Below are 53,923 nucleotides of genomic sequence, written 5' to 3'. Positions count from 1 at the left end.
TAACTGCGGGGGGGGGGGTCCCGTCCTTCCCGGACACGGGCCGGCCCCCGGCCCGGCACCGCGGGGTCGCGGTGCCGGGCCGGGGGCCGGAGCGGGGAGGGGAGCCGGTGGCTCAGAGGGCCAGCTTCCAGCTCACGGAGTCGAGCAGCAGGTCCGGAGTGACCTCGACGTCGAGCTGCTTGGCGGTCGTCGGCGCGTCGAAGACCATCTCCACGCTGGCGGTCTCGCCGGGGCTGATCGCGTTGCCGTAGTCGTGGTGCAGGATGCCGTGCTTGTCGTCGTCGACCTCTTCGGCCTCCTTGCCGTTGACCCGGGCCTTGGTCTGGACGAGGGGCTTGTCGAACGGCTTGCTGCCGGTGTTCTTGATCGTCACGGTGAGCTTGTAGGCCTTGTTGCCCTGGGTGTGGCCGCTGACGACGGTGTTCGGGTCGACGGTGTACGGGGACGCCTTGGAGACGGTCACCTGGACGCCGTTGTTGTACTTCGCCGTGTCACCCGGGCCGAGGTCCTTGGCGCTCTGGCCCGAGCCGTTCTTCGGCTGGCCGGAGCTCTGCTCCACCTGCTTGTGCACCTCGTCGACCGCCTTGTTGACGGCCAGCACGGTGACGATGATGCCGACGATCGCCAGGACGATCGCGAGGGCGCCCAGGATGGTGCCGGTCACGGCCACGCCCTTGTTGGTGGCCTGGCCCTTCTTGGCGCGGCTGAGGCCCACCAGCCCGAAGATCAGGGCGAGGACGCCGAGCGGTCCGGCGAGCCAGAACAGGATCATCGGGATGCCGCTGAGCGCGCCGATGATGCCGAGGATCAGGGCGGCGATACCGAGTCCGTTGCGGGCCGCCTGGGGGGCCGGAGTGCCGGTGGGCCCCTGTGGTGCGGGCTGGTAGTGCATCTGCTGAGACATGCGAAGGGGCCCCTTCCGGGCGCTCGAATCGATTGCTGCCGAAGCGATGGGTCAATAACAGCAGAGGCTGTGAACCGAGTCAACATGAGCAGTTGAAGGTGAGTAGTTCACGCTGTGAAGGGGCAGGTGTATCGCTGCTGGGTATGCTTGCCGACACAGCGGTCGGGGGCCACGGGATGGGAGTCAGCCAGGTGCCGGACAACGCATCACCGGACAACGCGACGGGCGGCACGGCCGAGGTGACCGCCGCCGGGATCGCCCGGCTCGCCGGTGTCGGCCGGGCCGCGGTCAGCAACTGGCGGCGCCGGCACGCGGACTTCCCCAAGCCGGTCGGCGGCACCGAGACCAGCCCCGCCTTCGCCCTCCGCGACATCGAGCAATGGCTGCGCGACCAGGGCAAACTCGCCGAGGTCCCGCTCCGTGAACGGGTCTGGCAGCAGCTCGTCGGGCACCCGGCCGGCACCGCGGCCGCACTGCGCCAGGCCGGCGCCGTCCTGCTGCTGGTCCACGAGCGGCCCGCCGTCTGGCAGCAGCTGCGCACCGCCGCCGACGACACCGAACTGACCGGCGTCCTCCCCGCGATGCTCGACGCCGTCCTCGCCGCCCGGCTCGGCCCGGAACACCCCGTACGCGGACTGACCCGCGAGGCGCTCGCCCCGTCCGCCGCGCTGGTGCGGGCCGCCGGTGACCTCGCGGCCGCGGACGGCGCCCCGCAGGCGTACGCCTTCCTGCTCGGCCGTCACCTGGACGCCAACCCCCGGCAGTACACCCTCACCCCGCCGGGACCGGCCGCGCTGATGGCCGAACTCGCCGCGTCGGCCGGCCCGTTGCACACCGTCCTCGACCCGGCCTGCGGCGCCGGCGGTCTGCTGACCGCCGCCCAGGAGCGCGCCGGACAGGAGACCGGCGACGGGACGGACGGTGCCGGGACGGACGGTGCCGGGGACGCCGCACCGCAGGCCGAGGCCCCCGACGGCCCCGTCACCCTGCACGGCCAGGAGGCCGACCCCGACCTCGCCGCACTGACCGCGCTCCGCCTCGCCCTCAGCAACCCCGGCGCCCGGGTCCGGGTCCGCGCCGCGGACACCCTGCGCGCCGATGGCTTCCCGGACCTCGCCGCCGACGCCGTCCTGGCACACCCGCCGTTCAACGAACGCAACTGGGGCCATGACGAACTCGCCTACGACCCCCGGTGGGAGTACGGCTTCCCGGCCCGTACCGAATCCGAACTGGCCTGGGTCCAGCACGCGCTGGCCCGGCTCCGGCCGGGCGGCACCGCCGTCCTCCTCATGCCGCCCGCCGCCGCCTCCCGCCGCTCCGGCCGCCGGATCCGCGCCGACCTGCTGCGGCGCGGCGCCCTGCGCGCCGTCATCGCGCTGCCCGCCGGCGCCGCCCCGCCCAACGGCGTCCCGCTGCATCTGTGGGTGCTGCGCAAGCCCGGTGACGGCCGGCCGCCCGTCCCCCAGCTCCTCGTCGTCGACACCGCCGACCTCGCCACCGGCACCCCCGCCGGCCGCGACAGGCCCGACTGGCAGAGCGTGCACGCCACCGCCGTCGAGGCCTGGCAGACCTTCGACCGTGAGGGCGGCGTCGAGGAACGGCCCGGCGTACGCCGGTCGCTGGCCGCCATCGACCTCCTCGACGACGATGTCGACCTCGCCCCGGCCCGGCACCTCCCGCCGCCCGCGGCGGCCGGCGGCCCCGCCGAACTCGCCCGGGTCCGCGACCGGCTGACCGCCACCCTCGCCCGCACGACGGAGCTCACCCCGCGGCCCGAGGACGGCGACACCCCCGGCCTCGCCGCCACCCCCCGCTGGCCGCTGACCACCGTCGGCGAACTCGCCCGCTCCGGCGCCCTGGTGCTGCGCGCGGGCGGCGCCGGCACCGCATCGCCGGGCGGGGGGGCCACGCCGGCCGAACCGGGCGGAGAAGCCGGGGGAGTGCCTGCGGTGCTCACCGACCATGACGTGATCGGCGGCGGCGCTCCGTCCGGCGCCCTCCCCGAAGCGCCCGCCTCCGAGCCCGCCGAGGAGGCGGTGCTGGTCCGCGAGGGCGATGTCGTCGTCCCGGTCCTCGGCGGCGGCGCCGTCGCCCGGGTCGTCGACGACGCCACCGCCGGGGCCGCCCTCGGCCGCAACCTCACCCTGCTGCGGCCCGACCCGGCCGCCCTCGACCCCTGGTTCCTCGCCGGCTTCCTGCGGGGCACCGCCAACACCCGGCAGGCCAGCAGCTACGCCTCCACCGCCACCCGGCTCGACGTCCGCCGACTGCAACTGCCCCGGCTGCCGCTCGCCGAGCAGCGCCGCTACGGGCAGCGGTTCCGTGATCTGGCCGCCTTCGAAGGGGCGTTGCGGCTGGCGTCCCGGCTCGGCGAGCAACTGGTCCAGGGCCTGCACGACGGGCTGACGGACGGCTCGGTGGCGCCGGACTGATCCGGCGGACCGCCCGGCGGACCGCCCGGCGGACCGCCCGGCGGACCGCCCGGCGGACCGGCAGCGGCGGGCGGTCGGGCGGGCCGTTCCGGGACCGGCAGATCGGGTCGTCCAATCCGAACAACCCCGCACGCGCGGTCGGCGTCGTCTATACGCTCGCAGGCACGTGTGTACCCCGGCGCCTCGCGCGCCCGCGCGCGAGGCCGCCGTCCCAGCACGGCCCCACCGGCCATGAACCGATCCGTCAGGAGCAGTGATGTACGGCCCCGTCCCGGCCCTCCCGCCGCACCGTCCCCCGGCGCGGGCGACGGTCATCCTGCTGCGGGTGGTCTTCGTGGCCGTCGCGGTGCTCAGCCTCGGCCTGCTGGCCTGGGCCACGCTGCTGCGGGCCGCGCTGGTGCGGCGCGGGCGGCTGAGCTGGTGGCTGTTCGGCGGTGACGTGGTGGTGCTGATCGGCGCCTTCCTGCTGGTCACCCACTTCCCCGAAACGGACTGGCGCACCGACCTCGGGGTCGGACTGGTACTGCTCCAGATCGCGGTGGCCGTGGCGTACTACCTGGTCGTCGACGTCCGGGCCCAGCAGGCCACCGGCTACGGCGCAGGTCACGCACCGGCCTACGGCATGCCGTACGCGCCCGCCGCGCACCCCTACGGCGTACCGCAGCCGCCCGCCCCGGCCCCCGGATACGCCCAGGCCCAGCCGTACGGTGCGCCGGGCCCCGCCCCCGCCAACCCGTACGCCATGACCGAGACGCGGCTGCCGCAGCCCGGCGGGCCGGGCGCGCCGTCCCGCCCCTCGCCGCCGCCCGCGGGCCCGTACGCCCCGCCCCCGGACCGGCACCGGCCGCCGCAGCGCATCGACCGGGTGCGGGCCGAGCTCGATGAGCTCAGCGACTACCTCCGCAAGGAGGAGGGCCGGTGAACGGCCGGATCATCGGCGGGCGTTACGAACTCTCCGCGCTGCTCGGCCAGGGCGGGATGGGCCAGGTCTGGATCGGCTACGACCGCCGCCTGGACCGCCGGGTCGGCGTCAAACTGCTGCGCCCCGACCGGGTGGCGGGCACCCCGGACGGTGAGGAGATGCGCCGCCGCTTCGTCCGCGAATGCCGGGTCACCGCGCAGGTCGACCATCCCGGGCTGGTCACCGTCCATGACGCGGGCAGCGACGACGAGGACCTCTACCTGGTCATGCAGTACGTCGAGGGCGCGGACCTCTCCGACCACCTCGCCGAGCACGACCCCTACCCGTGGCCCTGGGCGGTCTCCGTCGCCGCCCAGCTCTGCGCCGTACTGGCGTCCGTCCACGCGGTGCCGATCGTCCACCGCGATCTCAAGCCCCGCAATGTCATGATCCGGCCGGACGGCTCGGTGGTCATCCTCGACCTGGGCATCGCCTCCGCCCTGGACACCGACACCACCCGCCTCACCCACACCGGCTCCCCCATCGGCAGCCCCGCCTACATGGCGCCCGAACAGGCGATGGGCGGCGCCGTCGGCCCGCACACCGACCTCTACGCCCTGGGAGTCCTTCTCCACGAACTCCTCAGCGGCGAGGTCCCGTTCGCCGGTTCCACGGCCCTCGGTGTGCTCCACCGCCACCTGCACGAGGAGCCCGTCCCGGTCCGCGCACTGCGCCCCGACGTCCCCGAGGCCCTCGAAGCCCTCGTTCTCCGCCTCCTCCGCAAGGACCCCCAGGCCCGCCCCGCCGACGCCCAGGAGGTCTACCAGGCACTGGCCCCCCTGCTGCCCACGGCCACCATCGGCCCGCAGGCCGCACAGTCCCCGCCCGCCCCGCTCGCCCCCATGGACCCCACCCGCCCCTTCCGCCGGCCCCACGCCCCCTGGCCGGCCCGCTCCTCCGGGGCACCGGCCCCGACACCGGCCGCACTGTCCACACCACGCGTACCGGAGCCCCTGGTTCCGGCCGGGGCGGGCGCTGCTTCCACCGGATCCGCTCACCCCGGATCGGGCTCCGTCGCGGCATCGGCCGGGGCCGCCTTCGCCGCCCACCCGGCCGCCGGCCCCCGCGCCTCCCGCCCCGGCACCTGGACCTCCGCGCCCGACCCCCGCACCTCATCCCTCTCCGCTTCCGCTGCCTCGTCCGCTGCCTCCTCCGCTGCCTCCTCCGTCTCCGGACCGGACGTCGCGGCCGCCGTCGACGAGGTCAAGAACCTGCTCGACCAGGGTCGGATCACCCGCGCCGTGGACATCCTCGGCGGCATCCTGCCGGCCGCCGCCGAACGGCACGGCGCCCACTCCCCGGTCGTCCGCACCCTGCGCAAGCAGTACGCCGCCACCCTCATGGACGACGGCCAGTACCGCCGCGCCCTGCCCGAACTCCGCCTGCTGGCCGAGGAGTTCGCCAAGGAATCCGGGGCCGGCGCCACCCGCCAGGCCCTCCAGTTCCACTACGAGGCCGCCCAGTGCCTCGAACAACTCGGCGAGGTCGCCCAGGCCCTGGACGAGTACCGCGCCCTCCTCCCCTACTTCGAGCACTACGCCGACGACCCCGTACGCCCCCTGGAAATCCGCCGCTCCATAGGCCACCTGCTCCTCGCCCAGGGCGAACGCCCCGCCGCCCAGGAAACCCTCTCCCGCCTCCTCTACGACGCCGAGCGCCTGCACGGCCCCCACCACCCGTTCCCGGAGGAGCTGCGGCGGACGTTGTATTGGTTGAGTGAGGTGCAGGGGTGAGGAGTGAAGGGGTGGTGGGGGCCGTGCAGCCGGGACGCTCGGCCTCGGCGGTAGATGATGAGCGGTGGCGTGGCGTGCTGCCCGGTCGTCTCTGCTGGCCTACGCGCGGGACAGGTCATGAGGCCAGGCACCGGCGAGTCGATGGCGTCTGTGCGGCCCGATGACCGCGTGACCCAGCCTTCCTAGAGCAGCTGGTCTTCTCCCCGTCGGCGGCCGAAGTCACCATCAGCTCGCATTCGGCTGGTGTCAGGCGCTTGGTCAGGCATCGTGAAGGCTGCGGTCAACTCCCCTCCCCTGCGGATCGTTGCTCTCCGCTCTCCTTCACCGGTCCGTGCCAGCGGGGCGAGCAGCTCGTTGGCGTGGGTGGGGCCATGCGGGCCCGCCAGCGGTTGTCAGCCTCGACGGTGGTGCCGTATGCATTACCCCCGAAGTCCTCGTGCCAGCGGGGCGCCCTGTTTCAGGTCTTGGTGTCAGCCTGCCGTTTCGACAGATGCGCCTGCTGGTAGTGGGACCAGGTGCGGAGGGCCGAGCTGTGCGGTGCGCACCCGCGCAGGCCGGTGCCGAACGCGGCGAGGAGGCGAGCCACCCGTGGATGGCCGACCGCGTTCAACGGGACACTCATTGCCGTATGCAGGGCGGATTCCAGATCCCCTTGTCCTAACTGGGCTTGAGCCAGTCGGGCGGTGACGAGGGCGCGGTCGCGCTGCATGTAGGGGCGGAGCAGCGCCAGGCTGCGGTGTGCCTGCGCTTCGGCCTTCTCGAAATCACCGAGGCTGAGGTAGGTGGAGAGGGCGAGTTCGGCGAGTTCCGCTCGGTCGCGGACTGCTGCCATCCACAACGGCCGCCGGGCGTGCGGGTCGGCGCGGTCGGCGGCGTCCTGGGCGCTACCGATGGCACGTTCCGCCGCGTACCGATCGCCGGTCAGGCCGTGGACGGCTGCGTGCCGGGCGTGCCCGAGAGAGGCGAACAGCGGGTCGCGCCGGGTGAGTGGCAGGGCTCGTGCGACATCGTTGGCGGCGAGGGCGTCCGATGCACGGCCCACGTGCCGGTGCAGGCTTCCCGCATGGGACCAGATGCGGAACTGGATCATCTGATCGCCCGACATCGCGGCGAGTCCGGCAGCCCGCTCGTGGCGTCGTCGCGCCGCATCGAAGCGGCGGCCGTCGATCGCCGCCCACATCGCGCTAGAAGTGAAGGCGGCTGCAACCGCATATAACTGACTGCGTACGCGCTGACTGGCAGATCCGCGGTCCTGAAGGTCCAAGGCTTCGGCGGCCAGTTCGAGGGCCCGGGCTTCGATGCTGCCGAAGCCCCCGTATTGGTGATCGCCGGCCACAACAGCGGCGAACTTCCGCTGAAGCCGGGTGACGTCAGACATGCCGATGCGGTGGGGTGCGGCGGCAGTGGGGAGGGGCGCGACGGCGGAAGCCGCGGTGGCGGTGAGGAAGCTGCGGCGATTCACGGGGGCCTCCTGTGCTGATGCCGGGGCGGATGTGGCGCGGCACCGGGGCACGAACCCCAAAGCGGTGGCCGGCAGACCGGTGACTTTCTCCAGCGCGGTACGGGTGGCCGACTTCGGCCAGCGGACCCGCCCCGCTTTCCAGTCCCGCACCGATGACCCGTCCAGCCCTCCGGTCCGGCCGGTGAGGTCACCGACGGCCCGATTGACCGCGTCAGCCAGCGTGTTGGAGCTGTAGCCGTGCTCAGCCATCCACGCTGTGAGCGCTTGATTCCGCGTGGTGTCCATGCCCGCACGGTAGGCCCCGGAGCACCCGGCAGTCAGGCCAATAGGCGGTCAAATCGCCCTAGGTGTGCGAGCGGAGGCCTGCTGGATCGCACTAACCGCGTCCCCTCGCGGCCGCGTTGGCTGAGCACAGCTGCCGGCGGCCTTCCGGCGCCCAAGGAATGCCCTCGGCTTCGTGGGCTGCGGCGGCTTGCGGTCCGTCGGCCTCTCCGGTCGCGGACCACCCCACCTCAGCAGGCTTCGGAAAGGGGACCATCCAATGAAGACGACGTGGCAGCCGCAGGCGCTCGGTCTGGGCCACTGGTCGCACCCTCTGCTCGGCGCACGCGTGGTCGACCACGCCCACGGTGACCGCATCGGGATCTTCCGCGCACTCGCCCCCGACGTGGAGGCCACCCACCGCGGGCCCGTCCTCAAGGTCCCGGACACGCCGCCCGTGGTGTGGCTGTCCCCCGAGGGCGGCGGCGTGGAGTGGACGACCGGACTGGACACGATCGAGGCCGTGCAGTGAGTTCCGGACCGGGACCGAAGGTCGGTGACCAGGTCGAGTACGCCCCGGGGCGGCTGGCCATCGTGACGGACATCCGGAAGGGCGTCCTCTACTTACGCGGGCGGGGGAGCCGGGAATGGGCGGCGCAGCCGGAGGCACTCACGGTTTCGAGGACCCGGGAGGGGCGGATCGCGGCGGGTGATGATGGGTGAGCGGGTTCCTCACGGCGGCACCGACAAGAAGGCCCACCACAGCAGAAACCACCCCCGCCACAGATCGTTGGCCGAAGCAGTGGCCTGGGCCACGCCGACTCCATAGCATCGATCAATCAAGGTCGAGACTCCGTCGCACGATCTGCCGGGAGGCCATGTGTTCCGCCGAAGGACAGCGCTCTCCGTATCCGCCACCGCCGCCCTGCTGGCCGCGACCCCGTTGCTCGCCGCGTGCGGCAGCGACGCCCACCCCGGTGCCGCGGCCGTCGTGGACGGGAAGCGCATCACCGTCTCGCAGCTGCAGGCGAAGGTGAAGGACGTACGCGCCGCCCAGGCCAAGTCCCCGCAGGGCGGTCAGCTCATCATGAACACCGGGCGGCTGAGCCTGGCCACCCTCAACGGCATGATCTTCGACGAGGTGCTGGAGCGCGGTGCGAAGGACGCCGGGGTGACGGTCAGCCGCGGCGAGATCCAGAAGTGGCGGGGCCAGGCCGAGAAGCAGGCCGGTGGCGGTGAGCGGCTGAAGGCGATGTGGCTTCAGCAGGGTGTGGCCCCGGACGAGATCGACGCCATGGTCCGCAATCAGCTGCTGCTCGACGGTGTCGCCGAGCATCTGCACGCGGACCGCCGTGCGCCGGAGGGCCAGCAGAAGCTCGCCCGTGCGCTGGCCAAGACCTCCCGGTCCATGGGGATCGACGTCAATCCGCGGTTCGGCAAGTGGGACGACCAGCAGGTCATCCTCGGCGAGACCAAGGACCCGTGGATCACCGGGGAGCCTGCGAGGCAGCAGGCCTGACAGGCCCGACAGCGGAGCAAGGAAGGAAGCCGAGGGCCGGGGCCGGGAGTCGACAAGCGGTGCCCGGTTGCAGTGGCCGGCAGCGGTGAGCGGTAGCCGTGCGCGTTCGAGGCGGTCCGCCCGGAAGCGGGGCGGGCCGCCCGTGCGGTCCGGGTGAGGGCCGACCGGCGCCGGGCGGTGTCAGTGCGGTGCGTTACGTTCGAGGCGTGAACGCTGACGCCTCCGCCGCCGACACCGGCGCCGAAGCCCGCCCCGAGGGCACCGGCACCGGACGCCTGGTCCTGCTCACCACCAGCCACCGGGTCGCCCCCGGACTCCTGTCCTGGCCCGCCTGGCAGATCCTGCGCGCGGCCGACCGCGTGCTGAGCGCCGATCCGGACCACCCGCAGCTGCCCTATCTGCGGGAGGCCGGCATCGAGGTGGAGACGGCCGCCCCCGCCGCCCGCGAACTGGTCGACTACTGCGTGCCGGGGGCCCGTACGGTCGCCGTCCTGACCTCGGCGGACGGCGAGAGCACACTGACCGACGGCCTGGCCCGGCTGGCCGGCTCCGGCCGCGAGACCATGCCGGACCTGGAGCTGCTGCCCGGCTCCTACGACCTGCCCGGCGCCCGGCTGCTCGACCTCGTCCAGGTCATGGACCAGATCCGCGCCGAATGCCCCTGGAGCAGCGTCCGTACGCACCGCGACCTCGCCAAGTACGGCATCGAGGAGGCGTATGAGCTGGTCGAGGCCATCGAGGAGGGCGACCGCGCGGAGCTGAGGGAGGAGCTGGGCGATGTGCTCCTCCAGGTCGTCTTCCACGCCCGGATCGCCCAGGACGATCCGGACGAGCCGTTCTCCATCGACGACGTGGCGGGCACGATCGTGGAGAAGCTGCTCCATCGCCACCCCCATGTCTTCGGGGAGGCGGAGGTGGCCACCCCGGAGGAGGTGCGGGCGCAGTGGCTGCGGAAGAAGGCGGAGGAGAAGCAGCGGGAGTCGGTGACCGAGGGCATTCCGCTGGCGCAGCCGGGACTGGCGCTTGCGGCGAAGCTGGCGTCGCGGGTGCGGTCGGCCGGACTGGACGTGGCCCCGCCCAAGGGCGACGGCATCGGCTATGAACTGCTGGCGATGGCCGTGCGGGCGGAGGCGGAAGGCGTTGACCCGGAGGCCGCCCTGCGTGCGGCGGCGCGGGCCTACCGGGATGCGGTGGTGGCCGCCGAGGGCGGTGCCGGTTAGTACGGGTGGCGCCAGGCGCGCTCTCGGCGAGCAGGCGCCGTCGGTCAAGGGGTGACCGAGGGCGCCGGCTCGGGCGCGGCCACCGGCACACGGTCTGCCGGGACGCCGCCGTCCGGCCGCCGCCGCATCCGCTCCGCCACCCACAGGCCCACGACAACCGCCGCCAGCCCCGCGCCCAGCACGCACACCCCGCCCCAGCCCGCCGTGCCCCAGACCACCGACGTCAGTGCCGAGCCCACCGCGCCGCCGACGAAGTAGCTGGTCATGTAGGCGGAGTTGAGGCGGTTGCGGGCCTCGGGGCGGACCGCGTAGACCAGGTTCTGGTTGCTGACGTGGACCGCCTGCGCGGCGAGATCCAGGATGACCACCCCGGCGAGCAGCGCGGCCAGTGACCAGGTGCTGCCCGCTCCGCCGAGGGCCAGCAGACCCCACGACCCCAGCAGCAGGAACGCCGCCGCACCGGTGACCCGGTGCGCCAGGCCGCGGTCCGCCAGCCGTCCGCCCACCGAGGCGGACAGCGAACCGGCCGCGCCCACCAGCCCCAGCAGCCCGATGGCCGACTCCTGCCAGCCGTAGGCCGGGCCGGACATCAGGAACGCCAGCGCCGTCCACAGCACGCTGAAGCCCGCGAAGGTCAGCGCGCCCAGCGCGCCCCGCCACCGCAGCACCGGCTCCTGGCCGAACAGCGCCAGCGTGGAGCGCAGCAGCGCCGGATAGCGCAGCCCGGCCGTGGTGCGCAGGGCCGGCAGCCGGAGCCGCAGCAGCACCGCCATCAGCAGCATCAGCGCCGCGTTGACCCAGTACACGGTGCGCCAGCCGCCCAGCTCGGCGAGCAGCCCGGCGGCCGTACGGGCCAGCAGGATGCCGAGCAGCAGCCCGGTCATGACGGTGCCCACGGTCCGGCCGCGCTCGGCGGGCGCCGCGAGGGTCGCCGCGTACGGCACCACGACCTGGGCGGCGACCGAGGTGAGGCCGGTCAGGGCGGTGCCGGTGAGCAGCAGGGCGGCATTGGGCGCGCTCGCCGTGACGGTGAGGAAGACCGCGGTCGCCGCGGTCAGGGTGACGGCCAGCCGGCGCCGCTCCAGCAGATCCCCGAGCGGTACGAGGAGCAGCAGGCCCAGTCCGTAGCCGACCTGGGCGACGGTCACCACCAGCGCGGCGGTGGCCGCGGGCAGGTGCAGATCGCGCCCGATGACGTCCAGCAGCGGCTGGGCGAAGTAGTTGCCGGCGACGGAGAGCCCGGTGGCGACCGACATCAGCAGCAGGGCGCCGCGGCCCAGGCCCGGCCGGGTCCCCGGTGCGTCCCCGGCGACCGGCTCCGGTATGTGCTCGGTCTGCATGACCTGACCTCCCCTGTACGCCCACGGCCACCGCGGCGGCGGGCACGTCCCAGCGTGGGGCCGGGCGATCAATGAGTCCAACACATCGTTGTCATCGCATCCATCGCGAATAAAGATCGATGGTCGTTAGGGTGGGTGCGCATGGAGCTTCAGCAGATGCGGTATGTGGTCGCGGTGGCCGAGACCGGTGGGTTCACCCGGGCCGCCGAGCGCTGCCATGTGGTGCAGTCCGCGCTCAGCCATCAGATCGCCCGGCTGGAGAAGGAGCTCGGTGCCCGGCTCTTCGACCGGACCAGCCGCAGTGTCCGGCTGACCGCCGCCGGCGAGGCCTTCGTCCCGGTGGCCCGGCAGGCGCTGGAGGCGGCCGAACGGGCCCGCGCCGAGGTGGCGGCGGCGACCGGGGAGGTGCGCGGCCGGCTCGCGGTCGGTGCGATCTCCACCGTCGCGGCCGTGGATCTCGCCCGTGAGCTGGGGGCTTTCCGTACGCGGTGCCCGCAGGTACGGATCAGTCTGCAGACCGACATGAGCGACCAGCTTCTCGAACAGGTGCGGCAGGGCGTCCTGGATGTCGCCTTCGTCGGGCTGGTGCCGAGCGCCCGCACCGTCGGCGTACGGGAGAAGGAGCTGGCGCGCGGAGAGCTGGTCGCCGTCGTGCCGCCGGGGCATCCGCTGGCGGGGCGGGAGTGGACCACGCTGTCGCGGATGGCGCGGGAGACCTTTGTCGACTTCACGGCGGGGTCCGCGGCCCGCCGGCAGTGCGATGACGCGTTCCGTGCGGCGGGGCTGACCTCGGAGGTGGCGTTCGAGGTGACCACGGTCGAGTTCCTGGCGAAGCTGGTGCGGGCGGGCCTGGGCGTGGGCATGGTGCCGGAGGCCATCGCCTCCGAGCTGGCCGGGCTGCACATCGTGCGGGTGCGGCCGGCGCCCGAGCGGACCGAGCGGGTGGTGTGGAGCGGTCTCGGCCCGTCGCCGGCGGCCGTGGCGTTCCTGACGGGCCTGGGGGTGGATCCGGCGTAGGGGGAGACGCCCCTGGGGTCGCGGGGCCCGGCCCGGCGACGGGCGCGGGCGCGCCGTTGTGCGCCCAGCGGTTACGGTCGGAAGGTGCACGACAAGCCCCACACCACCGCCGCCGACGCCCCCGCGGGCTGCCCCGCCGCCGGGCCCGCCCCCGCGCTGTTCACCTGGGAGTTCGCCTCCGACCCGTACCCCGCGTACGCCTGGCTGCGCGAGCATGCGCCGGTGCACCGGACCGAGCTGCCCAGCGGTGTCGAGGCCTGGCTGGTGACGCGGTACACGGAGGCACGGCAGGCACTCGCCGACGCCCGGCTGTCCAAGAACCCGGTCCACCACAGCGAGGCCGCGCACGGCAAGGGCAAGGTCGGCATCCCGGGTGAGCGCAGCGCCAACCTGATGACGCATCTGCTCAACATCGATCCGCCGGACCACACCCGGCTGCGCCGGCTGGTCTCGAAGGCGTTCACCCCGCGCCGGGTCGCCGCCTTCGCCCCGCGGGTCCAGGAGCTGACCGACCACCTCATCGACCAGTTCGCGGCGAAGGGCGAGGCCGACCTCATCCACGAGTTCGCCTTTCCGCTGCCGATCTACGCGATCTGCGATCTGCTGGGGGTGCCGCGCGAGGACCAGGACGACTTCCGGGACTGGGCGGGCATGATGATCCGCCACGGCGGGGGACCACGCGGCGGCGTCGCCCGCTCCGTGAAGAAGATGCGCGGCTATCTCGCCGAGCTGATCCACCGCAAGCGCGAGTCCCTGGGCGACACCGCCGAGGACGACGAGGATCTGATCTCCGCCCTGATCAGGGCCTCCGACCACGGTGAGCATCTGACCGAGAACGAGGCCGCCGCAATGGCCTTCATCCTGCTCTTCGCGGGCTTCGAGACCACCGTCAACCTCATCGGCAACGGCACCTATGCGCTGCTGCGCCACCCCGCCCAGCGTGAGCTGCTGCAGAAGTCGATCGAGGCGGGCGACACCGAGCTGCTCACCACCGGCCTTGAGGAACTGCTCCGCTACGACGGCCCCGTGGAGCTGGCGACCTGGCGGTTCGCGACCCAGGAGCTGACGCTCGGCGGACAGCGGATCGCCGAGGGGGACCCGGTCCTGGTGGTGCTGGCCGCCGCCGACCGCGATCCGGCGCGCTTCGCCGAGCCGGATGTGCTCGATCTGACCCGGCGTGACAACCAGCATCTGGGATACGGGCACGGCATCCACTACTGCCTGGGTGCGCCGCTCGCCCGGCTCGAAGGACAGTCCGCGCTGGCGACGCTGCTGACCCGGCTCCCGGACATCCGGCTTGCGGCGGAACCTGACGATTTGCGCTGGCGCGGCGGGCTCATCATGCGCGGACTGCGTTCACTTCCGGTGGAGTTCACCCCGGAGCGGCCCTGACCAGCGACAAGGCCAAATGTGACGCAGAGTCAACCGCGTGACCTTTACGTGATCCGCACTACACCGACTTGTGACTACCCGGGACCCCGGCTACCTTTCGACCGACGATCGACAGGCTTCACTCGATCGGTCGAAGCGGTGATGTGGGGGACCGGTGTAACGGTGCCGCTCGCGTGCGTCGGCCGGCCGGAGGCCCCGTCGAGCAGCTCGAAGAGCTCGTCGATAACTCAACCGCCGCGCGAAAGGCATCCGCATGCGTTCCGGGAACGGCCGACATCGTCGCCCCCGTCAGGCACCGGCCATCTTTGTCACGGCAGGCGTGACCGGCGCGGGCATCGCCCTGCCACTGCTCGGTGCGAGCGGTGCACACGCCGCCGACACCGCGACCTGGGACAAGGTCGCCCAGTGTGAGAGCGGCGGCGTGTGGAGCGCGGCGTCGGGCAACGGCTACTACGGCGGCCTCCAGCTGACCCAGGAGATGTGGGACAACTACGGCGGCTCCGCCTACGCCTCACGGCCCGACTACGCCAGTCGCTCCCAGCAGATCGCCGTGGCCGAGTCGATCCTCGGCGACCGCGGGCCGGACGCCTGGCCGAGCTGCGCGGTGAACGCGGGGCTGACCGGCGACGGCCAGGCCCCGGAGGTCGACCCGGGCAGCACCAGCACGCCGGAGCCCGCCCCGTCGGACTCCGAGGGCTCCCTCGACCCCTGGGACACCCCCGGTTCGTCCGACGCCCACGACGGTGGGGACACCGCCGGGAGGAACGACAAGCCGAGCGACGAGCCCAGCGACGAGTCGAGCGGTCCGCCGTCCGACGCGACGCCCTCGCCCGACGCCTCGGACTCCGCCGGGCCCGGCGACTCGTCCACGAGCCCGGAGCCGTCCGACCCGGCGACGCCCGGCGACCGGGACGACGACCCGTCGCAGTCCGCCGACCCGTCCGGTGACTCCTCCACGGACCCGTCCGGCGACTCCTCCGCCGACCCGTCCGACGAGCCCTCCACGGACCCGTCCGACGACCCGTCCGCGGACCCGTCCGGGGACGGCAGCCGTACGGACAGCACCGGCACCCCGCGCGAGGTGCCTGCCAAGGGCAAGCACCGCGGCGATGCGGGCGACGAGGACGCCGGTGACCGTGACGGCGGCAGGTCCGCCGGCGGCCGGCACGCCTCGCGGGGCGACGACGCGCACCGCACGGGCCCGGCGGCCGACGGCGACTACACGGTGCGCCCGGGTGACAGCCTGTCAGCCATCGCCACGGCCCACCGGCTGTCCGGTGGGTGGCACGCGCTCTACGACCGCAACGAGGGCGTCATCGGCTCCGACGCGGACCTGATCCAGCCCGGCCAGCAGCTCGATCTCGGGCGAGACGCAGGGTAGTTCGCCACTTTCGCCCTCTTTTGGGAAAGTGAGACAAGGCTCTCGTTGACTTCGGTGGGTCCCGGTCTGCGCATCCCCGGCATACCGGGCCCCACCTGCGGATATGTAACCAACCCGTGATCAAAGACGGTCAACTTGGTCCAGATGGTGGGGTTTGAACCCCAAGGGGATTACTGCTTAACGTCAGGATCGCTCGCCAAAGCGGGCCCCTCGATCACACGCCGAATCCTGCCGGTGATCGAAGGCACTTGACGCGCAAGCGCCGAAGGCAGGAGCGGGGGACCCAAGGTACGTGCCGGCCCCACCCGTGAAAGCGGGTCAACCGGCTTGGGGTGAAGCCACGTGCGCCATGCGCACACGGCCGGGCGACTCATCAGTCCGAACCCGACAGCTCACCTCGTAGGCGTCGGTGAGGAAACGAACGAACCATGCTGATCTTCAAGGGCAAGCACCGTCGTCCCTCCAAGGCCGTCCGCGTCGCCACCCTCGCCGGTGTCGCCGGTGCCGCCGTGGCCGTTCCGCTGATGGGCGCCACTTCCGCCTCCGCCGCCTCCGTCGCCACCTGGGACAAGGTCGCCCAGTGCGAGTCCGGCGGCAACTGGTCGATCAACACCGGTAACGGCTACTACGGTGGCCTGCAGTTCTCCAACTCCAGCTGGGACGCCGCCGGTGGCACCAAGTACGCGCCGCGCGCCGACCAGGCCACCAAGGCCCAGCAGATAGCCGCCGCCGAGAAGCTCCTCGCCCTCCAGGGCCCGGGCGCCTGGGCCTGCGCCGGTGCGGGCAACCTGACCGCCGGCGGCCCCGCCGCCGACGTCGACACCTCCGCGCAGACCAAGTCCGCGCCGAAGCAGGAGTCCGCCAAGCCCGAGGCCAAGAAGGCCCCGTCCGCCTCCGAAGACCGTGCCTCGCGGTCCGCCGAGCGCAAGTCCACCGGCGACGGCAACTACACCGTCAAGCAGGGCGACACCCTCGCCAAGATCGCCAAGGCCCACGGCACCGACTGGAAGTCCGTCTACAAGGCCAACAAGTCGGTCATCGGCGGCAACCCGAACCTGATCATCCCCGGTCAGCAGCTCACCGTCTGAGCCGCTCTCTCACCGGGGCTCCAGCGGGCCCGAGCGGCGGGCCCCCTTCCTCCGTGAGACCGCCCCGTCACGGCGCGCCCTTCCCCCCAGCGCGCCGTGGCGGGGCTTCTCGTGTCGCGGACCGCACGCGGGGCTCCCCGGCCGGCGGCAGGCCGCTGACCGGCGCCGTTCCGCGACTTTTCCCGTTCGGCGAACAATCCGCCAAACGTCCCGCGAACTAGGCCTTTGGGCAGGTTTTCGGGGGCCTTCCGTCCCACGGAGCGGGCCAAGGGCAGGCGGACGCGCCCGGGGCCGTTAGGCTCATGCTGCAGACTCCAGACACCCACGAAGGAGACAACGTGCCGTCGATCGACGTCGTCGTAGCCCGCGAAATTCTCGACTCGCGAGGTAATCCCACGGTCGAGGTCGAGGTCGGCCTCGACGACGGCAGCACCGGCCGTGCCGCCGTGCCGTCCGGTGCCTCCACCGGCGCTTTCGAGGCCATCGAGCTCCGCGACGGCGACCCGAACCGCTACCTCGGCAAGGGCGTGGAGAAGGCCGTCCTGGCCGTCATCGAGCAGATCGGCCCGGAGCTCGTCGGCTACGACGCGACCGAGCAGCGGCTGATCGACCAGGCGATGTTCGACCTGGACGCCACCGACAACAAGGGGTCGCTCGGCGCCAACGCCATCCTCGGCGTCTCCCTCGCCGTCGCGCACGCCGCCTCCGAGGCCAGCGACCTTCCGCTGTTCCGCTACCTCGGCGGCCCGAACGCGCACGTGCTGCCCGTCCCGATGATGAACATCCTGAACGGCGGCTCGCACGCCGACTCCAACGTGGACATCCAGGAATTCATGATCGCCCCGATCGGCGCGGAGTCCTTCTCCGAGGCGCTGCGCTGGGGCGCCGAGGTCTACCACACCCTCAAGAAGGTCCTGAAGGAGCGCGGCCTGTCCACCGGTCTCGGTGACGAGGGTGGCTTCGCCCCGAACCTGGGCTCCAACCGTGAGGCCCTCGACCTCATCCTGGAGGCCGTCAAGCAGGCCGGTTACGCCCCCGGCCAGGACATCGCGCTGGCGCTGGACGTCGCCGCCTCCGAGTTCTACAAGGACGGCAAGTACCAGTTCGAGGGCAAGGACCGCTCGGCCGCCGAGATGACCGAGTACTACGAGGAGCTCGTGGCGGCCTACCCGCTGGTCTCCATCGAGGACCCGCTGTTCGAGGACGACTGGGCCGGCTGGAAGGTCATCACCGACAAGCTCGGCGCCAAGGTCCAGCTCGTCGGCGACGACCTGTTCGTCACCAACCCCGAGCGCCTCGCCCGCGGCATCGAGGAGGGCTCCGCCAACGCGCTGCTGGTGAAGGTCAACCAGATCGGCTCGCTGACCGAGACCCTGGACGCCGTCGAGCTGGCCCAGCGCAACGGCTTCAAGTGCATGATGTCGCACCGCTCCGGTGAGACCGAGGACGTCACCATCGCCGACCTCGCCGTCGCCACCAACTGCGGCCAGATCAAGACCGGCGCCCCGGCCCGCTCCGAGCGCGTCGCCAAGTACAACCAGCTGCTGCGCATCGAGGAGATCCTCGACGACGCCGCGGTCTACGCCGGCCGCTCCGCCTTCCCGCGCTTCCGCCACGGCAGCTGACGAAGGCGGCCCGCTGCCAGGCCGGACACGGCAGCAGGGGCTGAACGGGCGAGGTAATCGCCCGGCACCCCGTACGTCCCCGGCGACGGTCCCGTACCGTTGCCGGGGACGTACCTGCTTGAAGCAGTCAGGCGTCCGTCAGTGAAGGGGAGACGACGTGCCCGCGGACCGGTTCTCGACCGCGACCCGACTCAAGGCGCTCGGCGAGCAGGCCGCCGCCCGCGTCTACCGCGCCCGCCCGCCCCGCCGCAACCGCCTCACCGGCCGTGCCGCCCTGCTGGCCCTGGTGATGTGTTCCCTGGTCGTCGCCCTCGCGTATCCCATAAGGCAGTACGTCTCCCAGCGGTCGGACATCGCCGACCAGCGCCGCAAGGCCCAGGAGGCCGGCGCCGCCCTGGACCGGCTGCGCGAGCAGAAGGCCCGCTGGCAGGACCCGGCGTACGTACGCCAGCAGGCCCGCCGGCATCTGCACTACGTCATGCCGGGCGAGGCCGGATACATCGTCCCGGACGGCTCCGGCACCGGCTCCGCACCCAAGGCGGCGAAGGCGGCGCAGCCCCCCTGGTACGAGAATCTGTGGGACGCCGTCGACGCCGCCGACAAGCGGTGACGCCGGCCCGTACCGCCGACGGGCGGCAGCCCGTACTGTCGACAGCGGACGGCCCGCAGCGCCGCACCGCCCCCTCCACACCACTCACCTCACCGAAAGCGCACATGGACACCCCCCCGCCCCAGACCGAGCCCACCGAGCCCACCGCCGCGGACATCGCCGCCTTCAAGGAGCAGCTCGGCCGCCCGCCCCGCGGGCTGCGCGCCATCGCGCACCGCTGCCCCTGCGGGCAGCCGGATGTCGTCGAGACGGCGCCGCGCCTGGAGGACGGCACGCCCTTCCCCACGCTCTACTACCTCACCTGCCCGCGCGCGGCCTCCGCGATCGGCACGCTGGAGGCCAACGGCGTGATGAAGGAGATGAGCGAGCGGCTGGCGGCCGACCCGGAGCTTGCCGCCGCCTACCGGGCGGCCCACGAGGACTACATCCGGCGGCGGGACGCCATCGAGGTGCTGCAGGGCTTCCCGAGCGCGGGCGGTATGCCCGACCGGGTCAAGTGCCTGCACGTCCTCGTCGGCCATTCGCTGGCGGCCGGGCCGGGCGTCAACCCGCTCGGTGACGAGGCCCTCGCGATGCTGCCGGAGTGGTGGAAGAAGGGGCCGTGCGTGACCCCGTGTCAGGACGCCGCCGGGGGCCCGGACGTTCCCGGGGCCCAGGACGCTCCCGAAGGAGACGCCAAGTGAAGCGGGTCGCCGCCATCGACTGCGGTACGAACTCCATCCGGCTGCTGGTCGCGGACGCCGACCCGGCGACGGGTGAACTGAAGGACCTCGACCGCCGGATGCAGATCGTCCGGCTGGGCCAGGGCGTGGACCGCACCGGGCGGCTGGCGCCCGAGGCGCTGGAGCGCACCTTCGCGGCCTGCCGGGAGTACGCCGCGGTGATCAAGGGCCTGGGCGCCGAGCAGGTCCGCTTCGTGGCGACCTCCGCCTCCCGGGACGCGGAGAACCGCGACGACTTCGTCCGCGGCGTGGTCGACATCCTGGGGGTGGAGCCGGAGGTGATCACCGGCGACCAGGAGGCCGAGTTCTCCTTCAACGGCGCCACCAAGGAGCTCACCGCCCGCGCCGATCTGGAGCGGCCGTTCCTGGTGGTCGACATCGGCGGCGGCTCGACCGAGTTCGTGCTCGGCTCCGGATCGGTGCGCGCCGCCCGCTCGGTCGACGTCGGCTGCGTACGGATGACCGAGCGGCATCTGCTGCACGAGGGCGAGGCCCACCCGTCTCCCGGCCACCGCCCCGCCATGAGTGCTCCGCACGCCCCTCTCATCGACCCGCCCACCCCCGGGCAGATCGCCGCCATAAAGGCCGATGTCGCCGCGGCGCTGGACCGGGCCGAGGAGACCGTCCCGCTGCGCGAGGCGGCCACCCTGGTGGGCCTGGCCGGCTCGGTGACCACGGTCGCCGCGATCGCGCTGGGCCTCGGCCAGTACGACTCCGAGGCCATTCACCACTCCCGGATCCCCCTGGCGAAGGTCCGCGAGATCACCGACCGTCTGCTGTCCTCCACCCACGCCGAGCGTGCGGCCATCCCCGTGATGCACCCGGGCCGGGTCGATGTGATCGCCGCGGGCGCGCTCGTGCTGCTGTCGATCATGGAGCGGGTGGGCGCCGGGGAGGTCGTCGTCAGCGAGCACGACATCCTGGACGGCATTGCCTGGAGCCTCGCCGGCTGAGAAGTGACAAGCGTGCGGCAGAGGTCGGCAACGGCCTCTGCCGACTGGCTTTTTGAGCGGGTGGGACGTCCGTCCGAGCGGCCTTCAGGGGGCTTCGGCAGGTCTCGGGGACGGGTCCGCGAAGAAAGTTCGTGAAATCCTTCACATGAAAAAGCCTCCCGTTGGACGAACAATCTGATCGTCTGACCCTCATTCGAAGGTCCTAGGACCCCCAGACCCGGAGAATGCGCGGTGGCCGGTGCGTCGGCGACGTGCTCGCAGAGGCAGTGGTTCAGCCGTCCGACGGCCGACAATCCCTGATCAACAGGGGTCTCCAACGCCTCGCGCCATACAGTGGTTCCGGATTGGACTATGGCGTCGGTCACGGAGCCGGCGGAGTGTAGCAGATGCCCCCCGCGTGCTTGTGAAGGGGCTCACGAGCGACCCCCCATGTGGGGGTGGATACTCGATTGCATGAGCACCACGGAGCGTCCCAGGATCCTCGTTGTAGGCGGTGGGTACGTAGGCCTGTACGCGGCACGCCGCATCCTCAAGCAGATGCGGTACGGCGAGGCGACTGTCACGGTCGTCGACCCGCGCTCGTACATGACGTACCAGCCCTTCCTTCCCGAAGCTGCAGCCGGCAGCATCTCCCCCCGCCACGTCGTGGTGCCGCTACGACGCGTGCTGCCCAAGGCGGAGGTCCTCACCGGCCGGGTCACCACCATCGACCAGGACCGCAAGGTCGCCTCGATCGCCCCGCTGGTCGGCGAGGCGTACGAGCTGCCCTTCGACTACCTCGTCATCGCGATGGGCGCGGTCTCCCGTACCTTCCCGATTCCCGGCCTGGCCGAGAACGGCATCGGCATGAAGGGCGTGGAAGAGGCCATCGGCCTGCGCAACCACGTGCTGGAGCAGCTGGACAAGGCCGACTCCACGACCGACGAGGACGTCCGCCGCAAGGCGCTGACCTTCGTCTTCGTCGGCGGTGGCTTCGCGGGTGCGGAGACCATCGGTGAGGTCGAGGACATGGCCCGCGACGCCGCCAAGTACTACAACAACGTGAAGCGCGAGGACATGCGCTTCCTCCTGGTTGACGTCGCCGACAAGATCCTCCCCGAGGTCGGCCCGAAGCTCGGCGCCTACGGCAAGGAGCACCTGGAGAGCCGCGGTGTCGAGGTCTACCTCAAGACCGGCATGGACTCCTGCGTCGACGGCCATGTGAAGCTCAACAACGGCCTTGAGGTCGACTCCAACACCATCGTGTGGACCGCGGGCGTCAAGCCGAACCCGGCGCTGGCCCGCTTCGGTCTGCCGCTCGGCCCGCGCGGCCACGTCGACACCGGCACCACCCTCCAGGTGCAGGGCACCGACTACATCTGGGCCGCCGGCGACAACGCCCAGGTCCCGGACATGGTCGGCCGCAAGAACGGCAACGAGAACGCCTGGTGCCCGCCGAACGCCCAGCACGCGCTGCGGCAGGCCAAGGTCCTCGGCGACAACGTGCTCTCCGGTATGCGGGGCTTCCCGCAGAAGGAGTACAGCCACGCCAACAAGGGTGCGGTCGCCGGTCTGGGCCTGCACAAGGGCGTCGCGATGATCGTCATGGGCAAGATGAAGATCAAGCTCAAGGGCCGTCTCGCCTGGTACATGCACCGCGCGTACCACGGCATGGCGATGCCGACGTTCAACCGCAAGATCCGGGTCTTCGCCGACTGGACGCTGGCGATGTTCCTCAAGCGCGAGGTCGTCTCGCTCGGCGCCATGGAGAACCCCCGCGAGGAGTTCTACGAGGCCGCCAAGCCGGCGCCGGCCCCGCCGACCGCCGCCGAGGCCGGGGACAAGACCAAGGCCAAGGCTTCCTGAATTCCCGGTCGGCTACTCCGACCAGCCCGAAGGGCGTCCGCCATCCGTGGGGCGGGCGCCCTTTGGCGTGTCCGCTCTGGCGAAAAGCGGACGGTGTGCGGTTCTCTTACGTGTGAACGGGACTAACCGGGCGCCCCATTGGCGTTTACGTGGTGGGTGAATCTTCTTCGCCCGACTCGTCAACACGGAGGTGTGCGACATGGCCGACGCCGCTGGACGGCTCACCAAGCTCGCCGAGGAGGTGCTGGGAGCACCGCTTCCGGTGCGCATCCGCGCCTGGGACCGCAGCGAGTCCGGCCCACCGGGGGCACCCACACTCGTCATCCGCCATCGCCGGGCACTGCGCCGGCTGCTGTTCAAGCCGGGCGAACTCGGCCTGGCCCGCGCCTGGGTGGCCGGTGACCTCGACATCGACGGCGATCTCTACGAAGCGCTCGACCGGCTCGCCGGACTGATCTGGGAGCGCGACGACGCCCCCAAGCCGCAGCGCGCCGCCGTACTCCGCGCCCTGGCCCGCCCGGAGATCCGCGCGGCCGCCCGGGAGCTGCTGACCCTGGCCGGCGCCCCGGTCCCGCCGGTCCCGCCCGCGGAAGAGGTCAGACGCCGCCGCGGACCGCTGCACACTCTGCGCCGCGACAAGGAAGCCATCAGCCACCACTACGACGTCGGCAACGACTTCTACGCGCTGGTGCTCGGCCCGTCCATGGTCTACTCCTGCGCCTACTGGGGGAGTGGCGAGGGCACCGCCGCCACCTTGGAGGACGCCCAGCGCGACAAGCTCGACCTGATCTGCCGCAAGCTCGGCCTCCAGGAGGGCCGGCGGCTGCTCGACGTGGGCTGTGGCTGGGGCTCGATGGTGCTGCACGCCGCCCGCGAGTACGGCGTACGGGCGGTCGGCATCACCCTCTCCGAGGAGCAGGCCACCTTCGCCCGTAAGCGCATCGCCGAGGCCGGTCTCGCCGACCGGATCGAGATCCGGGTGCAGGACTACCGCGAGATCAAGGACGAGCCGTTCGACGCGGTCTCCTCGATCGGGATGGCCGAGCATGTCGGCCGGACGCAGTACGCGGAGTACGCGGCCGTCCTGTACTCCCTCCTGAAGCCCGGCGGGCGGCTGCTCAACCACCAGATCGCCCGGCGGCCGGTCGTGGACGAGGAGGCGTACCACGTCGATGAGTTCATCGACCGGTATGTGTTCCCGGACGGTGAGCTGGCGCCGATCGGCCGGACCGTCGGCCAGCTGGAGGAGGCCGGGTTCGAGGTGCGGGACGTGGAGGCGATCCGGGAGCACTACGCGCTGACGCTGCGGAGCTGGGTCGCCAACCTGGAGCGGCACTGGGACGAGGCGGCCCGGCTCACCTCCACGGGCCGGGCCCGGGTGTGGCGGCTCTACATGGCCGCGTCGGCCCTGTCCTTCGAGCGGAACCGGATAGGAGTCAACCAGGTGCTGGCGGTCCGGACGCCGGAGGGCGGTGCGTCCGGGACGGCGCTGCGGGAACGGGTCTGGTCCGGCTGAGGCGGCTCGTGGGGGAGGGCTGGTTCGGCTGAGGCGCCCTGTGTGGGAGGGGGCTGGTTCGGCTGAGGCGCCCCGTGTGGGAAGGGCGCTGGTTCGGCTGAGGCGGCCCCCCACCCCACCCACACACCCTCCCCCGCCCCCACCGGCCCTCCCCCCGAAGGGGGGAGGGCCGGTGGCGGGGGGTGGGGGCGGGGGCGGAGAGGCGGCCGTGGAGGCGACCGCCGAGGCAGTCGGAACCGGGCGCTAGTCGGCCTTGATGGCGGCCAGCATGTTCAGCCTGGCGGCCCTGCGCGCCGGCCACAGGGCCGCCAGCACACCGACCACCGCCGCCAGGGCGAAGAAGATACCCATCCGGCCCCACGGCAGCACCAGCTCGTAGGTCGTCAGGAAGTTGGCGATCAGCTCACCGGCCGCCCAGCCGAAGAACACGCCCAGGCCGATGCCGAGCACCCCGCCGAAGAGCGAGATCACCAGCGATTCCAGCCGCACCATGCGCTTGATGCCGTGCCGGTCCAGGCCGATGGCACGCAGCATGCCGATCTCCTGGGAGCGTTCGAAGACCGACATCGCCAGGGTGTTGATGACGCCGAGCACCGCGACGATCACGGCCATGGCCAGCAGGCCGTAGAGGATGTTCAGCATCATGTTGAACACGTGGGCGACGTCGTCGGAGACGTCCTTCTTGTCGGCGACGGTCAGGGCCGGATTCTTGCCGAGCGCCTTGACCAGCGAGTCCTTGGCGGCGTCGGTGGCGCCGTCCTTGGTCTTGACCAGCACCTGTTTATCGGCGACCTGCTGCTGATGCGGTGCCAGGGTGGCGTTGTCCAGGAGGATGCCGTTGATCATCGCGTTGCTCTGGTAGACACCTGAGACGGTCAGCGTGACCTTCTTGCCGTCCTCAAACGTCTGCGTGAATTGCGAACCGGGCTGCAGTCCCCTGTGCTCGGCGATCATCTCGTTGACCACGACCTGGTTGCCGTGCAGTTCGCCCAGTGAGCCCTTGGTGAACTTGAGGTGGGTGAGCTTGGCGAAGTCCTTGCCGTTGACGCCGGTCAGGTTCCCGCTGCCGGGGGCGTCGCCGGGCCGCCCGGATGCGGACTCGCGCAGCGGGCTGACCGCGGTGACCTCGTCCAGACTGCTGAGCTTCTTCGCCACGTCGGGGGAGAGGGGCGTCTGGGTGGCCATGGAGACGACATAGTCGGCCTTGAGCGAGTCGGTGGCCATCTTGCCGACGCCCTTCTGCACACTGCCCGCGATCACCGTCAGGCCGGTGATCAGGGTCATCCCGATCATCAGCGCGGAGGCCGTGGCGGCCGTACGGCGCGGATTGCGGACCGCGTTCTGCCGGGCGAGGGTGCCGGCGATCCCGAAGCCGCGCAGTACGGGCGCGGCCAGCGCAATCAGCGGGCGGGACAGCAGCGGCGTCAGAATGAACACGCCGATCAGCAGCAGCACCGCCCCGGCGCCCATCATGAGCCTGCCGTCGTCCATGCCGGTGGCGGTCAGTACGCCGGCTGTACCGGCGCCCGCGAAGAGCGCCCCGATGGTGTTACGGACCACCAGCGACTTGGTGGTGGCGGCGGCGTGCACGCTGTTCATCGCGGCGATCGGCGGGATCTTCGCGGCGCGCCGGCCCGGCAGCCAGGCGGCCAGCACCGTCACCACGGTGCCCACGAACAGCGCGACCAGGACCGTGGAGAGCGAGACGACCAGCGGGCCGTCGGGTATGTTCCCGCCGGTGCTGCTCGTCAGCGCGCGCAGTCCCGCGCCGATGCCGATACCGGCCACCAGGCCCGCCGCGCCGGCGATCGCACCGACCACGAATGCCTCGATCAGCACCGAGCGGGTGACCTGGCGTCGGCTTGCGCCGACCGCCCGCAGCAGCGCCAGCTCCTTGGTGCGCTGGGCCACCAGCATGGTGAAGGTGTTGACGATGAGGAAGACGCCGACGAAGAGCGAGATGCCGGCGAAGACGAGCAGGACGGACTTCATACCGTCCGTGCTCTTGGCGATCGCCTCGGCCTGGTCGTCGGCGAGCGTCTTGCCGGTGGTGGCCTCGGCGGTGCCCTTGGGCAGTACCTTGTCGATCGCGCTCTTCAGGGCCGTCTGGGAGGTGCCCGCGGCGGCCTTGACGTAGATCTCGTTGAAGGCGCCGGGCGTGGCGAACAGCTTCTGGGCGGTCCGGGTGTCGAACAGCGCGAGGCTGCCGCCGGCCGTGACCGCGCCGTCGTCGGTGCTGAAGATGCCGGTCAGCTTCTGCTCACGGACCGGTCCATCGACGGAGATCCGGACGGTGTCACCGACCTTGTAGCCGGCCTTGTCCGCGGAGTGCGCGTCCAGTGCGAACTCCTGCGGGCCCTTCGGGGGGCTGCCGTCCCGCATCGGGTAGCGGGAGTCCATGCCGTTCGTGCCGGAGAAGTAGTTGCCGCCGCGGGCGGACATGCCGTCGCCGATCAGCTCGCCCTTCTTGTCGGCGATGGCGGTGAAGCCGGAGACGGTGCCGGTGACGGAGGCGGCGCCGGGCACCTGGGAGGTCTTGTCGATCAGCTTCTGGTCGAGCTGCGCGGTCGCGCCGGGCGAACCGGGGGCGCTGTCGGAGGAGCCCGGCTGGATGGCGACGTCGACGTTGTCGTAGCCCTTTTGCGAGCTGGCCTGGAGCGCTTCGGAGACGGTCGAGGTGAAGACCAGGGTGCCGGAGACGAAGGCCACGCCGAGCATCACGGCGAGAGCGGTCATCAGCAGCCGGGCCTTGTGCGCAAGCACATTGCGCAAGGCGGTACGGAACATAAGGGGGTCCTGAGGAGAGATCCGGAGTACGGGTGGCGGCTGCCGCTGATCAGCTCGTGCGGTGCTTGGCGTCGAAGCCCTTCATGCGCTCCAGCACCCGGTCGGAGGTCGGGTCGGGCATGTCGTCGACGATCCGGCCGTCGGCGAGGAAGACCACGCGGTCCGCGTAGCTGGCGGCGACCGGGTCGTGGGTCACCATCACCACGGTCTGGCCCAGTTCGCGCACGGAGTTGCGCAGAAAGCCGAGGACCTCGGCGCCGGAGCGCGAGTCGAGGTTTCCGGTGGGCTCGTCGGCGAAGATGATCTCGGGCCGGGAGGCGAGCGCGCGGGCGACCGCGACCCGTTGCTGCTGGCCGCCGGAGAGCTGGCCGGGGCGGTGCTTGAGGCGGCCGGACAGGCCGACGGTCTGTACGACGCGGTCCAGCCAGGCGCGGTCGGGCTTACGGCCCGCGATGTCCATGGGCAGGGTGATGTTCTCCAGGGCGGTCAGGGTCGGCAGCAGGTTGAACGCCTGGAAGATGAAGCCGATCTTGTCGCGCCGGAGTTGGGTGAGCTTCTTGTCCTTCAGCCCGGTCAGCTCGGTATCGCCGATCAGGGCGGAGCCGCGGGAGATCGAGTCCAGCCCGGCCATGCAGTGCATCAGCGTCGACTTGCCGGACCCGGAGGGGCCCATGATCGCGGTGAACTCGGCCTGCCGGAAGTCGACGGAGACCGCGTCCAGGGCGACCACCTGGGTCTCGCCCTGTCCGTAGACCTTGGTGAGGCCTGTGGCGCGGGCGGCCGCTGCGGTGGCGCGGGTGGCGGTGGCGACGCCGGAGTGGGTGGTGCTCACGGGAGGAGGCTCCTGTCGGACGAGGGGGCATCAGATCTGCCGCGGCCAAGAGAGTTCGGGGTCGTGCACGGGAGGGCTTGGGCCGCGAACGGAAGCGGGCATTCCCATCGTGAGCCAGGGAACGGGGCGCGGACGTCAACCCCTGTGCCCGTCCTCGACCACACCTGGGTCGTAGCAGCGGTTCGCCCCTCATCCCTGGGGAGGACCCGACGCCTGATGCAGCTGCCGTACGCGCGGCGGCCGGGCGGGCGGCCCGGTGGGGGGTGACGGTCACACAGACGAGGCGTCGAGTTTCCGTCAATTCGGGCATGAAAATGCCCCGGGGGCTTCCTGGCGAAGGGGGCCTTCAGGCATGTGCCGAAGGCCTGTACCGGGCGCTGATGCTCACTCAGTTGCCAATAAAATAAGACAACCTCGGGAAGAGCGGCCGATCTGCGTGGTGCGCTGCGGGCTACGCTCGTGCTGCCCTCTTTGAGGTGGCATGGGGGACCCCAGGCCCGGATGGTGGAATGCAGACACGGCGAGCTTAAACCTCGCTGGCCTACGGGCCGTGCCGGTTCAAGTCCGGCTCCGGGCACTCCGCACGCAGCGGAGCTTAACTGAATTTTCAACGAGAAGGGCCGCGGGGAAAGTCCGGCGGCCCTTCTCGCATTGTGAGTTGTCGGCTCAGCGCTCCACGAGCCCGAACAAGCTCTCCCAGCGGCCGACAATCTCCTCCGTGGAGAACCGCTGGATGTTCTCCCGGGCCGCTTCGCCCATCGTGTCCCGAAGCTCCTTGTCGGTCATCAGGGCGTCGAGATGCCGGGCGAATTCGGCGATATTGCCCGGCGGGGCGAGGAATCCGTCCACGCCGTCCGTGATGATCTCGTGGACGCCCGGCGCCACATCGAACGCCACACACGGCACGGCGGTCGCCATCGCCTCCATGGGCGCCAGCGGGAAGCCCTCACCACGCGAACTGAGCGCGAAGACCGCGCTCTCCCGCAGCGCGCCGGGCACATCACCGGTCCGGCCCATCCACGCGACCGTCGCGGCGATGCCCAGCTCCGCGGCCTGCTTGCGCAGCGCTTCTTCTTCCTCGCCGGAGCCGTAGACCCGCAGCGTCCAGTCGGGGTGCTGCGGGGCGACCTTGGCCCAGGCCTCCAACAGCAGGTCCACGCCCTTCTCTTCGTGCAGCCGGCCGATGCTGACCACGCACTTGTGGGAGCGGTCCGAGGGCACCTCGGGGAAGAAGGGCAGCGGGTTCGGCATGAAGCCGACGTTGTCCATCCGCTGCCGGATCCAGCGGTCCGCGTCCTCCCGGGTGAGCGTCAGCATCCGGTCGACGTCCTGGTAAAACCGCTTGACCCGGGCGAAGCGGGAGGACTTGCGGCAGGTGTCGAAGGATTCATGGCTCATACCGATCACCGTCAGACCCGCGGTGTCGGCCAGCGCGACCCATTCCATGGCCCACACCTGAGTGACGATCACCACACCGCCAGGCTTGGCCGACCGGAACAGCGCGCTCAGCTTGGCCGCCTGCTCACGCATCCCGGCTTCCCGGGCCGCCCGGCGGCGCTGCTCGACGACGTTGAGCTTGTCTTTGAGGCCGCGGACGGGGGTCACGGCCGGAGGGTGCTCGGCGTAGAGCGTGGTGGTCCGGAACGGCACGTCGGGGGCCAGTTCGTGGACCCGTCCCTCGGGGGGCGGCACCACGCCGACGATGTGCACCCGGTGGCCCCGCTCGCTGAACAGCCGCGCCATCTGGTGCGACCAACTGGTGACCCCGCCCACCTCGTTGACGCTGTTGGACACGAAGAAGATGTCCCGCGGCTCGGCTGCGTTCGACTTGGTCATCAACGGCTCCACTGCGCAAAAAACTGATCGACGATGCTCCGTGCGGCGTCGCCCCGGTCGTATTCGCCGAACCTGGCGACGAATTCCTTGCGGCTCTGCGCGTATTCCAGCGCCTGCGACTCGAACGACTTGATCGTCTCGTGGAAATCTTCCTCGGTACGGACCACCGGGCCCGGTGCATGCTCCAGCAGATCGAAGTAGGTGCCGCGGCCCTCGTGCACATACTCGTCGTAGTCGTAGGTGAAGAACACCAGCGGACGGTCGAGCAGCGCGTAGTCGAACATCACCGACGAATAGTCGGTGATCAGCCCGTCGGCCAGCTCCAGCAGGGGCGTCACATCGTGGCGCGCCGAAACGTCGATGACCCGGCCCTGCACGGTCGGTGGCAGCACCACATGATTGAGGTAGTGCGAACGCACCAGGAGGACATAGCGGTCGCCGAACTGATCGGCGAAACGCTCCACGTCGAAGGGCAATTCGAAGCGCCCGTGCCGGCCGCCCGCCTTGCGGAACGTCGGTGCGTAAAGCAGTACGGTCCGGTCCTCGGGAATGCCCAACTCCGCGGCCAGCGGCCCGCGTTCACGCACTCCCTGTTCGGCCTCCCGCTGCCGGGCCTGTACCAGGGCGTCATTGCGCGGGTAACCCACCCGCAGCAGCGTCTTCTCCTTGAGCCGGAAAGCCCTGGCCAGGGTGTGCACATCGTGCTCGGAGCGGACCAGGAAACGGTCGAAGCGGTCCAGCGAGCGCTGCTGCTCCGCCTGCTGCTGGCGGGTCTGTGCCTTCAGCGCCGGCAGGTCGAAGCCCATGTTCTTGAGCGCCGAGCCGTGCCAGGTCTGGAGGTAGGTGGTCTCCGGGCGCTTGGTGAGCTTGAGCGGGTAACTCTGGTTGTCCACCCAGAACTCGGCCTGTGCCAGCGCCTTGAGATACGGCAGCGACCAGCGCTTGACGAGCGTGGCGTCCTTCGGGAAGTCCTTCGGGGACCCGGCGTACGACCAGATCGCCTCGAAGTCCAGGCCCTGCCGGCGCATCTCCTCGTAGAGGGCGCGCGGACTGTCGCTGTACTGCTTGCCCAGGTGGCTTTCGAAGACCACCGTGCGCTTCTTGACCGGCAGCCGGCAGAACACCTCGTGGTAGGCGCGGAGTTTGTTGTCGCCGGAGGTGACCTTCTTGCGCAGCGCCTTCGCCTTGCGGTAGCCGGTCTTGGCCAGCGTCCCCGGCTTGCCGCGCACCCCGCGGGTGATCAGCTCCTGGACGCGCTCGGCGCTCTGGCCCTCGCTGACCAGGCGGAATGCCAGATGCCCCTTGGCCGAGACATGCGGTTCGAGGTGGTCGGCGACCATCCGCGTCAGCCGCGGCCGCACCGGCAGCGGACCGGACAGCCCGGTGTCGGCGACGGTGAGCCGGGTCGTGGTGCGCACCCCGTCCACGTCCAGGCGCAGCCGTACGTCCCAGATGGTGTCGACGATGCCGAGCGGGCGCAGCTTCGCGGTGAGGTCCGCGGCGGCCTCCCAGTGGATGGCGTCGCCCTCGTGGCGCAGCTCGTGCACCGGGAAGTGGAAGGACTGCAGGCTGCGCCGCCGGGCACTGAACTCCAGCTGGCCCTTGAGCCGGGTGCCGGGCGGGATGACGCCGAGCGGATTGGTGATCCGGCCGGTCAGCGAGACCGCTCGGCCGGACGAGCTGAAGCGGGTGAGCTGATTGCGCAGGAACAGCTGGTTGACCGGCTTCTCGTGGTAGCCGATGTCGGTCACGTCCAGCATCCGGCGCCCGAACGCATCGTCGAAATATCCGTCGCACCAGTAGATCCGGCCGTCGTGCTCGGTGAGCGGCGAGGAGATCTTGTCGCGGTTGATGAGTGTGTCGACCGCCGGGATCAGGTGGTCCCAGTCACCCTGCTGGAGCAGGTAGGTGCAGATGGCCTGTATCGGCTGGACCCGCTCATACGCCTCGGGGGCGATGCTCTCAAGGTATTCGCGGGAGCGCTCGGAGAACTCCTGGCGATAGGAATCATCGCGGAACGGCAGGTCCCGCAGATGCAGCACCAGGTCGTGCTTGAGGAATTTCACGTCCTTGGCACGCTTTATGTCGGTCAGCCCGCGCTCCGCCAGCATGGCGTCGATCCGCTTGTGGACCTCCAGCCGGTGGATGTAATTCGTCATCTCGTGCCGGCGGTTTGACACCGATTTCACGGCGCCCTGCGTGTGGACGTTCCAGAAATAGACCTGATTGGGAATCAGGGTGATGCGTTCCGCTACGAGGTAGGCCTCGGCGATAAACAGCAGGTCCTCGTAGAACAATCCCTTGGCGAAGCGGAGATTGTGTTCGATGAGGAAATCGCGCCGGTAGCACTTGTTGGTGGAGAGGGTGTCCCACACGAACAGGTCCGGCAATTCCGTTACGGAATCGACGGTGCGGGTGGTGGAATACAGCCAGGAATACCACTCGTCCCGCTTCTGATTGCGGGTGTCCCGGTGCATCCGCACACACAGACCGGAAACGATGTCGGAGCCGGTTTTCTCGGCGGCCTCCAGCATGTTCCGGCACGCATTGACTTCCAGGACGTCATCGCTGTCCAGGAACATGACGTAGCGGCCCCGGGTGCGCTGGATGCCCGCGTTGCGCGGCTCGCCGCAGCCACCACTGTTCTCCGGCAGCTGGAAGGCCCTGACCCGCTCGGGGTGGTCGGCCGCGAGCCGCTGGGCCACTTCGAAAGAGCGGTCGGTGCTGCAGTCGTCGACGATCACCACCTCGACGTCCCGGAGCGTTTGATCCAGCACGGACTGGACCGCGGTCGGCAACCGGTCGGCGTCGTTGTAGACGATGACGACTACTGAGACGTCAGGCACAGGCACCTCAACCCTCTTTCGCTGCTGTTTCCCGCCAGAATAGCCCTATCTGTGCCCTCGGATTACAACCGATCGCGCCCATAGCGTTACGGAAGGTGAGTCACGGGAGCATCGAGATGGGGCACTCCGGGGTTCGGATCTTGACCATGCGTCAGCCCTGCAGATCCACCCACCAGGGCAAGCTCCGGCCAGCAGGGAAGACGGCCCCTCCCGCGAATCGGTTGCCTGCCGCGTCCTGTGACGTCCGTTGCGATCAGACATTAATCGGATTCCGTTCGGGCGGCAGAGGGAAGGAGCCCCGGACGGAGCAGAAGGAAATCCCAGTTCGAGTGCGACGGCGCCGCCCGTCGGCAACGGACGACGACAACAGACGATGACAAGAGGGTGGCAAGAAGGCGACAGGACGGTGGCAAGAGATCGAATACCCGGAATGCCCGGGACCGGACGGTGTGAGGGTGAGACGGCGGGGCGGCGGGACGGCGGCGCGACGCGGTCCGGGCCCCGCACCGGGCACGTCTGCGGCGGCCCGCACGTCCTCCTCATGGCGGATGTGCCGTCCCGGGTTCAGGGAAAGATCCTGCTCAAGAACTAGCGACGCGCTTTTGCCAAGCCATTACGCTTGCCGTCAAGGCCGCGCAGGGCGGCCATGGAGGAGTGAGATGAGGAGCAGCAACCCGGTCTTCTCGCGACGGGGGTTCAGCCGCGACACCGGCTACGCGGGCTTCAACGCGCCGCCGCAGGCCGGGGGCCCCGCCGCGAACCCGTACGCCGGAGCGAACCCTTACGCGCAGGGCGGCAACCCCTACGCACCGGACGCGACCAACCCGTACGCCCAGGGCCAGCAGAACGTCACCCAGGCACCGCCGCAGCACACGCCGCAGACCCGCCCGATGACGATGGACGATGTCGTCGCGCGCACAGGCATGACGCTCGGCACGGTCGTCGCGGGTGCCACCGTCGGCTGGCTGTTCCTGACCCAGAGCCTCGGCTTCGCGATCGGGGCCGGTCTGGTCGCGATGGTGCTGGCGCTGGTCCAGTCCTTCAAGCGCAAGCCGTCGCCCGCGCTGATCCTGGCGTACGCGGCGCTCGAGGGCCTCTTCCTCGGTGCGCTGAGCGGCTTCATCAACGACCTGCCGAAGATGAACGGCGCCCCCATGCAGGCGGTGCTGGGCACGATGGCGGTGTTCGTCGCCATGCTGGTCGCCTACAAGACGCGGATCGTGCGGGTCACCGCCCGCTTCACCCGCTTCGTGATGATCGCGGCGATGGGCTTCGTCCTGCTGTCGCTGGTCAACCTGCTGTTCATGGTGTTCGCCGGCGGCGAGGGCCTCGGCTTCCGCAGCGGTCCGCTGGGCATCCTCTTCGGCGTCGTGGGCGTGGTCCTCGGTGCGCTCTTCCTGGCGCTGGACTTCAAGCAGGTCGAGGACGGCATCGCCTACGGCGCTCCGCGCGAGGAGTCCTGGCTGGCGGCGTTCGGTCTGACGCTGACGCTGGTGTGGATCTACATGGAGATGCTGCGGCTGATCTCGATCCTCCGGGGCGACTGACGGCCCGGACCGCCGGGCGCGCCATGCGTCGTACGTCACCGTCGAAGGGCCCGTGGGCAAACTGCCCGCGGGCCCTTCGGTGTGCGGAGTGCCGGGTGGGGTGCGTGTCCTGAACCGGACCGGCACCGAGCCCGGCCTGGTGGATCAGAACTTGCGCGCGGCGCGCCTGAGATCGTATTCGTGGACGATTGCCTTGGCGTGGCCGTAGGCGAGGTTGTGCTCGCCGCGGAGCCAGCTGACCTTTTCATCGAAACGGAAGAGGGCGGGGCCCTCGTCAACGGTGCGGAGCCAGTCGGAGATTTCCCGGCCGGTGCAGTGCGGGATACGGGAGAGCATGTTCCGGTGGGTCTCTTCGGAGAAGAGCTGAGACATCGGCGCCTCCGGACGCGGTCGATGCTGGTTCTTCCGCCCACCGTGCCTGAGCGTTCGGGCGTTGGCAACCACCCGGGAGTGGCGCATAGGCTCACGGCGTGCTTGACGTGACCCCCTTGCAGACCGCCGTGGACACCCTCGCCGACCGCCTCCGCGCGCTGCCCCAGAGCAGGCTCGACCGCGGCGCCGCAGCCGAAGGGCTCGCACTGGCACGGCAGTTGGCGACCCGGGCGCAGCTGATCGAGCGGCCGGGAGAACCCCCGTACGAGCTGCCGGACGCCGGGATGTTCGCGGCCGGCGACCAGCTGGCGGTGGCCGGCCATGACCTGGTCGAGGCGCTGCGCGCCGCGGCGGCGCGGACGGCCGACGGAACGGCGGACTCTGACGCGAAAGTGGCCCCCGCCGACGAACTGGCGGAGGCCGTGCGATGCGTTCGGGCGGTGGCGGACCGCTGCTAGGGGGAGACACCCCCAGGGGCCTGTCGGCCCAGGCCCGCCGTGCCGCGGTCAGAGCGAGGCGATGACGCGGTCCGCGAGGATGTAGACACTCTCCTCGCGGGTCTCGCCCCAGGAGAAGGTCAGCGCGTACGCCCCGGAGATACCGGAGCCGCCCAGCAGGACGGGGGTGCGCCCCGCGTGCAGTGCGCTCGCCACGCGCTCCGCGGTCTCGCGCTGCCCGGGGGTCAGACAGAGCGTGGTGCCGTCGGCGAAGACATAGACGTCCAGGGTGCCCAGCGGGCCGGGGCGGACGTCCGCGAGCGGGGTGGCCTCCTGTGCCAGCTCCTCCAGGCGTGCCACGGTGCGCTCATGATCACTGATCACCGGGGACGGGGAGAAGTCCGGGTGCGAGGGGTGGCGCCGGCGCGCGGCGGCCAGCTCGGCGGACTCGGTCTCCTCGACCGGCTCCAACTCCGGCGCGTCCAGGGCTTCCAGCGCCTCCATGGACTCCATCGCCTCCAGGGCGTCCGGGCCCAGCAGCGGCTCCAGGCCGGCCAGATCCGCCTGGCGCGGCAGGAACGGCTGGATGTCGAGCCGGTCGGACTCCGGGCGCTCGGACAGCTCGCGCTGGTCCAGCAGGCCCTCGTCGCCGAGGCCGACGAGCCCGCCGAGCAGGGACGGGGCGTCGGCGGCGTCCCGGGCCTCCTGCGCGGCCCAGAAGGCGCGCGCCTCGGCCAGTTCGCGCTCGCGCTCCTCGGCCAGAGCGTCCGCGACGGCGGCACGTATGTCCGCGAGGGGGGTCTCGGCGGCCGGGACGGTGCGGGCGGCCGGGATGGCCGCGGTGGCCGGGTGCGCCGCGGCGTCGGCCGCGGTGTCCTGGCGGGCGGCGAGGAGCTCGGTGTGCAGCTCGGCGATCTGGCGGCGCAGGGCGCGGGCGGTGCGCAGGGCGGCGGCGCCCAGCGCCACGGCGGTGGCCGCGGCCAGCAGCAGGACCAGGGTGGTGACGCTCATGCCGAAACCTCGCTTCGCTCGGCCCCGCATTCGCGAGGCGCGCCCCCTTCAATGGTTCGCTCGCTGGGCTCGCTCACGCCGAAACCTCTCTCCGTTCGGTCTCGCATGCGCGAGACGCGCACCTCTCGATTCGCTCGGGGCGCTCGCTCATGCGTCCTCCCCACTTCGCTCGGCGGCCCTGGTCCCACAGGCCGCGCATCGGTACACGGACTTCACCCCGGCCGGTCGGACGGGGTGACCCCTTGACGCGCTCGCTCGGGATCACACCTGGTAGCGGCTCGGTCACCGGCGTACTCCCGTTAGCAGAATGTTCTCCGACTTCCTACATCAGCCTGCGGGTGGTCGGCGACCGCACCTCGTGCCCTATGTCCCGAAATGGAGGGGGAGTGGGGGCTCGTATGTGTGGGTGCCCCCGTGCTGACCTGCAAGAACACTGCTCCCCCAGGGCGTTGGTCACAATCCTGGGGGAGATTGGGTCGCGATCTCGTTACCGAGTGGCGCACGTCACGCCGTGTCGCCGCCCGTGTTCATTCGAGCGCGAAGGGTGTGCGCGGGGCGGAAGTTGGTCCGTTTTGTCGCGCACACCCGTGGGGTGGGCCGGGGAGGAGCCGACAGGCCGGCCCCTCCACCCTCCGCTACAGCTCAGCTCAGCCGCTCGTGCTTGTGGTCGCGCTGAGCTTCGCTTCCGCTGCGGGCAGGTGCCGGGCACTCGTACCTCGCACCCGACCCCTACCCTCCGCTACAGCTCAGCTCAGCCGCTCGATGACCATCGCCATGCCCTGGCCGCCGCCCACGCACATCGTCTCCAGGCCGAACTGCTTGTCGTGCCACTGAAGGGAGTTGATCAGGGTGGTGGTGATGCGGGCACCGGTCATGCCGAAGGGGTGGCCGACGGCGATCGCGCCGCCGTTGACGTTCAGGCGGTCCAGGTCGATGCCCAAGTCGCGGTAGGACGGGATCACCTGGGCGGCGAACGCCTCGTTGATCTCGACCAGGTCGATGTCGGAGACCGAGAGGCCGGCGCGGCGCAGGGCCTGCTTGCTGGCCTCGACCGGGCCGTAGCCCATGATCTCGGGCGACAGGCCGGAGACGCCGGTGGAGACGATCCGGGCCAGCGGGGTCAGGCCCAGCTCGCGCGCCTTGGTGTCGGACATGATGACCAGCGCCGCGGCGCCGTCGTTCAGCGGGCAGCAGTTGCCGGCGGTCACCAGGCCGTCGGGGCGGAACACCGGCTTGAGGCCGGAGACGCCCTCGACGGTGACGCCGGCGCGCGGGCCGTCGTCCTTGGCGACGACAGTGCCGTCGGGCAGCGTGACCGGGGTGATCTCCCGCTCCCAGAAGCCGTCGTTGATCGCCTTCTCGGCGAGGTTCTGGGACCGCACGCCGAACTCGTCCATGTCCTGTCGGGTGACGCCCTTGAGACGGGCGAGGTTCTCCGCGGTCTGGCCCATGGAGATGTAGGCGTCCGGGATCAGGCCGTCCGCGCGCGGGTCGTGCCAGTCGGCGCCCTCTTGCTCGGCGCGCGCCGCGGTACGGGCCTCGGCGTCGGCGAAGAGCGGGTTGTGGGTGTCCGGCAGGCCGTCGGAGGAGCCCTTGATGCTGCGCGAGACCGTCTCGACGCCGGCGGAGATGAAGACATCGCCCTCACCGGCCTTGATGGCGTGCAGCGCCATGCGGGTCGTCTGGAGGGAGGAGGAGCAGTAGCGGGTGATGGTGCAGCCCGGGAGGTGGTCCATCCCCATCTGGACGGCCACGATGCGGCCGAGGTTGTGGCCCTGCTCGCCGCCGGGGAGGCCGCAGCCGAGCATCAGGTCGTCGATGTCGGTGGGGTCCAGCTCGGGGACCTTGGCGAGCGCGGTTTCGATGATCTTCGCGGTCAGGTCGTCCGGCCGCAGATCCTTCAGCGAGCCCTTGAAGGCGCGGCCGATCGGGGAGCGGGCGGCTGAGACGATCACGGCTTCGGGCATCACACGGCTCCAGGTGCGCGGGAAAAGGGCGGACTGTGAGGGAAGTTACCTGCACGTACTGCTGAGGTCACGGGGTGCGTGCTGTGATGCGGGCCTCTTTTCTAAGCGGGCGCTTATGGGAACGGGGCGGGGCCGCCGGGTATTCCCGTACGGCCCCGCCCCGTTCCCCCGCGCGTCGCTCACCGCCGGGCCGCCGCCCGGTCCCTCACGGGGTGACGGACGACGGATCCGTCGTCTCCGCCGCCGGCAGCTGACGGCGCCTGCGGTGCTTGAGCAGCGCCCAGGGGGCCCGGGAGGCGGTGACCTCCGTGCCGCCCTCGGAAGCCGCCTCGGCGGCCGCCTGCTCGACCGGCAGGATGCCCTCGCCACGGGACGGCTCCGGACGCTCCTCCTCCGGCCACAGGCCGAGTGAGGCGCACAGCGTCGGCAGCACGGCCATCGCGGCGGTGGCGTAGCCCTCGGCCGACGGGTGGTAGTTGTCCGGCCCGAACAGCTCCCGTGGATGCGCCTCGAACTCGGGGCCGAGCAGATCGCCGAGGGAGACCGTGCGGCCGCCGCTCTCGATCACCCCGATGGTCTGGGCGGCGGCCAGCTGCCGGGAGAGCCGCCGGGCCACCCAGCGCAGCGGCTGGTAGACCGGCTCGACGCTGCCCAGATCAGGGCAGGTGCCGACGACCACCTCGCAGCCTGCCGCGCGCAGTCTGCGCACCCCTTCGGAGAGATGGCGCACGGACTGCGCGAGCGGCATCCGGTGCGTGACGTCGTTGGCGCCGATCATGATGACGCAGACGTCCGGGACCGCGGTGCCCTCCGCCAGCATCAGCTCCACCTGACGCTCCAGGTCGTCGGACTGCGCGCCGGGCAGCGCCACATTGCGGAAGTCGACGGGCAGCTCGGAGAGCGCGGCCAGGCCGGAGGCGAGCAGGGCGCCCGGAGTATGGGAGGCGCGGTGCACCCCCTGGCCCGCGGCGGTGGAGTCGCCGAGGAAGCCCAGGCGCAGCGGCGGGCGGTCGGTGCGGTGGCCGAAGGCGGCGCCGTAGCGGCCGTCGGCGCACGGTGGAATGTCGCTGGAGCCGCCGACCGTACGGCGGGCCAGCCGGACCTCGGTCAGCAGCACCCCGACGGTGGCGACGCCGAGCAGCCCGACCCCGCCGCCGCCGAACGCGGCGGCGGTGGCGATCCGCCGTGCCACTCTGGCCCTGGACATCGTCATCGGCATGGGCCGGGCACCTCCCCGTGCAGCGCGGGCGCGCCCCGGCCCCGGGGGCCGGACGCGCGCTTGAATCGGCAAGAACTCCTACAACAGGGTGTTGCCCGTTCCTGCACGGAACGCAACGCACTCCTCCTCTAACGGACCCGGGCAATAGGCTGGCCGCACGGGCGCAGGAGAGCGTGCCCCCGACCGCGGAGACCACCGTGCAGTTTTACGAATCGATGATTGAGCTAGTCGGCAACACCCCGCTGGTGCGGCTCAACAATGTCACTCGAGGTATCCAGGCCACCGTCCTGGCGAAGATCGAGTACTTCAACCCCGGCGGGTCGGTCAAGGACCGGATCGCCGTGCGGATGATCGAGGCCGCCGAGCAGTCGGGTGAGCTGCAGCCGGGCGGCACCATTGTCGAGCCCACCTCCGGCAACACCGGTGTGGGCCTGGCGATCGTCGCCCAGAAAAAGGGTTACAAGTGCATCTTCGTCTGCCCGGACAAGGTGTCCACGGACAAGATCAATGTGCTGCGGGCCTACGGTGCCGAGGTGGTGGTCTGCCCGACCGCCGTGGACCCCGAGCACCCGGACTCGTACTACAACGTCTCGGACCGGCTGGTGCGCGAGACGCCCGGTGCCTGGAAGCCTGACCAGTACAGCAACCCGAACAACCCGCGCTCCCACTACGAGAGCACCGGTCCGGAGCTGTGGGCGCAGACGGACGGGCGGATCACCCACTTCGTGGCGGGTGTCGGCACCGGCGGCACGATCAGCGGCACCGGCCGCTTTTTGAAGGACGCCAGCGACGGCAAGGTCAAGGTCATCGGCGCCGACCCGGAGGGCTCGGTCTACAGCGGCGGCTCCGGGCGCCCGTACCTGATCGAGGGCGTCGGCGAGGACTTCTGGCCGACGGCGTACGACCGTACGGTCGCGGACGAGATCGTGGCGGTCTCGGACAAGGACGCCTTCCAGATGACCCGGCGGCTGGCCAAGGAGGAGGGCCTGCTGGTCGGCGGCTCCTGCGGGATGGCCGTGGTGGGTGCGCTGGAGGTCGCCGCGAAGCTCGGCCCGGACGATGTGGTGGTCGTGCTGCTGCCGGACAGCGGCCGCGGCTATCTCTCCAAGATCTTCAACGATGAGTGGATGGCCGACTACGGCTTCCTGGAGGAGGGCGGCCCCGCCGCCCGGGTCGGCGAGGTGCTGCAGCACAAGGAGGGCGCGCTGCCCTCGCTGGTGCACATGCACCCGGAGGAGACCGTCGGTGAGGCGATCGAGGTGCTGCGCGAGTACGGCGTCTCGCAGATGCCCATCGTCAAGCCGGGCGCCGGGCACCCCGATGTGATGGCCGCCGAGGTCGTCGGCTCGGTCGTCGAGCGCGAGCTGCTGGACGCGCTGTTCACCCAGCGCGCCTCGCTGACCGACCCGCTGGAGAAGCACATGAGCTCGCCGTTGCCGCAGGTCGGCTCGGGCGAGCCGGTCGCCGATCTGATGGCGGTCCTGGAGACCGCGGACGCCGCGATCGTCCTCGTCGAGGGCAAGCCGAAGGGCGTGGTGAGCCGGCAGGACCTGCTGGCCTATCTGGCGCGCGAGGCCGGCAAGTAGCAGTGGTTCGGGGCACCCGGCGGCCGCCGGGTGCCCCGGCCGCGACCCGTTCCCGCATCCGTCACGGCGTCAAAGGGCCGTCAGGAAACGGGCCGTCACCGCAAGGTGTACGTATGCGTCATGTGCTCGCAGCACGCGCTTAACACGCGTCGGGCACCTTGGAGGTACGGCGACACGGACCTCCGGAGCGGCTCCCGGACCTCCACCGTCGCCGCCCGGACGCGACGACCGGCCCTGACCCGGCGCGCGTCCCCTGCGGGGACCGCCGTCGTCCCGCCCCCGGCTCCGGCCGGGGTGCGGCGGTCCCCGCCACCTCTCCCCGTCCGCTCCCGCCGGAGCCTCAGTCCCCTGCGCCGTCGCGGCGGTCCGTACGCGGGCGCAGCAGATTCCGCAGGTCCATGCTGTGGACCGCGTTGACGCCGACGATCCCGGCCCAGGCCGCCAGCAGTCCCGGCAGCCCGGCACCGAGGGCGATCGCGGACAGCGGGACGGCCAGCACCAGGGAGAGGGCGGCGAACCCGAACCGTTCCCAGAAATCCCTGCCGGCGCCCGCGCCGCGCGGCGGCCGGGTGCCGCGCGCCACCTGGACCTGCTGCTCGGCGAGTTGCCGCCGCACCCGCCGGTCGACGTGCGTGTCCAGCTTCTCCAGGAAGGACTCCAGGAGCTCCGACTCGTACTCCGGCCCCAGCTCTTTGCGCGTCTGGAGGGTCGCATCGAGTTCTTTGCGCAGATCGGGGTCGTGTGTCGCCATGCTGCCGAGATTACGGGCGGCGGGCGGGCGGCGCGCTGGGGTTAACCCCCCAATTCGGCGGGGGAGCGGTCCTCGTGGAGCGTGCCGGGCGCCGTGCGCGCGGTGTCGTGACGGGCGGCGAGCCAGTACAGGACGGCCGGTACGGCGAGTCCGACGAGCCAGGAGATGTCGGCGCCGCCGAGCGGTGCCACCAGCGGGCCGGTGTAGAAGTGCGTGACCAGGAACGGGAGCTGGGCGAGCACCCCGAGGACATAGACCGTCAGGGCCCGCACGTTCCAGGCGCCGTAGCGGCCGGCCGGGTCGCTGAGCGCCGGGATGTCGTAACGCTCCTTGGAGATCAGGTAGTAGTCGACGAGGTTGATCGCCGACCAGGGCGTGAAGAAGGTCAGCAGGAAGAGCAGGAAGTCCTTGAAGGACGTCAGGAAGGAGTCCTTGCCCAGGAGCGCGACGGCGGTGCCGGCCACCATGATCCCGGCGATGTACGCGGAGCGGCCGCGGGCTGTCAGGGTGCGCTGCCCGCGGAAGCCGCTGACGCTGGTGACCAGCGACATGAAGCCGCCGTAGGTGTTGAGGATGTTGATGGTGAGCTTGCCGAGGGCGATGACGAAGTAGAGGAACGAGGCGATCAGTCCGGTGCCGCCCAGGCCGACGATGTAGCCGACCTCGTGGCCCACGAACGCGGCCGGCGCCGCGGCGGCCGCCAGCGCGCCGAACGTCATCGACCACTGCGAGCCCAGCACCGAGCCGGACAGCGTCCACCAGAACGTGGCGCGCGCCGAGGTGTGCCGCGGGAGGTAGCGCGAGTAGTCGGCGACGTACGGGCCGAACGCCAGCTGCCAGGAGGCCGAGAGCGAGACGGCGAGCAGGAAGACCGGCAGCCCGAAGCGGTGGTCGGCGAGGAGGGTGCCGAGGTCGGCGCGCTGCACCAGCCGGATGCCGAGGTAGACGAAGGCCAGCGCGCAGACCAGGCCGGCGATCTTGCCGAGGGTGTGGATGAGGCGGTAGCCGACGGCCGCGGCGACGGCGGTGACCGCGGCGAAGAGCACGATCCCCGGCGTCGCGCCGAGGTGCGTCAGCTCGCCGACCGCCTGCCCGGCCAGCACGCTGCCGCTGGCGAAGAAGCCGATGTACATCACGATGACCAGCGCCAGCGGGACCACCGCACCGCGCACCCCGAACTGGGCCCGGGAGGTGATCATCTGCGGCAGTCCGAGCCGCGGCCCCTGCGCGGAGTGCAGTGCCATCACCGTGCCGCCCAGGAGGTTGCCGAGCAGCAGCCCGATCAGTGACCAGAAGGCGTTCGCCCCGAAGACGACGGCCAGGGCGCCGGTGATGACGGCGGTGATCTGGAGGTTGGCGCCCAGCCAGAGGGTGAACTGGCTGACCGCGCTGCCGTGCCGTTCGTCGTCGGGGACGACGTCGATGGAGCGCTGTTCGACCACACCTGCCATGAATCCGCCTCGGGTCGCCGCCTGTATGGATTCATGCAGGATCGAGGTCGATGAATGGAAGGTCAATAGGTGGGATCGATTACCGCGGTTAATTACTGGTAACGGACGGCTCAGGCGGCTGCCGTCGCGTCCATCGGCCGCAGTTCATCCGCGTACGAGACCGAGACCCGCCGCATCAGCCCGTCCTCGGTGATGTCGTACTGGCCCAGGCGCCACAGCGGTGGCGAGTAGGCGTGCACCGACACCGCGTCGTCGGTCGCGCCGGTGAGGCGGTGGATATGGTCCGGCCCGAAGCAGAACGAGGAGCCCGCGCCGACCGCGGTGGCCAGATGCTCGCCGCCGATCCGGGGGTTGGACTCGGTCAGGACGCCCTGGACGACACGCACTGCCCCCGAGGAGAGGTCGTGGTCGTGCCAGCCGGTGTCGTTCTGCCGGGTCCAGCACAGCAGCCAGACGTCGACGAACGCGTCGCGGTACAGCGAGGCGTAGTGCCGCTCGGTGTCGGAGAACGCGACCTGCTCGCGCCACAGGTCCGGGCGGGCGGCGAGCTCGTCGACCAGGGCATGCAGCTCGCGCTTGTCGAGGGTGCGCTCGGGCAGTGCGGTGAACGGCTGCTCGCCGTCGGGGACCTCACGGGCGGCGTCGGCCTGGGAGGCGGTGTCCGTCATGGGCGGGCTCCTTTCGTCGGGCCCAGCAGGCGGGCCGGGTTGGTGTGGCGCAGGGCGTGGACGGCGGCGTCCCCGCCGAGGTCGGGGAGGACGGGATCAAGAGGTGCAGCGCGCAGCGCTTCCCGTGGAGGGTGGTGGCGGGCGACGGGTTGGGCGTACGGGCGGTCGCTGCCGCTGACGACCACATCGATGCCGACGGCCCGCACGAGGGCGTCCACCGCACGGGTTCCGTAGGAGGACGTCTCGTAGAAGGCGTGGCGGTCCACCCGGCCGCGGTCCCGGCCGCCGCCGCGCGCGACCAGCCGCTCACCGTGCAGCGGCGCCAGGCCGGCCAGCGCGGCGAAGCAGACCCGCAGGTCCGGGTGGCGCGGCTGGCCGAAGGCGCGGAAGGCGAACCAGGAGGCGTGCAGCTGCTGGATGTACGGGACCAGGGCGGGCCACCAGGCGGGCGCGGCGGCGTCGGCGGGCGGAGCCGCACCGGGGTGGACGAAGAGCGGTGTGTCCTGCTCGGCGGCGACGTCCAGCAGCGGTGCGCAGCGGGCCCACCCCGCGGCGTCGAGCAGTGCGGTGGCGGGGAGCTGGAGGCCCACGCAGCCGCGCGCCAGCTCGCGCCGCAGCGCCTCGGTGTCCGGCTCGGGGGCGGAGAGGCAGGCCGAGGCCCAGACGCCGAAGGGGGCAGGCAGGTCCAGCGCGCCGTCGTGAAACGCGGTGAGCAGGGGGGCGGCCTCCGCGGGCGGCAGATATTCGATGCCGAGCGGACTGGAGAGCGACACCAGGGCGAGGTCCAGGCCGTCGGCGCGGGCGAGCCGGGCGCGGGCCGCGATGTCGTGGTCGGCGGGGTCGACGGCGTACGGCGGCTCACCGGGCAGGTGCAGCGTCCAGCCGTCGAGCCGGGGCGGCGCGGTGCGGGACCGCAGCAGGGCGAGGAACTCGGGTGGCCAGATGTGCTGGTGGACGTCGGTGGGCACGGGCCTCCCTCCGGGACGGCGCGGTCGGACGGACGGCACAAGCGGCATGGCCCGCCGCCCTGAACCGCTTCACTTAACCGATTAACTGATGCGTTTAAGTGAAGCGGTTAACAGGAGTCGCTGTCAAGGCCGCACCGGATCCGCCGAGCCGCGGACGCCCCCGGGAACGCCGCATTGTGGACGGGGGCGGGGCCCTCCTTGGGTAGGCTTCCGGGCATGGCCAGGCCCAATAAGCGCACCACCCTCCGCGAGGTGGCCGAGGCCACCGGACTCTCCACCGCCGCCGTCTCCTACGCGCTGCGCGGCAAGCATGTCTCCAAGGAGACCGAGGAGCGGGTGCGCAAGGCCGCCGCCGAGCTCGGCTACGAGGCCGACCCGATCGCCCGCGCGCTCGCCAGCGGCCGTACGAGCACGGTCGGTGTGCTCGCCGGTGATCTGCAGGACCTGTGGCAGCAGCAGCTGATGGCGGCCATAGGGCGCGAGCTGCTGGCCGGTGACCGCTATGCGCTGATCCTCGACGCGGGCGGCGACCCGGAACGCGAACTGACCCTCGCCAAGCAGCTGCGCGACCAGCGGGTGGACGGGCTGCTGGTCTCCCCCGTCGATCCGTCCGCCGAGGGCTGGTCGAAGATCGCCGACGCCGTGCCGGTGGTCTCCATCGGCGATGCGCTGAGCCGGGCCCGTACGGCGGGCGAGGTGCTCTTCGACAACCGGGCGGGCATCGACGCCGTCCTCGACTACCTCCGCGGGCTGGGCCACCGCCGGGTCACCGTGCTCACCCCCACCGGCCCCTCCACCCCCGACCGCCCCGCCGATGTCTATGTCCGCGAGGCCGCCGACCGGCTCGGCATCGAGGCCGAAGTCCTGCCCTGCCCCCAGGAGTTGGACGCGGCGACCGCGGTGGCCCGGCGGGTCCTGGCCAACAGCCCGGACGGCCGCCGCCCGGCCGGTGCGCTCGCCCCGCCCACCGCCGTCTTCTGCTTCTCCGACTCCATCGCCTACGGCGTCTACGCGGCCGCCGCCGAGGCCTCCCTCACCGTCGGCCGCGACCTCTCCGTCGTCGGCTTCGACGACCACCCCGTCTCCCGGGTTCTCACCCCGCCCCTGACCACCGTCGACTGGGGCTTGACCGGCATCGCCAAGGAAGCCGCCCGCCTCGCGGTCGCCGCGATCGAGGGCCGCCGGGTCCGCCGCAAGCGCATCCTGTGCGCCCCGCGCCTCTCGGAGCGGGGGTCGGCGGCGGAGCCCCGGCGGCAGTGACGCCCTGGCCTTTACGGGGGTGGCCGGACCCGCCGTAGCTTCTCGCGGTGGGGTTGGTCTTTGTGCTCACGCACACCGTGTTCTCCGGTGTGACGGAACCCGTCCGGCTCCTGGTGAGCATCCTGGCCGGTGCGGTCGTCGGACGAGCCCTGCGCGGCCGTCAGCTGCGCAGATGACCGGAGGCCGAGGGCGGGCCGGGCCGAGGTTCCCCGGCCCCGCCTTTGCCCGTTCCCTGCGTGAGGTCTCCGGCTGCACGGGGCAGCGCCGAGGAGCAGACTGGTGCCGGGCGCTCCGGTACGGTCGGGGCGTGTGTACCGGTCGGCCGACGGGCGGATGGGCGGGTCCTCGATGAAACGGTCCTCGATGAGCGAAGCCACGGCGCAGAGCGCCGCCGCGACGGCGGACGGCGGCGGACCGGGCGTCCCGCAGGGGGAGCCGGCGGACCGGCTGGAGGCGCACCGTACCGAGCTGACCGGCTACTGCTACCGGATGCTGGGATCGGCGTTCGAGGCCGAGGACGCCGTGCAGGAGACGATGGTGCGGGCCTGGCGGAGCTACGACCGGTTCGAGGGGCGCGCCTCGCTGCGGTCCTGGCTCTACCGGATCGCCACGAATGTCTGCCTGGACCTGCTCAAGGGCAGCCAGCGCCGGGCCCGGCCGATGGATCTCGCCTCCCCGTCGAGCGTGGACGCCCCCATCGGCACGGGGCTGCCCGAGATGACCTGGATCGGGCCCGTCCCGGACCAGCGGGTGCTGGCGTCCGCCGGGGACCCGGCGGAGACCGCCGTCGCCCGGGAGTCGATCCGGCTCGCCTTCATCTCCGCGCTGCAGCGGCTGGCGCCCCGGCAGCGGGCAGTGCTGATCCTGCGGGAGGTGCTCAGCTGGTCGGCGAGCGAGGTCGCCGAGCTGCTGGGCAGCTCGGTCGCCTCGGTCAACAGCGCGCTGCAGCGGGCCCGTGCCACCCTCGCCGCGTCCGGTGACACCACCGTCGACGCCTCGCCGCAGCCCCTGGACGACGCCCAGCAGGCGCTGCTCCGGCGCTATGTGGACGCCTTCGAGCGGTTCGACATGGACGCGCTCACGGCCGTGCTGCACGAGGACTCCACGCTGTCCATGCCGCCGTACGCACTGTGGCTGCGCGGCCGCGCCGACATCCTGAAGTGGCTGCTCGGGCCGGGCGACGGCTGCGAGGGGTCGCATCTGGTGCCGGTCAGGGCGAACGGCCGGCCGGCGTTCGGGCAGTACCGCGCGGACGGCGCGCCCTGGGCGATCCAGGTCATCGAGACGGCGGACGGCCGGATCACCGCACTGCAGTCCTTCCTGGACACCGCGCGGCTGTTCCCGCTGTTCGGCCTTCCGCTCCGCTACGGCGGCCCCGCCGGGGTCAGCTCAGCTTCTGCTTCTTGAGCCAGGCCTCGGCCACCCGGTCCGGGTCGCGCTTCTCCTTGTCGACGAGGCGGTTGAGCTCGGTGAGCTGCGGGGTGGTGAGGGTGTTGCCGAGGCGGGCGAGGGCCTTGCGGACCTTGGAGTCGGCCTTGCGGGAGGCGATCAGCGGGACGATGTGCTGGGCGGGGATCAGCTGCTTGGGGTCGCCGAGCAGGACCCAGCCGTTCTCCGCGGTGTCGACATCGGTGGTGAAGACATTGGCGATATCGATGTCGCCCTTCTTCAGGGCGCCCTTGACCAGCGGACCGGACGAGTCCAGCGCCTTGAACTCCTTGAACTCCACGCCGTATTGCTCCTTGAGGCCGACGAGCCCGACGACCCGCTTCTTCATCTCGGCGGCGGCGCCGAAGACCAGCCTGCCGTTGACCTTGCGCAGATCGGCGAGCGTCTTCAGCCCGTAGCGGTCGGCGGTCTCCCGGGTCACGGCGAAGCTGTCGCGGTCCTCGGCGGCGGCGTACGGGAGGACTTCGAGGCCGTTCGGCAACACGGTGGCCAGCGCGTTCTGCATCGCGCCCGCCTCGGTCTCGGTGGCCTTCTTGTCGAGGTAGAGCAGCAGACTGCCCTGGTACTCGGGGAGCAGATCGATATCGCCGGAGCGCAGCGCGGGGACCACGATCTCGCGGGAGCCGAGGTTGGGCTTGACGGTGGTTCTGACCCCGGTGGCATTCAGCACGCCCGCGTAGAGGTAGCCGAGGATCTGGTTTTCGGTGAAGTTGGCGGTGCCGATGGTCAGTCCGCCGCTGCTGCTGCCGCTGTCCCCGCCGGCACCGTCCCCCTTGAGGGAGGTGATGCCGGAGGAACAGGCGGCCAGCAGCGGGGCCGAGGCGCCCGCGAGGAGCGTGGTCAGGACGGTACGGCGGTTCATGGGCGGGACTCCTCGGGACGTACGGAGGGGACGGGGGCGGCGCATGCTCAGCGGGCGGTGGCCGGGCGGCCGCGGAACAGCAGCCGGGTGAGGCCGCCCAGGGCCAGGTCGGCGGCGACGGCGAGCACGGCGACCAGGGCCGCACCGCCGAGGACCTGCACCAGGTCGCGCTGTGCCAGACCGTCGAAGACATAGCGGCCCAGCCCGCCGAAGCTGACGTAGGCGGCGATGGTGGCGGTGGCGACGACCTGCACGGTCGCCAGCCGTACGCCCGTCATGATCAGCGGGAGCGCGAGCGGGAGTTCGACCTGCCAGAGCACCTGGCGGCCGCGCAGCCCCACGCCCTTGGCGGCGTCCTTGACCTCGGGGTCGACGGCCGCCATGCCCGCGTACGTATTGGTGATGATCACGGGCACGGCGAGCGCGACCAGCGACACATACACCGGCCAGACGCTCAGCCCGCCCGCCAGGAACACCAGGGTGACCAGGCCGACGGTGGGCAGCGCCCGGCCGAAGGAGGAGAGGTTGACGGCGAGGAAGGCGCCGCGGCCGGTGTGCCCGATGAGCAGGCCGATCGGCAGCGCGATCACGGCCGCGGCGAGGGTGGCGAGCACCGAGTACTCCAGGTGCTCCAGGATGCGGGTGGCGATGCCCTCGGGGCCGGACCACTGGGCCGGACTGGTCAGCCAGGCGGCGAGGTTCTTCAGGAGTTCGAGCATCGGCGCGTCACGCTGCCTTCCGCCACAGAGAGGTGCGCTGCCGGGAGGTGCCGCGGCGCCAGGGGGTGCACAGCCACTGGACGGTCACCAGCAGCGCGTCGGCGACCAGGGCGAGCAGCAGGGTCAGGGCCACACCGGCGATGACCGGGGTGGGGTAGTTGCGCTGGAAGCCGTCCGTGAAGAGCTGGCCGAGGCCGCCGTAACCGATGTAACTGGCCACGCTGACCAGGGAGATCGACATGACGGTGGCGACCCGTACGCCCGCCATGATCACCGGGAGGGCGAGCGGCAGTTCGACGGTGAGCAGGGTGCGCAGCGGCCGGGTCCCCATCGCCTGGGAGGCCTCGCGGGCCTTGACCGGGACCGCGTCCAGGCCCTCGACGGTGTTCCGCACCAGCACGACCAGGGTGTACGCGGTCAGACCGACGATCGCGGTGGTGCGGGTCAGCCCCGTGACCGGCAGCAGCAGGACGAAGAAGGCCAGGGAGGGGATGGTGTAGAGGATGTTGGACGCACCGAGGATGAAGCCGCGCAGCGGCCGTACGCGGTGTGCGAGGACCGCCAGCGGCAGTGCGATCAGCAGGCCGAGGAGGACGGCGGGCACGGCGGTGGCGAGATGGTCAGCGGTGAGCCGGGCCATCTCGTCGGCGTGGTCGGGGAACCAGCCCCACTCGATGGTCATGCGGAGCGCTCCGGGGCGGAAGCGGAGTTGAGGGGCGTGGAAGCGGACTTGAGGGGCGCGGCGTCCCCGGAGTCCTTGGAGGCGGGCGGCGCCGGGGCGGGTTCTGTGGCGGCCGCCGCCCGGCCCGCCTCCGCGTGGCTGCGGCCCGCCCGTTCGTGGATGGCGTCGCGGGAGGTGAGACCGGTCAGCACACCGTCGGCGGTGACCCGGGCGACCGCGGCGGCGGGGGAGGAGACCGCCTCGTTGAGCGCAGAGAGGAGCGAGTCGGTGTCGCGCAGCGGCCGGACGGCCTCCAGCGGAGCCTCGCCGGCCGTGCCGCCGGCGGGCAGTGCGTCGGTGTCCAGCCACCCCAGCGGTTCCCCGCGCGGGGAGGTCACCAGGCGCCAGCGGCCGCCGTTGCGGGATATCTTGCCGACCGGCTCGTCCGCGCGTATCTCCTGGCCGGGCGCGTAGGGGACATCCGCGAGGGTGGTGAGCGAGAGCAGCTTCAGCCCGCGCTCGGCGCCCAGGAAGTCGGCGACGAAGTCATCGGCCGGACGGGCCAGCAGCTCGGCGGGCGCGGCGCACTGGACGAGCCGGCCGCCGGTGCGGAAGACCGCGATCCGGTCGCCCAGCCGGACCGCCTCGTCGATGTCGTGGGTGACGAAGACGACCGTCTTGCGCAGCTCCTCCTGGAGCCGCAGCAGCTCGTTCTGCAGCTGGGTGCGGACGACCGGGTCGACCGCACCGAACGGCTCGTCCATCAGCAGGACCGGCGGGTCGGCGGCGAGCGCACGGGCGACGCCGACGCGCTGCTGCTGGCCGCCGGAGAGCTGGTGCGGATAGCGCTTGCCGGCGTCGGCGGGCAGACCGACCAGTTCCAGCAGTTCGGCGGCGCGGGCGCGGGCCTTGCGCTTGCCCCAGCCGAGCAGCAGCGGAACAGTCGCGATGTTGTCCAGGATCGTACGGTGAGGGAAGAGACCGGACTGCTGGATGACGTAGCCGATGCCGCGGCGCAGCTCGGCGGCGTCCGCCTCCAGAATGTCGCGGCCGCCGACGCTGATCGTGCCGGACGTCGGCTCGACCATGCGGTTGACCATCCGCAGGGTGGTCGTCTTGCCGCATCCCGACGAGCCGACGAGGACGGTGACGCCGCCCTCGGGAAGGTCCAGGGACAGCCCGTCCACGGCGGTGGTGCCATTCGGGTATCGCTTGCTGACTGCGTCGAACTTGATCATCCGCTGCCCCTTGCCCGGCCTGCATATGGTCATGCAGAGTCTTAGGCACGTGAATAGAAGTCAATAGGCGGAAGTGAATCGCCTGTTATATCGCCTGTTACTTCGGCTCACCGTACGGAAAGAGGTGTCGGACTTCCGTATACAAAGCGCGTTATAAGAGGGAGTTGAGCCCCTTGGTTTCTCACATGCTGGACAACGGCCGGCGATCCGGCCGGCGCATCACACTCGACGGCAGCGCTCTGCGCCCCACCGACATCGCCGCCCTCGCCGAGCGCACCGCACACCCCACGGCGCCCGACCCCAAGGCCTTCGCCCGCGCCGAGGAATCCTGGGAAACCGCCCGCCGCCTCGCCGCCACCGGCCGGGTCTACGGGCGCAGCACCGGCGTCGGCGCCAACCGCACGGAGGACGTCGGGGCCGCCGGCGCCGACCACGGACTGCGGCTGCTGCGCAGCCACGCCGGCGCGATCGGCGACCCGCTGCCCGCCCGCGAGGTCCGGGCCATGCTCGCCGTACGCGCCAACCAGCTGCTGGCGGGCGGCGCCGGCCTGAACCCCGCCGTCATCACCTCGCTCCTCGCCGCCCTGGACACCGGCGCCCACCCCGTCGTCAACGAACACGGCGCCGTCGGCACCGGCGACCTGGCCGCGCTCGCCCAGACCGGCCTCGCGCTGGCCGGTGAACACCCCTGGCACTGCGCGTCCGGCGGCCGGGCCCCCGCCCCCATCGCCCTCGACAACAACGACGCCCTCGCCCTGATCAGCAGCAACGCCCTCACCCTCGGCCAGTCCGCGCTCGCCCTCGACGAACTGCGCCGGCTGCTGGCCGCCTCGCTCCCGGTCGCCGCGCTCTCCCTCCTCGCGGTCGGCGGCTCCTACGAACCCTTCGCCGAGCCGGTCCTGCTCGCCCGCCCGCACCCCGGCTCCGCGGCCGCCGCCGCCCGGCTGCGCGCCCTCTCCGGCATTCCGCCCCGCCCCACCCCGCCCCTCGGCCGTATCCAGGACCCGTACGGCTTCCGCTGCATCCCGCAGATCCACGGCCCGGCGCTGGACGCCGCCGACACCCTGGACGGGGTACTGACCGTCGAGGTGAACGCCGCTGCCGAAAACCCCTTGATCAGCATCGAGGACCAGGCCGCCTACCACCACGGCAACTTCTACGCCGCCCATGCCGTGCTCGCCCTGGACACCTTCCGGCTGGCCGTACTGCAGACCGCCCGGCTGTCCACCGCCCGGCTCGCCGCGCTCTCCGAGCCCGACTTCACCCGGCTGCGGCCGTTCCTGGGCGACGCGGCACCCGCCAGCTCCGGCGTGATGATCCTCGAATACGCGGCCGGCGCGGCGCTCGGCGAGATGCGCGCGGTCTCCCACCCGGCCTCCCTCGGCCACGCCGTCCTCTCCCGCGGCGTCGAGGAACAGGCCAGCTTCGCCTCCCTCGGCGCCCGCCAGACCCTGCGCGCCTGCACGTACTACCGCCAGATCCTCGCCTGCGAACTGGTCGCCGCCGTACGGGCCCTGCGGATGCGCTCCCTGGAACCCGACCCCGGCCTGCCCCTCGCCACCGCCTTCACCCTCGCCGCCGAGGCCCTCGACCCGCGGATGGAGGACCGTCCGCTGACCGATGACGTGGCGGTGGCAACGGGCCTGCTGGACGGGCTGGCGGAACTGTGACGGGGACGGCAGGTGAGTGCCGCGGGGGTCGCGGGGGCCGCGGGGGCCGCGGGGGCCGCGGGGGTGTCGTATGGCGGGGGGATGGCTGGTGTCAGGGGTAGCCGCTGGCGGCCGGGGTGATCCCGTACGGCTGGATCGCGTGGCGTACGCGGACCGGAGCGGGTCAGGAATTCCGTACAGTCGGTCGACACAGGACAAGGCCCCCGACCGGGCCGGGAAGAAGAGGCGATGAGCGGGGACGGGGACAACGGCGGCGGCATCGGCGGCGCGGCCGACGACGGGCCGCGGAGCAGGGCCGGGACGACGCGGGGCGCGCGGGCCGCCGCGGGGCCGGACACCGGGACGGGTGTCGGCATGGACACCGGCGCGGACACCGGGACGGGCGTGGGCATGGACACCGGCGCGGACCCCGGGACGGATGTCGGCCTGGACACCGGCGCGGACCCCGGGACGGGTGTTGGCCTGGACACCGGCGCGGACATCGGCATGGACACCGGAACCGCCGCCCGGCTCCAGAAGCTCTTCGAGGGCCACCGGCTGACCCCCACCCAGCGCCGGATCGCTCACTGCATGGTGCGCCGGGCCGCCGACGCACCCTTCCTCTCCAGCGTCGAGCTGGCCGAACTGGCCGGTGTCAGCCAGCCGTCCGTCACCCGCTTCGCCGTCGCCCTCGGCTTCGACGGCTACCCGGCGCTCCGCCGCCATCTGCGCGAGGTCGCCCCCACGGACAAGCCCGGCGACACCGGCTCCTACAACGAGTACCAGCAGGCCGTGCAGGCGGAGATCGACAACCTCCGCCATCTCGCTGCCGCCCTCGCCGACCCGTCGCCGGTGATCGAGGCCGGCCGCCTCTTCGCCGCCTCCCGACCGCTCCCCGTCCTCGGCCTGCGCGCCGCCACCGCCCAGGCCGCCGGCTTCAGTTACTTCGCCCGCAAGGTGCACCCCGACGTCCGGCTGCTGGACGAGGGCGGCACCCTGCTCACCGACCGCATCGACGCCGCCGTACGCGCCGGGGCGAGCGCCCTCCTGTGCTTCGCGCTGCCCCGCCACCCCCGTGAGGTCGTCGACGCGCTGGAGTACGCCCGCACAGCCGGCTTGACCGTCGTCACCGTCGCCGACAGCGCCTTCGCCCCCGTCGCCCACCACACCGATCTGCTCCTCCCGGCCCCCGTCGGCACCGGCCTGGCCTTCGACACGGCCTGTGCCCCCATGCTCCTGGGCCGCGTCCTCCTGGAAGCGATGTGCGACGCCCTCCCGGACGCCCAGGCCCGCCTGGAGGAATTCGACGCGAGGGCGGCGGCGCGGGGGCTGTTCGTGGAGTGAGCGGGGACTGGCTGGCTGTTCGTGGAGTGAGGCGAGGGGCGGGGCGAGTCTCATCCGTTCCGGCGGCGCCCGGGGCATGGCGCTCATGGCGCTCATGGCGCTCAAGGTGCTCAAGGCGGTCAAGGTGCTCATAGGTGCTCTCGCCGCGGCACCGCCCACCGGGACCACCTCGGCCGATCTTCGCCCCCGGCGCCGTCTCAGCGCGCCCCGTCTCAGGAATCCTCATCCTGGCTGGCTGGCTACGATCCTCCGCCGGTACAGGTGGGCCGACAGATGCCGACAAGTGCCGACAGGTGTCGGCCTGACGACCAGGTGCTGGCCAGCTGCCGACCAGGTGCTGGCCAGCTGCCGACCAGGTGCTGCCCAGCTGCCGACCAGCTGCCGGCCAGGTGCTGCCCAGCTGCCGACCAGCTGCCGGCCAGGTGCTGCCCAGCTGCCGACCAGCTGCCGGCCAGGTGCTGCCCAGCTGCCGACCAGCTGCC

At 71.6% G+C, this 53,923-nt stretch carries 43 protein-coding genes, 1 tRNA gene and 1 riboswitch; of the genes, 25 read left to right on the top strand and 19 right to left on the bottom strand.

The features are described 5' to 3' along the window. Positions 1-112 precede the first annotated feature (112 nt). Positions 113-904: a DUF4190 domain-containing protein gene (locus AB0C46_RS34095; protein ID WP_362832634.1), complete on the bottom strand. Its 792-nt coding sequence runs from the start codon at positions 902-904 to the stop codon at positions 113-115. Positions 905-1,080: 176 nt separating this feature from the next. On the opposite strand from AB0C46_RS34095, the gene AB0C46_RS34090 reads away from it, so the two are divergent. The 3 genes from AB0C46_RS34090 (at position 1,081) to AB0C46_RS34080 (ending at position 6,030) form a co-directional block, all read left to right on the top strand. Next, complete coding sequence (locus AB0C46_RS34090) at positions 1,081-3,336, top strand: N-6 DNA methylase (RefSeq protein ID WP_362832654.1); 2,256 nt, start codon at positions 1,081-1,083, stop codon at positions 3,334-3,336. Between the two features lie 256 nt (positions 3,337-3,592). Further along, the gene (locus tag AB0C46_RS34085; protein WP_362832632.1) at positions 3,593-4,258 is read left to right on the top strand and encodes a hypothetical protein; all 666 of its coding nucleotides are present in this window, start codon (positions 3,593-3,595) and stop codon (positions 4,256-4,258) included. Further along, a complete protein-coding gene (locus AB0C46_RS34080; protein WP_362832630.1) occupies positions 4,255-6,030 on the top strand; it encodes a protein kinase in 1,776 nt (591 codons plus the stop codon). The genes AB0C46_RS34085 and AB0C46_RS34080 overlap by 4 nt, the downstream gene beginning before the upstream one ends. A gap of 457 nt (positions 6,031-6,487) precedes the next feature. Here the strand turns inward: AB0C46_RS34080 and AB0C46_RS34075 are convergent, their stop codons facing one another. Next, the gene (locus tag AB0C46_RS34075; protein ID WP_362832628.1) at positions 6,488-7,777 is read right to left on the bottom strand and encodes an XRE family transcriptional regulator; all 1,290 of its coding nucleotides are present in this window, start codon (positions 7,775-7,777) and stop codon (positions 6,488-6,490) included. A 256-nt stretch (positions 7,778-8,033) separates the two neighbouring features. Between AB0C46_RS34075 and AB0C46_RS34070 the strand changes: the two genes are divergently transcribed. The 3 genes from AB0C46_RS34070 to AB0C46_RS34060 all read left to right on the top strand — a co-directional run bounded on the left by AB0C46_RS34070 (position 8,034) and on the right by AB0C46_RS34060 (position 10,492). Then, positions 8,034-8,285, top strand: coding sequence for a hypothetical protein (locus tag AB0C46_RS34070; RefSeq protein WP_362832626.1), 252 nt, complete (start codon positions 8,034-8,036; stop codon positions 8,283-8,285). 348 nt (positions 8,286-8,633) lie between these two features. Continuing rightward, positions 8,634-9,272: a SurA N-terminal domain-containing protein gene (locus AB0C46_RS34065; RefSeq protein WP_362832624.1), complete on the top strand. Its 639-nt coding sequence runs from the start codon at positions 8,634-8,636 to the stop codon at positions 9,270-9,272. A 206-nt stretch (positions 9,273-9,478) separates the two neighbouring features. Then, positions 9,479-10,492 (top strand): nucleoside triphosphate pyrophosphohydrolase, encoded by a 1,014-nt coding sequence (locus AB0C46_RS34060; RefSeq protein WP_362832622.1) that lies wholly within the window; start codon positions 9,479-9,481, stop codon positions 10,490-10,492. A 44-nt stretch (positions 10,493-10,536) separates the two neighbouring features. Here AB0C46_RS34060 and AB0C46_RS34055 read toward each other — a convergent pair whose 3' ends face one another. Further along, on the bottom strand, positions 10,537-11,832 hold the full coding sequence (locus tag AB0C46_RS34055; protein WP_362832620.1) for an MFS transporter: 1,296 nt from the start codon (positions 11,830-11,832) through the stop codon (positions 10,537-10,539). A 141-nt stretch (positions 11,833-11,973) separates the two neighbouring features. Here AB0C46_RS34055 and AB0C46_RS34050 point away from each other — a divergent pair, with 141 nt between their 5' ends. The 10 genes from AB0C46_RS34050 to AB0C46_RS34005 all read left to right on the top strand — a co-directional run bounded on the left by AB0C46_RS34050 (position 11,974) and on the right by AB0C46_RS34005 (position 23,981). Continuing rightward, on the top strand, positions 11,974-12,849 hold the full coding sequence (locus AB0C46_RS34050) for a LysR family transcriptional regulator (RefSeq protein ID WP_362832618.1): 876 nt from the start codon (positions 11,974-11,976) through the stop codon (positions 12,847-12,849). Positions 12,850-12,933: 84 nt separating this feature from the next. Further along, positions 12,934-14,241 (top strand): cytochrome P450, encoded by a 1,308-nt coding sequence (locus tag AB0C46_RS34045; RefSeq protein WP_362832616.1) that lies wholly within the window; start codon positions 12,934-12,936, stop codon positions 14,239-14,241. A 253-nt stretch (positions 14,242-14,494) separates the two neighbouring features. After that, positions 14,495-15,622, top strand: a complete 1,128-nt coding sequence (locus AB0C46_RS34040; protein WP_362832614.1) for a transglycosylase family protein — start codon at positions 14,495-14,497, stop codon at positions 15,620-15,622. Between the two features lie 209 nt (positions 15,623-15,831). Continuing rightward, a riboswitch (cyclic di-AMP (ydaO/yuaA leader) is annotated at positions 15,832-16,043 on the top strand. A gap of 7 nt (positions 16,044-16,050) precedes the next feature. Then, the gene (locus tag AB0C46_RS34035) at positions 16,051-16,710 is read left to right on the top strand and encodes a transglycosylase family protein (protein ID WP_362832612.1); all 660 of its coding nucleotides are present in this window, start codon (positions 16,051-16,053) and stop codon (positions 16,708-16,710) included. 338 nt (positions 16,711-17,048) lie between these two features. Next, positions 17,049-18,335: a phosphopyruvate hydratase gene (eno, locus tag AB0C46_RS34030; protein WP_235449704.1), complete on the top strand. Its 1,287-nt coding sequence runs from the start codon at positions 17,049-17,051 to the stop codon at positions 18,333-18,335. Positions 18,336-18,492: 157 nt separating this feature from the next. Then, a complete protein-coding gene (locus tag AB0C46_RS34025) occupies positions 18,493-18,945 on the top strand; it encodes a septum formation initiator family protein (RefSeq protein WP_362832610.1) in 453 nt (150 codons plus the stop codon). A gap of 104 nt (positions 18,946-19,049) precedes the next feature. Then, on the top strand, positions 19,050-19,628 hold the full coding sequence (locus AB0C46_RS34020) for a DUF501 domain-containing protein (protein WP_362832608.1): 579 nt from the start codon (positions 19,050-19,052) through the stop codon (positions 19,626-19,628). After that, positions 19,625-20,620 (top strand): Ppx/GppA phosphatase family protein, encoded by a 996-nt coding sequence (locus AB0C46_RS34015; protein WP_362832606.1) that lies wholly within the window; start codon positions 19,625-19,627, stop codon positions 20,618-20,620. Before AB0C46_RS34020 ends, AB0C46_RS34015 begins: the two co-directional genes overlap by 4 nt. 453 nt (positions 20,621-21,073) lie before the next feature. Next, on the top strand, positions 21,074-22,465 hold the full coding sequence (locus AB0C46_RS34010) for an NAD(P)/FAD-dependent oxidoreductase (RefSeq protein WP_362832604.1): 1,392 nt from the start codon (positions 21,074-21,076) through the stop codon (positions 22,463-22,465). A gap of 199 nt (positions 22,466-22,664) precedes the next feature. Next, positions 22,665-23,981, top strand: coding sequence for a cyclopropane-fatty-acyl-phospholipid synthase family protein (locus AB0C46_RS34005; RefSeq protein WP_362832602.1), 1,317 nt, complete (start codon positions 22,665-22,667; stop codon positions 23,979-23,981). 243 nt (positions 23,982-24,224) lie between these two features. Here the strand turns inward: AB0C46_RS34005 and AB0C46_RS34000 are convergent, their stop codons facing one another. Both AB0C46_RS34000 and AB0C46_RS33995 read right to left on the bottom strand, forming a co-directional pair. Beyond that, the gene (locus AB0C46_RS34000) at positions 24,225-26,768 is read right to left on the bottom strand and encodes an ABC transporter permease (protein WP_362832600.1); all 2,544 of its coding nucleotides are present in this window, start codon (positions 26,766-26,768) and stop codon (positions 24,225-24,227) included. A 49-nt stretch (positions 26,769-26,817) separates the two neighbouring features. Further along, positions 26,818-27,600, bottom strand: a complete 783-nt coding sequence (locus AB0C46_RS33995) for an ABC transporter ATP-binding protein (RefSeq protein WP_362832598.1) — start codon at positions 27,598-27,600, stop codon at positions 26,818-26,820. Between the two features lie 495 nt (positions 27,601-28,095). Between AB0C46_RS33995 and AB0C46_RS33990 the strand changes: the two genes are divergently transcribed. Further along, a tRNA-Leu gene (locus tag AB0C46_RS33990) sits at positions 28,096-28,177 on the top strand. A gap of 89 nt (positions 28,178-28,266) precedes the next feature. On the opposite strand, the gene AB0C46_RS33985 is transcribed toward AB0C46_RS33990, so the two are convergent. Both AB0C46_RS33985 and AB0C46_RS33980 read right to left on the bottom strand, forming a co-directional pair. Then, positions 28,267-29,436 carry a glycosyltransferase gene (locus tag AB0C46_RS33985; RefSeq protein ID WP_362832596.1) on the bottom strand — a complete coding sequence of 390 codons (1,170 nt, stop codon included), beginning with the start codon at positions 29,434-29,436 and terminating at the stop codon, positions 28,267-28,269. Next, positions 29,436-32,282, bottom strand: a complete 2,847-nt coding sequence (locus AB0C46_RS33980) for a CDP-glycerol glycerophosphotransferase family protein (protein WP_362832652.1) — start codon at positions 32,280-32,282, stop codon at positions 29,436-29,438. The genes AB0C46_RS33985 and AB0C46_RS33980 overlap by 1 nt, the downstream gene beginning before the upstream one ends. A gap of 659 nt (positions 32,283-32,941) precedes the next feature. Between AB0C46_RS33980 and AB0C46_RS33975 the strand changes: the two genes are divergently transcribed. After that, a complete protein-coding gene (locus AB0C46_RS33975) occupies positions 32,942-33,829 on the top strand; it encodes a Bax inhibitor-1/YccA family protein (protein ID WP_362832594.1) in 888 nt (295 codons plus the stop codon). Between the two features lie 144 nt (positions 33,830-33,973). On the opposite strand, the gene AB0C46_RS33970 is transcribed toward AB0C46_RS33975, so the two are convergent. Further along, positions 33,974-34,201 carry a DUF4287 domain-containing protein gene (locus AB0C46_RS33970; protein ID WP_042156435.1) on the bottom strand — a complete coding sequence of 76 codons (228 nt, stop codon included), beginning with the start codon at positions 34,199-34,201 and terminating at the stop codon, positions 33,974-33,976. 98 nt (positions 34,202-34,299) lie between these two features. Here AB0C46_RS33970 and AB0C46_RS33965 point away from each other — a divergent pair, with 98 nt between their 5' ends. Further along, positions 34,300-34,659, top strand: coding sequence for a hypothetical protein (locus AB0C46_RS33965; RefSeq protein ID WP_362832592.1), 360 nt, complete (start codon positions 34,300-34,302; stop codon positions 34,657-34,659). Between the two features lie 48 nt (positions 34,660-34,707). On the opposite strand, the gene AB0C46_RS33960 is transcribed toward AB0C46_RS33965, so the two are convergent. From AB0C46_RS33960 to AB0C46_RS33950, 3 genes are all read right to left on the bottom strand, one after another. Continuing rightward, positions 34,708-35,649 carry a hypothetical protein gene (locus tag AB0C46_RS33960; RefSeq protein ID WP_362832590.1) on the bottom strand — a complete coding sequence of 314 codons (942 nt, stop codon included), beginning with the start codon at positions 35,647-35,649 and terminating at the stop codon, positions 34,708-34,710. A 746-nt stretch (positions 35,650-36,395) separates the two neighbouring features. After that, entirely contained in the window at positions 36,396-37,616 is a 1,221-nt protein-coding gene (locus AB0C46_RS33955) for an acetyl-CoA C-acetyltransferase (protein WP_362832588.1), read from the bottom strand. Positions 37,617-37,821: 205 nt separating this feature from the next. Then, on the bottom strand, positions 37,822-38,835 hold the full coding sequence (locus AB0C46_RS33950; RefSeq protein WP_362832586.1) for an SGNH/GDSL hydrolase family protein: 1,014 nt from the start codon (positions 38,833-38,835) through the stop codon (positions 37,822-37,824). Positions 38,836-39,032: 197 nt separating this feature from the next. On the opposite strand from AB0C46_RS33950, the gene AB0C46_RS33945 reads away from it, so the two are divergent. Continuing rightward, positions 39,033-40,421, top strand: a complete 1,389-nt coding sequence (locus AB0C46_RS33945; protein ID WP_362832584.1) for a cystathionine beta-synthase — start codon at positions 39,033-39,035, stop codon at positions 40,419-40,421. 340 nt (positions 40,422-40,761) lie between these two features. Here the strand turns inward: AB0C46_RS33945 and AB0C46_RS33940 are convergent, their stop codons facing one another. From AB0C46_RS33940 to AB0C46_RS33925, 4 genes are all read right to left on the bottom strand, one after another. Then, positions 40,762-41,172, bottom strand: a complete 411-nt coding sequence (locus AB0C46_RS33940) for a hypothetical protein (protein ID WP_362832582.1) — start codon at positions 41,170-41,172, stop codon at positions 40,762-40,764. A 41-nt stretch (positions 41,173-41,213) separates the two neighbouring features. Further along, the gene (locus AB0C46_RS33935) at positions 41,214-42,623 is read right to left on the bottom strand and encodes a cytosine permease (protein ID WP_362832580.1); all 1,410 of its coding nucleotides are present in this window, start codon (positions 42,621-42,623) and stop codon (positions 41,214-41,216) included. A 110-nt stretch (positions 42,624-42,733) separates the two neighbouring features. Next, positions 42,734-43,291, bottom strand: a complete 558-nt coding sequence (locus AB0C46_RS33930) for a cysteine dioxygenase family protein (protein WP_362832578.1) — start codon at positions 43,289-43,291, stop codon at positions 42,734-42,736. Further along, on the bottom strand, positions 43,288-44,259 hold the full coding sequence (locus tag AB0C46_RS33925; RefSeq protein WP_362832576.1) for an amidohydrolase: 972 nt from the start codon (positions 44,257-44,259) through the stop codon (positions 43,288-43,290). The genes AB0C46_RS33930 and AB0C46_RS33925 overlap by 4 nt, the downstream gene beginning before the upstream one ends. A 216-nt stretch (positions 44,260-44,475) precedes the next feature. On the opposite strand from AB0C46_RS33925, the gene AB0C46_RS33920 reads away from it, so the two are divergent. From AB0C46_RS33920 to AB0C46_RS33910, 3 genes are all read left to right on the top strand, one after another. Next, positions 44,476-45,519, top strand: coding sequence for a LacI family DNA-binding transcriptional regulator (locus AB0C46_RS33920; protein WP_362832574.1), 1,044 nt, complete (start codon positions 44,476-44,478; stop codon positions 45,517-45,519). Between the two features lie 47 nt (positions 45,520-45,566). Then, on the top strand, positions 45,567-45,695 hold the full coding sequence (locus tag AB0C46_RS33915; protein WP_362832572.1) for a hypothetical protein: 129 nt from the start codon (positions 45,567-45,569) through the stop codon (positions 45,693-45,695). Between the two features lie 187 nt (positions 45,696-45,882). Beyond that, positions 45,883-46,926, top strand: coding sequence for a sigma-70 family RNA polymerase sigma factor (locus AB0C46_RS33910; protein WP_362832570.1), 1,044 nt, complete (start codon positions 45,883-45,885; stop codon positions 46,924-46,926). Here the strand turns inward: AB0C46_RS33910 and AB0C46_RS33905 are convergent. From AB0C46_RS33905 to AB0C46_RS33890, 4 genes are read right to left on the bottom strand one after another with little or no spacing between them, the layout of a single operon-like run. Next, positions 46,904-47,830 (bottom strand): ABC transporter substrate-binding protein, encoded by a 927-nt coding sequence (locus AB0C46_RS33905; protein ID WP_362832568.1) that lies wholly within the window; start codon positions 47,828-47,830, stop codon positions 46,904-46,906. The genes AB0C46_RS33910 and AB0C46_RS33905 overlap by 23 nt on opposite strands. Positions 47,831-47,877: 47 nt before the next feature. After that, positions 47,878-48,549, bottom strand: coding sequence for an ABC transporter permease (locus AB0C46_RS33900; protein ID WP_362832567.1), 672 nt, complete (start codon positions 48,547-48,549; stop codon positions 47,878-47,880). 7 nt (positions 48,550-48,556) lie between these two features. Next, positions 48,557-49,231, bottom strand: coding sequence for an ABC transporter permease (locus AB0C46_RS33895; protein WP_362832566.1), 675 nt, complete (start codon positions 49,229-49,231; stop codon positions 48,557-48,559). Further along, positions 49,228-50,448, bottom strand: coding sequence for an ABC transporter ATP-binding protein (locus AB0C46_RS33890; RefSeq protein WP_362832564.1), 1,221 nt, complete (start codon positions 50,446-50,448; stop codon positions 49,228-49,230). The genes AB0C46_RS33895 and AB0C46_RS33890 overlap by 4 nt, the downstream gene beginning before the upstream one ends. A 185-nt stretch (positions 50,449-50,633) precedes the next feature. On the opposite strand from AB0C46_RS33890, the gene AB0C46_RS33885 reads away from it, so the two are divergent. Together AB0C46_RS33885 and AB0C46_RS33880 are read left to right on the top strand one after the other, a co-directional pair. Further along, positions 50,634-52,118: an aromatic amino acid ammonia-lyase gene (locus AB0C46_RS33885; RefSeq protein ID WP_362832650.1), complete on the top strand. Its 1,485-nt coding sequence runs from the start codon at positions 50,634-50,636 to the stop codon at positions 52,116-52,118. A gap of 228 nt (positions 52,119-52,346) precedes the next feature. After that, positions 52,347-53,441: a MurR/RpiR family transcriptional regulator gene (locus tag AB0C46_RS33880; protein ID WP_362832563.1), complete on the top strand. Its 1,095-nt coding sequence runs from the start codon at positions 52,347-52,349 to the stop codon at positions 53,439-53,441. Positions 53,442-53,923 lie beyond the last annotated feature (482 nt).

This window comes from Streptomyces sp. NPDC048637 (genome assembly GCF_040650675.1).
In the GTDB taxonomy this organism is placed as follows: domain Bacteria; phylum Actinomycetota; class Actinomycetes; order Streptomycetales; family Streptomycetaceae; genus Streptomyces.
This window is presented reverse-complemented; position numbering and strand designations above follow the sequence as displayed.

Bases quoted from the DNA above. Each gene is read 5' to 3' on its own strand.
- AB0C46_RS34095 (WP_362832634.1), bottom strand. From the start codon at position 904: ATGTCTCAGCAGATGCACTACCAGCCCGCACCACAGGGGCCCACCGGC.
- AB0C46_RS34090 (WP_362832654.1), top strand. From the start codon at position 1,081: ATGGGAGTCAGCCAGGTGCCGGACAACGCATCACCGGACAACGCGACG.
- AB0C46_RS34085 (WP_362832632.1), top strand. From the start codon at position 3,593: ATGTACGGCCCCGTCCCGGCCCTCCCGCCGCACCGTCCCCCGGCGCGG.
- AB0C46_RS34075 (WP_362832628.1), bottom strand. From the start codon at position 7,777: ATGGACACCACGCGGAATCAAGCGCTCACAGCGTGGATGGCTGAGCAC.
- AB0C46_RS34070 (WP_362832626.1), top strand. From the start codon at position 8,034: ATGAAGACGACGTGGCAGCCGCAGGCGCTCGGTCTGGGCCACTGGTCG.
- AB0C46_RS34055 (WP_362832620.1), bottom strand. From the start codon at position 11,832: ATGCAGACCGAGCACATACCGGAGCCGGTCGCCGGGGACGCACCGGGG.
- AB0C46_RS34050 (WP_362832618.1), top strand. From the start codon at position 11,974: ATGGAGCTTCAGCAGATGCGGTATGTGGTCGCGGTGGCCGAGACCGGT.
- AB0C46_RS34040 (WP_362832614.1), top strand. From the start codon at position 14,495: ATGCGTTCCGGGAACGGCCGACATCGTCGCCCCCGTCAGGCACCGGCC.
- AB0C46_RS34035 (WP_362832612.1), top strand. From the start codon at position 16,051: ATGCTGATCTTCAAGGGCAAGCACCGTCGTCCCTCCAAGGCCGTCCGC.
- AB0C46_RS34020 (WP_362832608.1), top strand. From the start codon at position 19,050: ATGGACACCCCCCCGCCCCAGACCGAGCCCACCGAGCCCACCGCCGCG.
- AB0C46_RS34010 (WP_362832604.1), top strand. From the start codon at position 21,074: ATGAGCACCACGGAGCGTCCCAGGATCCTCGTTGTAGGCGGTGGGTAC.
- AB0C46_RS34005 (WP_362832602.1), top strand. From the start codon at position 22,665: ATGGCCGACGCCGCTGGACGGCTCACCAAGCTCGCCGAGGAGGTGCTG.
- AB0C46_RS34000 (WP_362832600.1), bottom strand. From the start codon at position 26,768: ATGTTCCGTACCGCCTTGCGCAATGTGCTTGCGCACAAGGCCCGGCTG.
- AB0C46_RS33985 (WP_362832596.1), bottom strand. From the start codon at position 29,436: ATGACCAAGTCGAACGCAGCCGAGCCGCGGGACATCTTCTTCGTGTCC.
- AB0C46_RS33975 (WP_362832594.1), top strand. From the start codon at position 32,942: ATGAGGAGCAGCAACCCGGTCTTCTCGCGACGGGGGTTCAGCCGCGAC.
- AB0C46_RS33970 (WP_042156435.1), bottom strand. From the start codon at position 34,201: ATGTCTCAGCTCTTCTCCGAAGAGACCCACCGGAACATGCTCTCCCGT.
- AB0C46_RS33960 (WP_362832590.1), bottom strand. From the start codon at position 35,649: ATGAGCGTCACCACCCTGGTCCTGCTGCTGGCCGCGGCCACCGCCGTG.
- AB0C46_RS33955 (WP_362832588.1), bottom strand. From the start codon at position 37,616: ATGCCCGAAGCCGTGATCGTCTCAGCCGCCCGCTCCCCGATCGGCCGC.
- AB0C46_RS33950 (WP_362832586.1), bottom strand. From the start codon at position 38,835: ATGCCGATGACGATGTCCAGGGCCAGAGTGGCACGGCGGATCGCCACC.
- AB0C46_RS33940 (WP_362832582.1), bottom strand. From the start codon at position 41,172: ATGGCGACACACGACCCCGATCTGCGCAAAGAACTCGATGCGACCCTC.
- AB0C46_RS33935 (WP_362832580.1), bottom strand. From the start codon at position 42,623: ATGGCAGGTGTGGTCGAACAGCGCTCCATCGACGTCGTCCCCGACGAC.
- AB0C46_RS33930 (WP_362832578.1), bottom strand. From the start codon at position 43,291: ATGACGGACACCGCCTCCCAGGCCGACGCCGCCCGTGAGGTCCCCGAC.
- AB0C46_RS33920 (WP_362832574.1), top strand. From the start codon at position 44,476: ATGGCCAGGCCCAATAAGCGCACCACCCTCCGCGAGGTGGCCGAGGCC.
- AB0C46_RS33910 (WP_362832570.1), top strand. From the start codon at position 45,883: ATGAGCGAAGCCACGGCGCAGAGCGCCGCCGCGACGGCGGACGGCGGC.
- AB0C46_RS33905 (WP_362832568.1), bottom strand. From the start codon at position 47,830: ATGAACCGCCGTACCGTCCTGACCACGCTCCTCGCGGGCGCCTCGGCC.
- AB0C46_RS33900 (WP_362832567.1), bottom strand. From the start codon at position 48,549: ATGCTCGAACTCCTGAAGAACCTCGCCGCCTGGCTGACCAGTCCGGCC.
- AB0C46_RS33895 (WP_362832566.1), bottom strand. From the start codon at position 49,231: ATGACCATCGAGTGGGGCTGGTTCCCCGACCACGCCGACGAGATGGCC.
- AB0C46_RS33890 (WP_362832564.1), bottom strand. From the start codon at position 50,448: ATGATCAAGTTCGACGCAGTCAGCAAGCGATACCCGAATGGCACCACC.
- AB0C46_RS33885 (WP_362832650.1), top strand. From the start codon at position 50,634: ATGCTGGACAACGGCCGGCGATCCGGCCGGCGCATCACACTCGACGGC.
- AB0C46_RS33880 (WP_362832563.1), top strand. From the start codon at position 52,347: ATGAGCGGGGACGGGGACAACGGCGGCGGCATCGGCGGCGCGGCCGAC.